This window comes from Bradyrhizobium sp. 930_D9_N1_4 (genome assembly GCF_052076015.1).
Lineage (GTDB): Bacteria > Pseudomonadota > Alphaproteobacteria > Rhizobiales > Xanthobacteraceae > Bradyrhizobium.
The window spans coordinates 5553751-5611421 of record NZ_CP197236.1; the positions used below are offsets into that span (position 1 = coordinate 5553751).

At 65.4% G+C, this 57671-nt stretch carries 51 protein-coding genes (2 of these 51 only partly in view); 37 read left to right on the forward strand and 14 right to left on the reverse strand.

All coding sequences use genetic code 11. The features are described from left to right. The 4 genes from AB7532_RS26545 to AB7532_RS26560 all read left to right on the forward strand — a co-directional run. Nucleotides 1–932, forward strand: partial view of an NAD(P)/FAD-dependent oxidoreductase gene (locus AB7532_RS26545; RefSeq protein WP_441239358.1) — the 3' portion only. The gene continues 172 nt to the left of window position 1, outside the view; the window shows 932 of its 1104 coding nt (coding positions 173–1104); its start codon lies beyond the left edge, outside the window; its stop codon occupies nucleotides 930–932. 208 nt (nucleotides 933–1140) lie between these two features. Further along, a complete protein-coding gene (gene pstS / locus AB7532_RS26550) occupies nucleotides 1141–2196 on the forward strand; it encodes a phosphate ABC transporter substrate-binding protein PstS (protein WP_441237641.1) in 1056 nt (351 codons plus the stop codon). 217 nt (nucleotides 2197–2413) lie between these two features. Further along, a complete protein-coding gene (gene arsC, locus AB7532_RS26555; RefSeq protein WP_441237642.1) occupies nucleotides 2414–2785 on the forward strand; it encodes an arsenate reductase (glutaredoxin) in 372 nt (123 codons plus the stop codon). After that, on the forward strand, nucleotides 2782–3480 hold the full coding sequence (locus AB7532_RS26560; protein WP_441237643.1) for an ABC transporter permease: 699 nt from the start codon (nucleotides 2782–2784) through the stop codon (nucleotides 3478–3480). The genes arsC and AB7532_RS26560 overlap by 4 nt, the downstream gene beginning before the upstream one ends. On the opposite strand, the gene AB7532_RS26565 is transcribed toward AB7532_RS26560, so the two are convergent. Beyond that, nucleotides 3454–4263 (reverse strand): substrate-binding domain-containing protein, encoded by an 810-nt coding sequence (locus AB7532_RS26565; RefSeq protein WP_441237644.1) that lies wholly within the window; start codon nucleotides 4261–4263, stop codon nucleotides 3454–3456. The two genes, AB7532_RS26560 and AB7532_RS26565, sit on opposite strands and share 27 nt — an antisense overlap. Nucleotides 4264–4386: 123 nt before the next feature. Next, on the reverse strand, nucleotides 4387–4662 hold the full coding sequence (locus AB7532_RS26570) for a hypothetical protein (RefSeq protein ID WP_441237645.1): 276 nt from the start codon (nucleotides 4660–4662) through the stop codon (nucleotides 4387–4389). Between the two features lie 307 nt (nucleotides 4663–4969). On the opposite strand from AB7532_RS26570, the gene AB7532_RS26575 reads away from it, so the two are divergent. Together AB7532_RS26575 and AB7532_RS26580 are read left to right on the forward strand one after the other, a co-directional pair. Continuing rightward, on the forward strand, nucleotides 4970–6127 hold the full coding sequence (locus tag AB7532_RS26575; RefSeq protein WP_441237646.1) for a hypothetical protein: 1158 nt from the start codon (nucleotides 4970–4972) through the stop codon (nucleotides 6125–6127). 51 nt (nucleotides 6128–6178) lie between these two features. Beyond that, on the forward strand, nucleotides 6179–6466 hold the full coding sequence (locus AB7532_RS26580; protein ID WP_441237647.1) for a TonB-dependent receptor plug domain-containing protein: 288 nt from the start codon (nucleotides 6179–6181) through the stop codon (nucleotides 6464–6466). A 22-nt stretch (nucleotides 6467–6488) separates the two neighbouring features. Here AB7532_RS26580 and AB7532_RS26585 read toward each other — a convergent pair whose 3' ends face one another. Next, a complete protein-coding gene (locus tag AB7532_RS26585) occupies nucleotides 6489–7805 on the reverse strand; it encodes an alpha/beta hydrolase (RefSeq protein ID WP_441237648.1) in 1317 nt (438 codons plus the stop codon). A gap of 271 nt (nucleotides 7806–8076) precedes the next feature. Between AB7532_RS26585 and blaBJP the strand changes: the two genes are divergently transcribed. From blaBJP to AB7532_RS26705, 24 genes are all read left to right on the forward strand, one after another. Further along, nucleotides 8077–8964 (forward strand): BJP family subclass B3 metallo-beta-lactamase, encoded by an 888-nt coding sequence (gene blaBJP / locus AB7532_RS26590; protein ID WP_441237649.1) that lies wholly within the window; start codon nucleotides 8077–8079, stop codon nucleotides 8962–8964. A 305-nt stretch (nucleotides 8965–9269) separates the two neighbouring features. After that, the gene (locus AB7532_RS26595) at nucleotides 9270–11279 is read left to right on the forward strand and encodes a putative bifunctional diguanylate cyclase/phosphodiesterase (protein WP_441237650.1); all 2010 of its coding nucleotides are present in this window, start codon (nucleotides 9270–9272) and stop codon (nucleotides 11277–11279) included. Nucleotides 11280–11523: 244 nt separating this feature from the next. After that, a complete protein-coding gene (locus AB7532_RS26600) occupies nucleotides 11524–12306 on the forward strand; it encodes a LuxR C-terminal-related transcriptional regulator (protein ID WP_441237651.1) in 783 nt (260 codons plus the stop codon). Nucleotides 12307–12408: 102 nt separating this feature from the next. After that, entirely contained in the window at nucleotides 12409–12909 is a 501-nt protein-coding gene (locus AB7532_RS26605; protein ID WP_441237652.1) for a hypothetical protein, read from the forward strand. 36 nt (nucleotides 12910–12945) lie between these two features. After that, on the forward strand, nucleotides 12946–14466 hold the full coding sequence (locus tag AB7532_RS26610) for a phage tail sheath family protein (protein WP_441237653.1): 1521 nt from the start codon (nucleotides 12946–12948) through the stop codon (nucleotides 14464–14466). Between the two features lie 14 nt (nucleotides 14467–14480). Beyond that, complete coding sequence (locus AB7532_RS26615) at nucleotides 14481–15005, forward strand: phage tail protein (protein WP_441237654.1); 525 nt, start codon at nucleotides 14481–14483, stop codon at nucleotides 15003–15005. Between the two features lie 8 nt (nucleotides 15006–15013). Beyond that, on the forward strand, nucleotides 15014–15718 hold the full coding sequence (locus AB7532_RS26620; protein WP_441237655.1) for a hypothetical protein: 705 nt from the start codon (nucleotides 15014–15016) through the stop codon (nucleotides 15716–15718). A gap of 113 nt (nucleotides 15719–15831) precedes the next feature. Next, entirely contained in the window at nucleotides 15832–16359 is a 528-nt protein-coding gene (locus tag AB7532_RS26625) for a hypothetical protein (protein WP_441237656.1), read from the forward strand. Beyond that, nucleotides 16356–17705 carry a DUF4255 domain-containing protein gene (locus tag AB7532_RS26630; RefSeq protein WP_441237657.1) on the forward strand — a complete coding sequence of 450 codons (1350 nt, stop codon included), beginning with the start codon at nucleotides 16356–16358 and terminating at the stop codon, nucleotides 17703–17705. Before AB7532_RS26625 ends, AB7532_RS26630 begins: the two co-directional genes overlap by 4 nt. Then, nucleotides 17702–19678 carry an ATP-binding protein gene (locus AB7532_RS26635; protein ID WP_441237658.1) on the forward strand — a complete coding sequence of 659 codons (1977 nt, stop codon included), beginning with the start codon at nucleotides 17702–17704 and terminating at the stop codon, nucleotides 19676–19678. Before AB7532_RS26630 ends, AB7532_RS26635 begins: the two co-directional genes overlap by 4 nt. A 2-nt stretch (nucleotides 19679–19680) precedes the next feature. Then, a complete protein-coding gene (locus tag AB7532_RS26640; RefSeq protein ID WP_441237659.1) occupies nucleotides 19681–21168 on the forward strand; it encodes an eCIS core domain-containing protein in 1488 nt (495 codons plus the stop codon). Then, the gene (locus tag AB7532_RS26645; RefSeq protein ID WP_441237660.1) at nucleotides 21165–21404 is read left to right on the forward strand and encodes a hypothetical protein; all 240 of its coding nucleotides are present in this window, start codon (nucleotides 21165–21167) and stop codon (nucleotides 21402–21404) included. The genes AB7532_RS26640 and AB7532_RS26645 overlap by 4 nt, the downstream gene beginning before the upstream one ends. Beyond that, nucleotides 21401–23842: an eCIS core domain-containing protein gene (locus tag AB7532_RS26650; protein ID WP_441237661.1), complete on the forward strand. Its 2442-nt coding sequence runs from the start codon at nucleotides 21401–21403 to the stop codon at nucleotides 23840–23842. Before AB7532_RS26645 ends, AB7532_RS26650 begins: the two co-directional genes overlap by 4 nt. Next, entirely contained in the window at nucleotides 23839–24504 is a 666-nt protein-coding gene (locus AB7532_RS26655; protein WP_441237662.1) for a hypothetical protein, read from the forward strand. The genes AB7532_RS26650 and AB7532_RS26655 overlap by 4 nt, the downstream gene beginning before the upstream one ends. An 11-nt stretch (nucleotides 24505–24515) precedes the next feature. Beyond that, nucleotides 24516–24866, forward strand: coding sequence for a Base plate wedge protein 53 (locus AB7532_RS26660; RefSeq protein ID WP_441237663.1), 351 nt, complete (start codon nucleotides 24516–24518; stop codon nucleotides 24864–24866). Between the two features lie 13 nt (nucleotides 24867–24879). Further along, a complete protein-coding gene (locus AB7532_RS26665; RefSeq protein WP_441237664.1) occupies nucleotides 24880–26010 on the forward strand; it encodes a hypothetical protein in 1131 nt (376 codons plus the stop codon). Further along, a complete protein-coding gene (locus AB7532_RS26670) occupies nucleotides 26007–26519 on the forward strand; it encodes a phage baseplate assembly protein V (protein ID WP_441237665.1) in 513 nt (170 codons plus the stop codon). The genes AB7532_RS26665 and AB7532_RS26670 overlap by 4 nt, the downstream gene beginning before the upstream one ends. A gap of 9 nt (nucleotides 26520–26528) precedes the next feature. Continuing rightward, nucleotides 26529–26843 carry a hypothetical protein gene (locus tag AB7532_RS26675; protein WP_441237666.1) on the forward strand — a complete coding sequence of 105 codons (315 nt, stop codon included), beginning with the start codon at nucleotides 26529–26531 and terminating at the stop codon, nucleotides 26841–26843. 11 nt (nucleotides 26844–26854) lie between these two features. After that, entirely contained in the window at nucleotides 26855–27217 is a 363-nt protein-coding gene (locus AB7532_RS26680; RefSeq protein WP_441237667.1) for a GPW/gp25 family protein, read from the forward strand. After that, nucleotides 27214–29760 carry a putative baseplate assembly protein gene (locus AB7532_RS26685; RefSeq protein WP_441237668.1) on the forward strand — a complete coding sequence of 849 codons (2547 nt, stop codon included), beginning with the start codon at nucleotides 27214–27216 and terminating at the stop codon, nucleotides 29758–29760. Before AB7532_RS26680 ends, AB7532_RS26685 begins: the two co-directional genes overlap by 4 nt. After that, on the forward strand, nucleotides 29757–32396 hold the full coding sequence (locus tag AB7532_RS26690) for a putative baseplate assembly protein (RefSeq protein ID WP_441237669.1): 2640 nt from the start codon (nucleotides 29757–29759) through the stop codon (nucleotides 32394–32396). Before AB7532_RS26685 ends, AB7532_RS26690 begins: the two co-directional genes overlap by 4 nt. After that, a complete protein-coding gene (locus AB7532_RS26695) occupies nucleotides 32393–34522 on the forward strand; it encodes a hypothetical protein (protein WP_441237670.1) in 2130 nt (709 codons plus the stop codon). The genes AB7532_RS26690 and AB7532_RS26695 overlap by 4 nt, the downstream gene beginning before the upstream one ends. Nucleotides 34523–34543: 21 nt before the next feature. Continuing rightward, nucleotides 34544–37726: a DUF6519 domain-containing protein gene (locus AB7532_RS26700; RefSeq protein WP_441237671.1), complete on the forward strand. Its 3183-nt coding sequence runs from the start codon at nucleotides 34544–34546 to the stop codon at nucleotides 37724–37726. Nucleotides 37727–37743: 17 nt separating this feature from the next. Further along, nucleotides 37744–38265 (forward strand): hypothetical protein, encoded by a 522-nt coding sequence (locus AB7532_RS26705; protein ID WP_441237672.1) that lies wholly within the window; start codon nucleotides 37744–37746, stop codon nucleotides 38263–38265. 30 nt (nucleotides 38266–38295) lie between these two features. Here the strand turns inward: AB7532_RS26705 and AB7532_RS26710 are convergent, their stop codons facing one another. Genes AB7532_RS26710 through AB7532_RS26745 form a run of 8 tightly spaced genes read right to left on the reverse strand, consistent with a single transcriptional unit; the run spans nucleotide 38296 to nucleotide 46659 of the window. Next, nucleotides 38296–39015, reverse strand: a complete 720-nt coding sequence (locus AB7532_RS26710; protein WP_441237673.1) for an ABC transporter ATP-binding protein — start codon at nucleotides 39013–39015, stop codon at nucleotides 38296–38298. Further along, nucleotides 39008–39763, reverse strand: coding sequence for an ABC transporter ATP-binding protein (locus tag AB7532_RS26715; RefSeq protein ID WP_441237674.1), 756 nt, complete (start codon nucleotides 39761–39763; stop codon nucleotides 39008–39010). The genes AB7532_RS26710 and AB7532_RS26715 overlap by 8 nt, the downstream gene beginning before the upstream one ends. Next, nucleotides 39760–40758 carry a branched-chain amino acid ABC transporter permease gene (locus tag AB7532_RS26720; protein WP_441237675.1) on the reverse strand — a complete coding sequence of 333 codons (999 nt, stop codon included), beginning with the start codon at nucleotides 40756–40758 and terminating at the stop codon, nucleotides 39760–39762. Before AB7532_RS26720 ends, AB7532_RS26715 begins: the two co-directional genes overlap by 4 nt. Beyond that, nucleotides 40755–41630: a branched-chain amino acid ABC transporter permease gene (locus AB7532_RS26725; protein WP_441237676.1), complete on the reverse strand. Its 876-nt coding sequence runs from the start codon at nucleotides 41628–41630 to the stop codon at nucleotides 40755–40757. The genes AB7532_RS26720 and AB7532_RS26725 overlap by 4 nt, the downstream gene beginning before the upstream one ends. A gap of 10 nt (nucleotides 41631–41640) precedes the next feature. Beyond that, nucleotides 41641–42882, reverse strand: a complete 1242-nt coding sequence (locus tag AB7532_RS26730) for an ABC transporter substrate-binding protein (RefSeq protein ID WP_441237677.1) — start codon at nucleotides 42880–42882, stop codon at nucleotides 41641–41643. A 23-nt stretch (nucleotides 42883–42905) separates the two neighbouring features. Next, nucleotides 42906–45281: a xanthine dehydrogenase family protein molybdopterin-binding subunit gene (locus AB7532_RS26735; protein WP_441237678.1), complete on the reverse strand. Its 2376-nt coding sequence runs from the start codon at nucleotides 45279–45281 to the stop codon at nucleotides 42906–42908. Next, nucleotides 45278–45802, reverse strand: coding sequence for a (2Fe-2S)-binding protein (locus AB7532_RS26740; protein ID WP_441237679.1), 525 nt, complete (start codon nucleotides 45800–45802; stop codon nucleotides 45278–45280). The genes AB7532_RS26735 and AB7532_RS26740 overlap by 4 nt, the downstream gene beginning before the upstream one ends. Next, entirely contained in the window at nucleotides 45799–46659 is an 861-nt protein-coding gene (locus AB7532_RS26745) for an FAD binding domain-containing protein (protein ID WP_441239359.1), read from the reverse strand. Before AB7532_RS26745 ends, AB7532_RS26740 begins: the two co-directional genes overlap by 4 nt. A 252-nt stretch (nucleotides 46660–46911) precedes the next feature. On the opposite strand from AB7532_RS26745, the gene AB7532_RS26750 reads away from it, so the two are divergent. Then, nucleotides 46912–47532 (forward strand): TetR/AcrR family transcriptional regulator, encoded by a 621-nt coding sequence (locus AB7532_RS26750; protein ID WP_441237680.1) that lies wholly within the window; start codon nucleotides 46912–46914, stop codon nucleotides 47530–47532. Here the strand turns inward: AB7532_RS26750 and hutU are convergent, their stop codons facing one another. The 3 genes from hutU to hutI are packed head-to-tail and all read right to left on the reverse strand — an operon-like array spanning nucleotide 47533 to nucleotide 51986. Next, nucleotides 47533–49203, reverse strand: a complete 1671-nt coding sequence (gene hutU, locus AB7532_RS26755) for a urocanate hydratase (RefSeq protein ID WP_441237681.1) — start codon at nucleotides 49201–49203, stop codon at nucleotides 47533–47535. 12 nt (nucleotides 49204–49215) lie between these two features. Continuing rightward, on the reverse strand, nucleotides 49216–50775 hold the full coding sequence (hutH, locus tag AB7532_RS26760; protein ID WP_441237682.1) for a histidine ammonia-lyase: 1560 nt from the start codon (nucleotides 50773–50775) through the stop codon (nucleotides 49216–49218). After that, nucleotides 50772–51986: an imidazolonepropionase gene (hutI, locus tag AB7532_RS26765; RefSeq protein ID WP_441237683.1), complete on the reverse strand. Its 1215-nt coding sequence runs from the start codon at nucleotides 51984–51986 to the stop codon at nucleotides 50772–50774. The genes hutH and hutI overlap by 4 nt, the downstream gene beginning before the upstream one ends. A gap of 88 nt (nucleotides 51987–52074) precedes the next feature. Between hutI and AB7532_RS26770 the strand changes: the two genes are divergently transcribed. The 6 genes from AB7532_RS26770 to AB7532_RS26795 form a co-directional block, all read left to right on the forward strand. Continuing rightward, nucleotides 52075–53433 carry a formimidoylglutamate deiminase gene (locus AB7532_RS26770; RefSeq protein WP_441237684.1) on the forward strand — a complete coding sequence of 453 codons (1359 nt, stop codon included), beginning with the start codon at nucleotides 52075–52077 and terminating at the stop codon, nucleotides 53431–53433. Further along, nucleotides 53430–54158, forward strand: coding sequence for a histidine utilization repressor (gene hutC, locus AB7532_RS26775; protein ID WP_441237685.1), 729 nt, complete (start codon nucleotides 53430–53432; stop codon nucleotides 54156–54158). Before AB7532_RS26770 ends, hutC begins: the two co-directional genes overlap by 4 nt. Before the next feature lie 104 nt (nucleotides 54159–54262). Continuing rightward, on the forward strand, nucleotides 54263–55207 hold the full coding sequence (locus AB7532_RS26780) for an ABC transporter substrate-binding protein (RefSeq protein ID WP_441237686.1): 945 nt from the start codon (nucleotides 54263–54265) through the stop codon (nucleotides 55205–55207). Nucleotides 55208–55278: 71 nt separating this feature from the next. Beyond that, a complete protein-coding gene (locus tag AB7532_RS26785; protein ID WP_441239360.1) occupies nucleotides 55279–56052 on the forward strand; it encodes an ABC transporter permease in 774 nt (257 codons plus the stop codon). After that, nucleotides 56049–56834: an ABC transporter ATP-binding protein gene (locus AB7532_RS26790; RefSeq protein WP_441237687.1), complete on the forward strand. Its 786-nt coding sequence runs from the start codon at nucleotides 56049–56051 to the stop codon at nucleotides 56832–56834. The genes AB7532_RS26785 and AB7532_RS26790 overlap by 4 nt, the downstream gene beginning before the upstream one ends. Continuing rightward, a protein-coding gene (locus AB7532_RS26795) for a Zn-dependent hydrolase (protein WP_441237688.1) crosses the window boundary here: on the forward strand, nucleotides 56827–57671 show its 5' portion. It continues 388 nt past the right edge of the window; the window shows 845 of its 1233 coding nt (coding positions 1–845); its start codon is at nucleotides 56827–56829; its stop codon lies off the right edge, out of view. Before AB7532_RS26790 ends, AB7532_RS26795 begins: the two co-directional genes overlap by 8 nt.

The window sequence follows — 57671 nt, forward strand, 5'->3', positions numbered from 1 at the left end:
TCGAACGCGCCGCGCGCAGCTATATCGCGAGCCTGCGGGCCGTCCAGGGCCTGCTGTCGTTGACGCGCCACCATCGCATCCCCTGCCAGCTCAGAGATCGTTCCTCGCTCTACCTTGCGGTTGGAGACAGCGAACGATCCCTGCGGGAAGAGTTTGATCTGAGGTCGCGCGCCGACTTGCCGGGCATGTTTCTCGACCACCCCTCCCTGCTTCGCCGGTTCGAAATTGCGCGCGCGGGCGCAATTCTCTCGCCGGGCGCTGCCGATGCCGATCCGGTTCGGCTTGCCCATGGTCTCCTCAAAGTCGCCGTTGGGCGCGGGGCGACGGTGCTGCAAGGCGACGCGGCGGCATTTGACAGCGCCGGCGCCAAGGTCGTCGTCGGACTGACGAGCGGCCACGAGATCGAGGCAAACCGGGTCGTGTTGTGTACCGGTTACGTCATGCCTGACATCGTGCGTCCGACCATCCAGCGGCCGACGTCGAGCTGGGCGATCGCCACCGAGCCGCAGCCCCAGAACCTGTGGCCCGAAGACGCGCTGATCTGGGAAGCGAGCCACGACTATCACTACGCCCGCACCACGTCCGACGGCCGCATCATTTTCGGCGGAGAGGATGACGATTCCGCCATCGAACCCCAGGCGCGCGAGGCTCTCACGTCCGCCAAGCGGGAACGACTGAGGCAAAAACTCGGAGCGCTTTGGCCGCGGTCCTCGGGCAAGATCGATTATTGCTGGTCCGGGGCGTTCGACACCACGCAGGATGGTCTCCCGCTCATCGGTGCCGTGCCCGGTCAGAAGAACATTCTTGCCGCCTATGGCTATGGTGGTAACGGCATCACATTCAGCTACCTGGCTGCTGAACTGCTTGCGACGCTCTGCTGCGGCGGAAGCTCCATCCTGCTCGACGACTTTGCCATCGACCGGGAGGCGTGAGGCATCGGGCCGAACGACGACGTTACGCAGCGCACGAAGATCAACGGCCGATCGGGCGTCCCGCAGAGCAGACGGCACTTCAATCATCGAGATGCATGGACATGGACGACAATGCGTCGCCAGTGGCCGCGCATTCCCGGGACCACTCCATTGCATTTTGTGAGATGGACCACATAGGCACGGCATTCGGGCTGCTAGCGTCGCGCCCATGAACAAACACATCAAGCTGCCCATCATCCTCACCGCCCTGCTCGTCGCCACGCAAAGCCTGGCCACCGAGATCAAGGGAGCCGGCTCAACTTTCGTTTCGCCCGTGATGGCGAAATGGATCGACGCGTACAAGACCAAGACTGGAAACGCCGTCAGCTACGAGGCCGTCGGCTCCAGCAACGGCGTCGGCCTGATCAAGAAAGACGCCGTCGATTTCGGCGCGAGCGACATGCCGCTCGATCCCCGCGAGTTGGACAGGCTCGGCCTGATGCAATTCCCGATCGTGATCGGCGGCGTCGTTCCCGTGGTCAATATCGCCGGCGTCAAGCCCGGCCAGATCCATTTCACTGGGCCCGTGCTCGCCGACATCTATCTCGGCAAGCTGAAATTCTGGAACGATCCGGCCATTCGCGCCATCAACCCTGACATCAGGCTGCCGAACACGGCGATCACGGTGGTCCACCGCGTCGATGGATCCGGCACGACGTTCAACTGGTCGAACTATCTCTCGAAGATCAGCACGCAGTGGAAGACCAGCGTCGGCGAAGGCACCTCGGTCGAATGGCCGCTTGGCCTCGGCGGCAAGGGCAATGACGGCGTCGCATCGCTCGTCAGCCTCGTTCCCGGCGCGATCGGCTATCTCGAATACGCCTACGCACTGCAACGCCTCGACAAGATTTCGTTCGGCGTGGTGCAGAACAGCGCCGGCCATTTCGTCGTCCCCGACGCGGCCTCGTTCCAGGCCGCAGCCTCGAGCGCGGACTGGAAGGCGGAGAAGGATTTCCATCTCGTGCTCACCAACGCGCCCGGCGAGGACGCCTATCCGATCACGGCGACGACCTTCGTGCTGATGCCGAAGGCGCCGAAATCGACGGAAAGGTCGGCCGCCGCAATCGACTTCATTCGCTGGTCACTGGAGAACGGAAGATCGCAGGCCGCGACGCTCAACTACGTGCCGCTGCCGACCACCCTGATCGATCAGATCGAGCGCTACTGGCAGCAAGGCATCGAGGCTGCACCCACGGTCCCGGTCTCGGCCGACGTCAAGCGCTGAGGCCTGGAGCAGAAATCAGGCCGCACGCGACGATCCGCTCCCGGCACGAGGCGAACGGTTCGCCGGTGCCCCTCCAAAGGGCTACCCGGATCCTTCTGGAAATCCTGCTGTGAATCGTGATTTAGTCGGCGGGAGGCCTGTTGCCGGCTCGCCGCGGCGAGACGAAGCGAGGGTCGATGAGAGGCAGCCTAGCCGCTGCCGCCCCCGAGGATTTCGAATGGACGTGATCATCTACCACAATCCCGAATGCGGCACGTCGCGCACCACCCTCGCCACGATCCGCAACGCGGGCATCGAGCCGCACGTCATCGAATATCTGAAGACGCCGCCGTCGCGCGCGGTGTTGCAGCAGCTCATCGCGCGCATGAGAATTTCCGTGCGCGAAGCGGTTCGTGAAAAGGCGGCGCCCTATGCGGAGCTCGGCCTCGACAACCCCGCCCTGACCGACGATCAGCTCCTCGACGCCATGATGGCGCATCCGATCCTGATCGCCCGGCCGATCGTGGTGACGCCGAAGGGCGTCCGGCTCTGCCGCCCCTCCGAGCTGGTGCTCGATCTCTTGCCGGCACAACAGCGCCAGGCCGGATGAACGATTTCGCGCGATCCATCGGCGCGGCTTTCACGCTGATTGGCGAAGCCGATGCCGAGCTGCTCGGCATCGTCGCGCTGTCGGTGCGTGTCAGCCTGACTGCGAGCATCGTCGCGCTGCTGATCGGCGCACCGATAGGCGCCCTGCTTGCGATCACCCGCTTCCGCGGGCGGCAAATCATCATCGTTCTGACCAATGCACTGCTCGGCCTTCCGCCGGTCGTGGTAGGCCTCGCCCTCTATCTTCTGCTGTCGCGGTCCGGGCCGCTCGGTGCGGCGGGACTGCTGTTCACGTCGGCGGCCATGGTGATCGCACAAACGCTGCTCGCGACCCCGATCGTGGTCGCACTGGTGCACCGGCCGGCGAGCCTGCTGTGGGCGGAGTATGGTGACCTCGCGCGAATCGACGGGCTGTCGACGCTGCGCAGCATCGGCCTGCTGCTGGCGCTCGGCCGGACCTCGCTGCTGACGGCCTTTCTCGCGGCGTTCGGGCGCGCGATCGCCGAGGTCGGCGCCATCCTCATCGTCGGCGGCAACATCCGCGGCTTTACGCGCACGATGACGACCGCCATCGCGCTGGAGACCAGCAAGGGCGACCTGCCGCTGGCGCTCGGGCTCGGGCTGATTCTGCTCGTGCTCAGCGTCGCGGTGTCGACCGTCGCCTTCCTGCTAGTGGGACGCGTTGGGGAAAAATAGCTGTTCGCCGCCGACCTTGTAGCCGGCGATCGCATCCTGCCCCTTCGGCGAGACCAGCCAGTCGATGAAGGCCTGCCCGTCCTTCGCCTTCACGTTGGCATGCGTCGCCGGATTCACCAGCATGACGCCATACTGGTTGAACAGCCGCTTGTCGCCCTCGGTCAGGATGGCGAGTTCGCCCCGGTTCTTGAACGACAACCACGTGCCGCGATCCGACAGAAGATAGGCATTCGACGACGAGGCCATGTTCAGCGCCGGGCCCATGCCCTGGCCGATCTCGCGGTACCAGCTGTCCTTGCCGCCGGTGATATCGACACCGGCTTCCTTCCACAATCTCAACTCCGCCGCATGCGTGCCGGACTTGTCGCCGCGCGAGATGAACGGCGCCTTTGCCGCCGCGATCTTGCGCAGCGCATCCGTGACGTCCTTGCTGCCGGCGATTGTCGCGGGATCGCTCTTCGGGCCAACGATGATGAAGTCGTTGTACATGACGTCGAAGCGCTTCACGCCCTGCCCTTCGGACATGAACTTGTCCTCGGCCGGCCTGTCATGGACGAACACCACGTCGGCATCGCCGCGCCGCCCGATGTCGAGCGCCTGGCCGGTGCCGACGGCAACGACCTTTACCTCGATGCCCTCGGCTTTCGCAAACAGCGGCAGCAGGTAACCGAACAGGCCCGACTGTTCCGTCGACGTCGTCGAGGCCACCGTGATGGTGCGAACTTGCGCATATGCGCATGTCGACCAGGCCAGAACCGCTGCGATGGCGGCAAGCTTCCTCATTGTATCGTCCTCACTCCCCAGACGCCTCAGATTACGCGGGGAGGAAGACGCTGGGAAGCTCGACGTTCGGCGTGGCCATCATGGGAGTGCGATCACATAGACAATGGATGGCGTGCCGCCGGGTCACGACGATTGCAGCTTCTCGATGATAGCGGTCACCTCGTCCAGCTGGGCCCGGGCCGTCGCCAGAAGATCGAGCAGATCCCGGGCCAACTGTGCCGATCCGGCTGCGGCAGCCTGATCGATCACGCCCAGGCCATCGGTGAGACGCGAGATGATTTGCACGAGTTCGTCGCGGCGCGCCTGAAGGTCCGCAAGCGTTGCGTCGAAGCGCTCGTCGAGCCGGGCGCCTTGCAACGAGCGGATCGGAACGATCCTGTCGTCGGGAGGATCGGACATGCGAGTTCTTCGCGTTTCGGTCCCGCCCATTCTAGGCGCGACGTCCCCTCCCCCGGCGGCGGTGCTTTGTCGCATCGGGGCTCCCGGGACGGTGTGTCGCGCATTGCAAGGAATGAAAGATAGGACGCGGCCGGCCGCGGCGTCGCCCTTGCACGCGTCCGGACATGCGCGGATGTTCTGCAATTGGTCCCACCTACATTGACTGGATGTGGCGGCCGGGGCAGTTTTTTGCATTGCTGGCGAATCAGCGATTGCCTCACGCCGAGTACCTCTTGGACAACTCCCTGTGCTTTCGAGACTGATATCGTTGCTGCACCGCATTCCTGCGGTGAAATGGGCGTTCACCCGGCTTCGGCCCCTGCCGCGAAGCAGCAGCATCGACGATGCTGTACGCGCCGCAGAAGGCTCCATCGTCGCCGACATCGCAGAAACCGCGCCGGCTCGCGACAGTACCATCAGAACCAATCCGTCGCATCGCGACGCGGACATCGAGGTCGCAAGCGAGCCGCTTGATGCTCCTGAACTCGTCATCAGCCGCGATCCGCCGGCGAAACTCACGATGAACGTCGAACCCTTCGTCTTGAACGAGACACCTGTTTCGTCTGTCGAAGCCGAGGGCGCGCTGGGTGATACTCCCGAACTCATCGGCAGCGATCGGCCTGCGGAACTGCTGGCGAGCGTCGAATCCTTTGTCGTGGAAGAGCCGCCAGTCTCGTCTGTCGAGGTCGAGAGCGCGCCGATCGATATTCCCGAACCCGTCGTTGACAGCACGCCATCCCCCGAGCTCCCGGCAGACGTCGGGCCGGCTGTCGCGGAGGAGGCGCCGGCCTCGTTGATCGAAATCGACGTCGCTCGGGTGGATGCACCTGTTCTCGTCGTCCACGACGATCCCGCCGTTGAAATTGTCGGGGATGTCGAGCCCGTTGTCGCGGACGATTTGTGTATCGCACTTGCCGACACTGAAGTCTCCGCGATTGAAGCCCTTGAGGGCTCCGTCGACAGCGCTTCCGCCCCCAGCGTCGCGGCGGAGATCGAGCCGATCCCCGTCAACGATCCGGTTCCTGTCGCGGCGAACGCCGCGGAGCCGGTCCCCGCGACTGCCGCCCCAAAGATTTCCACCGCGCCGAAGGCTCGCGCGAAGATCGTGGAACCGGCCGATCGCGCCACGCTGATCCGGCAACGCTGGGCGGAGACCGGGATCCGGATGTGGAATCCGCGGCTTCACGGCACCGGCGACGCGACGCTGAACATCCAGGGACGCATCGAACTGCTGCCGCCCGAGTCCGGCGAGACCATGCCGCGCTACGACAAGCTCGAGTTCAAGATGCTCGGCGGACAGATCGTCTGCGAAGGCGTCATTGTCGAAGCACCCGTGTCGGCGGGCCAGCGCAGCTTCACCCGCCTTGCGGAGCCCTTAAGGGCCGCCCGCGAGCCGGTACGGGAACGCCAGGCCGCGCTCGCCTGACCCTTTCCATCTGCGGCGATGCTCGCCATATGCTAGGCTGAAATCCTGGATATGGGAGATCGCATGTCCACATCATTGCAACTGGTCCTGATCACCATCCTCTGCACCTGCATCTCGCAAGGGGCCCCTGCCGCGTCCAGCAAACGGCCGCATCATGCACCCGCCGCAGATCGCACCGCGCCCACCAAGGCCGACCGGCTCTCCTCCTCGCGCGGCGAGACGATCCTCAACACGCCCGGCCAGACCACCGTGCTGACGCGAGAGGTCCTCGACGACATGAACGCAAGGAGCCTCCGGGACGCCATGCGCTCGACCGCCGGGGTGACGATCGGGCGCTAGGCGCTCTGCTCCGATTGCGCCCTCAGGGGATCGGATAGCCCTTCCAGACCCACTCCAGGGCCGACGGCAGCGTTTGTGCAATCGTGGGCCGGTCGACGTGCTTGGCGTTGCGCACGAATAGGAACTGGTAGTGGTAGCCCTTCTCCGCCAGAACCTTGGCCGTCAACGCGTTCGACAGGGTCCAGTCGTGCATGCCGTCGGGAATCGTGGGGTTCGGATAGAACAGATCCTGATCTCCCCCGAAGAACCAGAAGCGGATCGGCTTCACCGGCGCGGCAACGATCAGCGGCACACCGGGCGGCTCGGCCGGCGTCAGCACGCCCGCCTTGGAGATAAGGTTGGGACCGGCCGGCCCCGTCCATGCGCTGTGATATTCCCAGGCGCCGCCACGCAACGAGGGATCGTGCGGCCATTGCTGGTTGACCATGGTCGGCGAGAACGCCAGCACCCGATGATAGAGATCGGGATAGAACCACGCCATGGTGAAGGCAGCCACGCCGCTTGAGCTCAGCCCCATGGTCGCGCGCCCGTCGGGATTTTTGGTCAGTTTGACGTCGGCATTCCTCTCGACCAGCGGCAGCACCTCGCGCTCGACGAACTGGGCGTAGTCACCTGACACCGCATCATATTCGCGGCCGCGCTGGCTGCCTTGCGCATCCTGGCCGCCATTGCCGATCTGGATCGCGATCATCGGCGGCACGCGGCGCTGCGCGATCAGATTATCCAGCGTGGTCGGGAGATCCTTATAGGCGTTGGAACCGCCGTCGCCGACCACGATGAACGGCGCCTCGGTGCCGCGCACATATTGTGCCGGCACATAGACATCGATCGTGCGCGACCAGACGCCAGGGTGGCTCGTGGTGACGATCATGTGTGACTTGTCATCAGGTGCGGTGACGATCGTCATGATCGACGAATTGCTGCAGCCGGCGACGTCGTCGCGGATCAGGCCGGGATTGTAGACCGTGCTGTCCTTTGACGACAGCGTAAAGGATTTTGTCGTGCCGCGCGGCACGCCCTCCTTCGCGATCGTCTCAGGTGCTGGATTGTGCGTGGGACCGATGATGAAATTGCCTTCGGCGCCCGGCGGCGGCAGCGTGCCGTCAGGCAGCTCGGTCGCACGCGGATAGTTGGCGCTTGAGGGATCGCGCGTCGGCGGCGCCGTCTTGAAGTCGAGCCCGGTCGTATCGATGAAGAACGGCGCAGCCTTGTCGGTGGTGTTGGCGCCTGGCGGCACGGCCATGTTCTGGGTGACGCAGGCCGGTTGCGCGGTGGCGGTCGAAATGAAGGAGACGACGGAAATCAACGTCCCTGCGAGGACGGAGAATAAATTGGTCATTTCAGCTCCCGGTATCCGACGAGTCTTGCTGGCTCGTCTTGACGCGAAGTATGGCGGGCCGCCCGCATGCGGTCAAACAGCAAGCGGCCGCGTTGCCGCTATGGCCGCCATGCTCAAACCGGACAGACACCGTTATTCCCCGCATGCCACGCAGTATTTCAGGGCCCGAGGCGGTTGCTGCCGTACCCTTCACGACGTAGCTTGCGCGCAGGCCGCGCCGCGCCAAAATCGCGTCCGGTCAAAACGACAAGAACAACTCGGGAGGCAAACTATGAAAAAGCTCGCGGCCGCGCTGTGCGCGTTGATGCTGTTCGGAACAGCGGCACAGGCGCAGACCATCAAGGACTTCCTCGCAGCGGTGATGCAGAAATGGACGGCGCCGTTTGAGCCGTTCCAGCTGATCGGCAATATCTATTATGTCGGCACCGAAGGCATCGCCGTCTACGTCATCAAGACATCGCAGGGCCTGATCCTGATGGACACCGCGATGCCCCAGTCGACCGGCATGATCAAGGACAACATCGCCAAGCTCGGCCTCAAGGTCGCCGACATCAAGATCATCCTCAACACGCACGCGCATCTCGACCACACCGGCGGCTTTGCCGAGATCAAGAAGGAAACCGGTGCACAGCTCATCGCCGGTGAGCGCGACAAGCCCCTGCTCGAAGGCGGCTACTATCCGGGCGACGAGAAGAACGAGGACCTCACCTTCCCCGCGGTGAAGGTCGACCGCACGGTGAAGGAAGGCGACAAGGTCACGCTCGGCGACACCACCCTGACGGCGCATGCGACGCCCGGCCATTCACCCGGCTGCACCAGTTGGGAGATGACCGCAAAGGACGGCAACCAGGATCGCAGCGTGCTGTTCTTCTGTAGCGGTACAGTGGCACTGAACCGGCTGGTCGGACAACCGACCCATCCCGGCATCGTCGACGACTACCGTGCGACCTACGCCAAAGTGAAGGCGATGAAGGTCGATGTACTGCTCGGGCCGCATCCGGAAGTGTATGGCATGCAGGCCAAGCGCGCACAGCAGATCAAGGACGGCTCGCCAAACCCGTTCGTCAAGCCGGGCGAAAACGCGACCTATGTCGCCACGCTCTCTGAGGACTTCGACAAGCAGCTCGCGAAGCAGACCGCTGCAATCGAGAAGAAATAGTGCTCATCAAAAGCCCTGCACCTCTCCTCGTATGAAGGAGGGGTGCAGCTTGCACCCTCAGAGGTGCGGCAATACGTTGCGCTGGTGCTATGGTTAGCGGGGCGTAGCTACGTCGCTGGGCGGCTTTTGCAGCCGATACGAGGGCTTCTGCTGCGGCTTATCCTTAACACCGCCTCACCAATGCACGCGACCGGGGGCGTCCGCGGGTACGCGCAACCTGCGGCGCGGCGTTCGATCTAACGCCCCCTTTACCCGAGCCATGCAAGATCGCCCCGTTTCGAAGGAAATCCAGGGCTCGTATTGCAATGCCTGTCGTCAATTTGAAGTCTCGTCTCGCTGCCGTAACGGGCCTATTCCGCGTGCCGGCCGACAATCCGGAGCTGATGCGTGCGCAGTTCGACGCCTTCTCCAAACAGATCCCGCTGCTCTACTTCATCCTGATCACCAACACGATCGCGGTAGCCTATACCTATGTGCCGTTGGCACCGGCGTCGCTGAGCATGATCGTGCCAGGCGCCTTGATCGCGGTGACGGGCTTTCGCACATTCTGGTGGCTGCGCCAGCGTCATGTCGTGCGCAACGACGCCGACATCGCACGCAATCTGCGCCTGACCAACTGGATCGCGGCACCGATCGCGGCAGGCTTCACGGTTTGGTCATTCGCCCTGTATCCCTATGGCGATCCCTTCGCCAAGAGTCAGGTTGCCTTCTACATGGCGGTGACCGTGATCGGCTGCATTTTCAGCCTGATGCATCTGCGTTCGGCCGCGCTGATCGTCACCCTCGTCGTCGACGTTCCCTATGTGCTGTTCTACTTCGCCACCGGCGAACCGACGCTGGAGGCGATGGCCATCAACAATCTGCTGGTCACCGGCGCGATGGTGACGGTGCTGTTCATCTACTATCGCGACTTCGCCGATCTCGTCTCCAGCCGCAAGTCGCTGCTGGCCCAGCAGGCAGCAACGCAAGCGCTTTCGGACGAGAACTTCCGCCTGGCCAACCTCGATTCCCTCACCGAACTGCCGAACCGTCGCCGCTTCTTCGCCGAGCTGTCGAGCGCTTTCGCTGACGCCGAGCGCAGAGGCGTTCGCGTCGCGGTCGGCATCATCGACCTCGACGGCTTCAAGCCGATCAACGACAATTACGGCCACTCGGTCGGCGATCGCGTCCTGATTGAAGCCGGACGACGCATCCGCGAAGTCTGCGAGGGCTTCGGCCCGCAGCGGGTGGAATTTGCCCGGCTCGGCGGCGACGAGTTCGGTCTCGTCGTATGCGGCGATCCTGATCATGCGGATCTGGCACGGCTCGGCGAACGCATCGGCGAACAGGTCAAGCTGCCCTACCAGCTCGACACCGCCCATACGGGTCTGTCCTGCTCGATCGGCTTTGCGCTGTTCCCGCACTCCGCGTCGACGTCGGAAGCGCTCTATGAATGCGCGGACTATTCGCTCTATCACGCCAAGCGCCATCTGCGCGGCCGCACCGTGATCTTCTCGAGCGAGCTCGAGGCCGAGATCCGCAGCCGCGGCGTCATCGAGAATCTGTTGCGGACCTCCGATTTCGGCGCCGAGATGGAGCTGGTGTTCCAGCCGATCGTGGACGCCATGAGCGAGCACACCGCAGGCTTCGAGACGCTGGCGCGCTGGCACAGCCCCCGCCTCGGCTGGGTGTCTCCCGCCGATTTCATTCCGGCCGCCGAGCGCATCGGCCTGATCCGACCGCTGACACAGGCGCTGCTCGCGCGCGCGCTCGCAACCGCCAGGACCTGGCCCGATCACATCCGCCTGTCGTTCAACCTCTCCGCCCACGACGTCTGCGCGGCCGAGGGCATCTTGCCGCTGATCTCGATCATCGAGAAGAGCGGCCTGCCGCCGCACCGGATCGATTTCGAGATCACCGAGACCGCCGTCACCTTCGATTTCGCGCGCGCGCAGCAGTCGATCGCAACGCTGAAGGCCATGGGCTGCGGCATTTCGCTGGACGATTTCGGCACCGGCTATTCCTCGCTGAGCCACGTGCACCGGCTGCCGCTCGACAAGATCAAGGTCGATCGCAGCTTCGTCGCCGACATCAATGAAAACCCGGTGAGTCACAAGATCATCAAGTCTCTCGCCGGCCTGTGCGACGACATGGGGTTCGCCTGCGTCGCCGAGGGCGTCGAAACCCGCGCCCAACTCGACAGCCTGCGCCGCCTGGGATGCGACTTCATCCAGGGCTACTACTTCGCAAAGCCGATGTCGGGCGATGCGATCGGCGACTATCTCGCAAAGGAAGGCCAGCGCCTTGGCGGCGCCGGAGCCAAGGTCGTGGCCTGAGATAGACGCTCGCAGCGAGCATGTCACGCTGATGAGTTGAAGCAAGGCCTGTCAACCGACCAGTTCACATGCGTCGAAACGCCCATGGCACGCGGGTATGCCATGTCGGCGCTTGTCAGCGCGGCGGAAACGCGCGATACTCAATTTCAAGGGGAAAGATACTAGAGATACAACTTTTTGATCTTTGGCTTTCAACTGGGCGCGGCGGCAAACACGGTTGTGAGTTGGCAATCGGGAGGCAGGCATGTCGTCCAATGCGTCGTTCCCGGCAGGGCATCAAGCCCCGCCGCATTCCGACTGCGCCATTTCGCAGGAATCACGCCCGCCCGCCGAGGCGGACGGTAGCGGCTCCCCTCCCATCCGCCTTTTCATCCTCAGCGACGTGCGTTTGCTCCGCGAGGGTCTCGGTTCCTGCCTTGCACGGCAGGAATGCTTACGCATCGCCGGAAACGGCGATCTGACGACCGCGCCTGAGCAGGTCGCGGGCAGCGGCGCGCAGGTGCTGCTGGCAGACATTGCGACGCCACAAGGCTTGCAGCAGTCAGCAGCCTGCCGCGCCCTCGCGCCGGCGTTGAAGGTCGTTGCCATCGCGGTCGCCGAGGCCGAGCAGGATATCCTGGCCTGCGCGGAGGCCGGCGTGTCCGGTTTCGTGTTGCGCGATGGTTCGATCGACGACGTCGTCGCTGCCGTCCATAACGCGATGCGCGACGAGCTCGTATGCTCGCCCAAGGTCGCCGCGGCTCTGTTCGGCAGGCTCGCGCTGCTTTCCGCGCGGACCACCGCGCGAGAGCCCGCCGCCGGCGTCGATACGCTGACACCACGCGAGCACGAGATCATTCGCTTCGTCGGCGAAGGGCTGTCGAACAAGGAGATCGCGCGCGCCTTGCGCATCCGCAATTCGACCGTGAAGAACCATATGCACAACGTGCTCAGCAAATTGCAGATTCGCCGACGCGGCGAGATCAGCAAGCATCTGCACGCGGTGGGCGCGCCGGCTTTCACACCTTCGCGGGTCCAGACCCGCTAGACCTTTCGGCCTAGATCCTCTGTACCGGCAACACGCGCGAAACCCGCGCGTCGCGCCGCATTGTCCACCTTTCTGCGTCCGCATCGTATCGACGCCGCGCGCATGGTCCGGATCATCGCCTCCATCCTCGCTGAACCCTTTGGCTCAATCGCGCCGTCGCGCCTCGTGCAAGGCTCGCCGCAAAGGTGGCCATTGCGACAGAGACGCATCCTCATTGCAGGGTTTCCGAGGCTGATGACCGATATTCTCGAGCACGTCGTCGCAAATGATCCGGCATTGTCCGTGGTCGGGACGAGCGACGGTGACAACCTCGCGACGGAGGCCCGCCGCACCCGCGCCGATGTTCTCGTGGTGGCGCAGAAGGCCCCGGACGAGCGCGACAGCCTTGCGAGTCTTCTGTACAGCCGGCCGCGGATGAAGGTCGTGACCATCGTCACAAGCGGCGATAGCGGCGCGCTCTACGAGCTGCGGCCGCACCGCACGGTCATCACCGAGATCACGACGCAATCCCTGTCGGATGCCATTCGCGATCCACCCGGCCCGAGGCGCAGGCCGCGTCAACGGCGCGTGCGTCGGCGGGGCAAGACCATCGCCGCGATCTGATCGAGCGAAGCAGACCGCCAAATCACAGGAGCCGACATGCCCTCAGCCTTACTGCAGCCCGGCGTCTATATCGAGGAGATCCCCAGCGGCGTGCGCTCGATCTCGGGCGTGGCGACATCGATCGCGCTGTTCATCGGCTGGGCACCGCGCGGCCCGGTCGAGCGCGCCGTGCGCATCTCGAGCTTCGCCGACTATGAGCGGACCTTCGGCGGGCTCGACCGCCGCGCCTTTCTCGGCTACGCCGTACGCCAGTTCTTCGACAATGGCGGCAGTGACGCCTACATCGTCCGGATCGCGCTGTTCAATTCGGGAACGCCTGCCAACGACGCGAAGACCGCCGCGTGCGCGATCAACGATCTCGGTATTCAGGCCAGCTCGCCGGGCCTGTGGGCCAATTCCTATAGCGTCAAGTTGACGTTGCGTGCCGACGACAGCACGCGCTTCCGGCTCGACGTCATCGGTCCGGCTCCGAGCACCAACATCGTGGAGACGTTCCAGGATCTGTCGATGAACAAGACCGATCCACGCTGGGCACCGAGCGTCGTCAACGGCCGCTCCGCGTTCATGGACAAGCTGACCACGGCATCGGCGACGGTGCCGACTGCGGCCACGAAGCCATTCACGGGTGGGCTCGACGGCACGGTGCTCCTCGCCAATGACGGCCCGTTCGTCAGCGCCATCGATCCGCTGTTCGCGACCGGCGGCATCGTCGATCGCATCGATCTGTTCAACTTGGTCTGCGTTCCCGGGCTGACCAACGTCAACGCAACGACCCAGGGGGCGCTTGCCAAGCTACAGCAGCGCTGCCACGCCCGGCGTGCCTTCCTGATCGTCGACAGCCTCCAGAACGAGACGGTCGCCAACATGAGTGGCAGCGCAGGCGAAGCAGGCCTGACGGGCTCGGACGGCAATTTCTCGGCGATGTACTACCCGTGGGTGATGCAGGCCGATCCGCTGCAATCCGGTGTCGTCCGCGACTTTCCGCCTTGCGGCTTCGCCGCCGGAATCTATGCCCGAACCGACGCCTCGCGCGGGGTCTGGAAGGCACCGGCCGGCACCGATGCGAGCGTCAATGGCGGCGCCGGCTTCGCACTGACCTTGAGCGATGCCGAGAACGGTCAGCTCAATCCGATCGGCGTCAACTGCCTGCGCACGCTGCCGGTCTACGGCAACGTGGTCTGGGGCGCTCGCACGCTGCATGGCCAGAACGACCGCGGCTCGGAATGGAAATACGTCCCGGTGCGACGCATGGCGCTGTTCCTGGAGGAAAGCCTCTATCGTGGCACGCAATGGGTGGTGTTCGAGCCCAATGACGAACCGCTCTGGGCACAGATCAGACTCAACATCGGCGCCTTCATGCAGGGGCTGTTCCGGCAGGGCGCGTTCCAGGGCCGCTCGCCGCGCGAGGCCTATTTCGTCAAATGCGACCGCGAGAGCACGACGCAGGCCGACATCAATCTCGGCATCGTCAACATCATCGTCGGCTTCGCCCCGCTGAAACCCGCCGAGTTCGTCGTCATCAAGATCCAGCAGATCGCAGGCGACATCCCAACCTGAGGCACAGCAAGCACATGGCACAGTTCTCGGTCAATCTGCAGCGCTTCGATCCCTACAAGAACTTCAAGTTCCGCGTGAAATGGGACGGCCGCTACGTCGCCGGCATCAGCAAGGTGTCGGCGCTGAAGCGCACCACCGAGGTGGTCGAGCACCGCGAGGGCGGCGATCCCTCGACGGGGCGCAAATCGCCCGGCCGCAGCAAGTTCGAGGCGATCACGCTCGACCGCGGTGTCACCCACGACGTTGAGTTCGAGAAATGGGCCAACAAGGTCTGGCATTTCGGCGCAGGTCTCGGCGCCGAGGTCTCGCTGAAGGATTTCCGCAAGGACATCATCCTGGAAGTCTACAACGAGGCCGGGCAGCTCGCGCTCGCCTACAAGATCTTCCGCTGCTGGGTCTCGGAATACCAGTCGCTGCCCGATCTCGACGCCAATGCCAATGCGGTGGCGATCCAGCACATCAAGCTGGAGAACGAGGGTTGGGAGCGCGACCAGGCGGTCGCCGAGCCTTCCGAGCCCACTTTCTCTGATCCGGCCTGAGGCCCTTCATGCACTCCACCGCACAACGCGAACAGGATATCCTGGCGCTGTGGGATCGGGCCGCCGGCCGCGCGCGGGGCCTGCGCGACCATGCCCTGTTCGCGGCGGCCGGCGCGGCACCGACGGACCCGGTCGGCACCGGCAATGCCGCATTGCTCACCTTGCGCACCCAATTGTTCGGCGCGCCGTGGCGGCTGCGCGCCGCCTGCCCCGTTTGTCACACCGACTGCGAATTCACGGCCGATAGCGCAGCGCTTGCAGAAGGTCTTGCTCCGGCCGAAGTCGCACCGCCGCGTATCACTAGCGGCGGATCGGAGCTGACGTTGCGGGTGCCGACACTATCCGATCTTGCAAGTCTCGGCGCGGCCCCCGACTCCGCCTCCGCGACAAAGCTGCTGCTCGCGCGCTGCCTCGGCGAAACGCCGCCGGCTGCGATCGATCAACATGCCCTCGACCAGATCGAGGCCGAGCTCGAACGTTGCGATCCCGGCGCCGTTATCGCTTTCGCGCTCGCCTGCCCCGATTGCGGCCACGCCTGGCAAGCCGTGATCGACATCGCGCCGGCGCTCTGGGCCGAGGTGCAGGCCGCCGCCGAGCGCACCCTGCTCGACGTCGATGCGCTCGCGCGCGAATATGGCTGGAGCGAAGCCGAGGTGCTGGCATTGCCGCACACCCGCCGCGCCGCCTATCTGCAACTCGCGGGCGCCTCATGATAGGCCTCCTGCAAAATCTCGCGCGCATCGGACGCGGCGAACCGATCCCCGACGCCGCACACGTTGCCTTGCCGCCGCGTTTTGCCGCCGCGGCCCGGACCGACGACGCTCCGATGCTGGAGACAAGGCGGGAGGACGGGCAAGCGCCGGCACTATCGCCGGCTGCGGTGCTCAATTCGACCAATGCAGACGATCCTGTCGCGGAGATGCAAGCACCATCGCGCGGACAGGTCGAGCCTGGCAACGAAGGAGCGTCGTTGCGCTTTTCAGCCAAGGTGAATGTCGCTGCACCGCCGCTTCCATCCAGCGACGCTCCGTCAGGATCGTCCGCCGATCCTGTTCTGCCTGCCATGCCGCACGATCCGCCACGCTTTGCGCAGCCACGCGATGCCGCCGGACCGGACATGCGTCGGTGGCAAAACGACGCCGCACCGGCGGCCTCTCCACTCGGTGAGGCCGTCCTCGCCGATCAAGCACAGCGCCGGCGCGAGACACCGCCGGTGATCAAGGTGACGATCGACCGGATCGACATTCGCTCCCCGGAACCACCGCGTGCGGCACCCACGGTCAAGCCTGCACCAAAGCCGTCGGTCTCGCTATCCGATTATCTGCGTCGTCCCGGATCCGGAGGCCGCGCATGAGTTCGCCGCTCGCGATCGGCGCAGTCAGCGCGGTGCTGCGCAACCTGCTCGACAACGGGCTGGTGGAGGCCGGGCCCGCGGTCGGCGGCACCGTCAATGTCAGCGCCGTCGCCCCCGATACGATCGACCTCACCAGCCCCGAGGAGCAGCCGCGGCTCAACCTGTTCCTGCACCAGGTGACGCCGAATCCGGGCTGGCGCAACCGCGCGCTGCCGTCGCGCTCCTCAGCCAGCGGCGAGCGACTGACCAACGCGCCGCTCGCGCTCGACTTGCACTATCTGCTGACAGCCTACGCGCGGGTCGACTGCCAGGCCGAGATCCTGCTCGGCTACGGCATGCATCTGCTGCACGAGCGCCCGGTGCTCGACCGGGCCGCCGTGCAGCGCGCGCTCAATCCCAATCCTCTTGACGTCGCGATGTTGCCGCCGGCGTTCCAGGCCCTCGCTGCCGCCGACCTCGCCGATCAGGCCGAGCTGATCAAGGTCACACCGGCCGTGATGGGGCCGGAGGAGATGTCGAAACTGTGGGCGGCGATCCAGTCGCACTACCGGCCGTCGGCGGCCTATACGGTGTCGGTGGTGCTGATCGAAGCCACCAAGCCCGCGGTCTCGCCACTGCCGGTGCTGTCGCGCGGCATCGTCGATCCCGTGACCAAGCGCGACCGTGGCGTCGTCGTCAATGCAGACATGTTGCCTCCGCTGCCCACGCTGTTCGCGGCGACGCCGCAGAACAAGCAGGCCGGCGCACGGCTCGGCGAGCCCGTCGTGCTGTCCGGCATCCGTCTCCGCGGCAGCAATTTTCACGTACGGCTGGCGCACCCGCTCTTTCCCGTTCCCTTTGAACTTGTGCCGGCTGCCCCCAATGACGAGGGCACCGAGCTCACCGTGACGCTGCCGAACGATGCCGCTGCGCAGGCCGCGCTCGCGCCCGGGCAATGGAGCCTGACGCTCCGCCTGCTGCCATCGGGCGAAGCCAATGAGCGCGACACCAACGCGGTCGCGCTGATCATCGCACCTGCCCTGGTAATCGCCGCCGATGCTCCGCTCTCGCTGCCCGCGGCGACCGTGCAGCGCAAGACCGCGCCGCTGCGCGTCACCGCCACGCTTTTCTCGCGGCCGCAGGTGCAACCGCGGCAGCGCGCCAGCCTCGTTCTCGGTACGGCGGAAGCCACCGCCAATCCACGCAGCGCGGCCACCGATCCGCTGGTATTCGACTTCCCCTCGACGCTTCCCGCCGGGGCTTATCCGGCGCGGCTGCGCGTCGACGGCGTCGACAGCCTCTTGCTCGATCTCAGCGGCGATGCGCCCGCTTTCGATGCCTCGCAGACCCTGAGCGTGTCGCCATGAACATGCACGACAGGCCGGAAGCGCAGCCGGTGCGCGATTGGGCGAACCGCAACCAACAATGGCTGGCGACACAGCTTGTGGCGTTGCGCCTGCAACTCACGCAGCAATTGGGCGGCAGATCGGCGGACGACGAGCCCGCTCCACCGGACTTCAGCGATGATTTCGAGCCCGCGCTCGATACGCTGACGAGGCTGTTCGGCCTGTCGCCGTTCGAGCGCAGTGTCTTGCTGCTCGCCGCCGGCGTCGAGCTCGACAGCGCGCTGCGCCATCTCGTCAGCGAGGCCATGGCACAAGCGCCCGAGGCCGTCCCGAGCATGCAGCCGACGTTCAATTTTGCCATGCAAGTTCTGGCCGAGCCGCATTGGGATGCACTGTCGCCGCTACGGCCATTGCGGCGCTGGTGCCTGATCGCGTGCGACGGCCGCGAGGCGCCGCCGCGCCGGCCGATCCGGATCGACGAACGTGTGCTGCATTATCTCACCGGCGTCGCCGCGATGGATTCCCGGCTGATCAACCTCGTCCGCTGCGAGCCAGCCGGGATGATCGAAACCGATCCGCCACTGGCGAGCACGATCGCACATGCCCTCGGCGCCGGCACGGCCGCTCTGGTCGCGCTGAACCATGCCCGTGGCGCGATCGAGCCGCAGTGCGACTGCGCGCGCGCGGCGCTCGCCGGTCTCGGCGCAAGCGGCTTGTGGCTGCATGGGCGCGACCTGCCGCAGGATTCGCGCGAGCTCGCCGAATTCGCCTGTCTTCTTGAGCGCGAAGCCGCGCTTTCCGATGCCATCATCGTGCTCGAGTTCGACCGCCCGATCGAGGCGGCGGATGCCGAGACGCGGGCAGTGACACTGCTCGCCCATCTGATGGGACCCGCGATCGTGCTCAACGCACCGGAGCCGGCCCGCCTGTCGCGGCTCCGGCAGCGGCGCATGCTGCGGCTGCTGGTGCCGGACGTCCCCGCCGCCGCGCGGCAGGCTACGGCCTTGCGCGGCCTTCCGGGCAAACAGGTCGACGCGCTTGCAGCCGCGCTGCGTCCGGCGCTGCGGCAGTTCAACGTGCCTGTGGCGGAGCTGCGATTGGTCGCCGCCGAAGCTCTTGCCGAAACACGCGGCGAACCCGCGCTGCTCGGACCGGCGGTATGGCGGCTCTGCCGTGCCGCGGTCCGCGGCGGGCTCGATGCGCTGGCGCAGCGGATCGACAACAACGTCGTCTTCGACGATCTCGTCGCGCCTCTCGTGGTCACGACGCAGCTCCGTGCCATCGCGAGCGAGTTGCAGCACCGGCCGCGAGTCCATGGCGACTGGGGCTTTGCCGCGCATAACGGCCGCGGGCTAGGCGCCGCCGCGCTGTTCGCCGGCGAATCCGGCACCGGCAAGACTTATGCGGCCGAGGCGATCGCCAGCGCCGCCGGACTCGATCTCTACCGCGTCGATCTTGCCAGCGTTGTCAGCAAATATATCGGCGAGACAGAGAAGAATCTGAGCCGGCTGTTCGAGGCCGCCGAGACCAGCGGCGCGATCCTGCTGTTCGACGAGGCCGACGCGCTGTTCGGCAAGCGCAGTGAGGTCCGGGACAGTCATGACCGGTTCGCCAATATCGAGATCGCCTATCTGTTGCAGCGGATCGAGACCTATCGCGGGCTGGTGATCCTCACCACCAACATGAAGAGCGCGCTCGACCGCGCCTTCTTGCGCCGCATTCGCTACGTGATCCAGTTCCCTTACCCTGACAGCGCCGCTCGCGAAAAATTGTGGCGGATGCAATTCCCCGCCGACGCACCGCTTGGCGAGATCGATTTTTCGAGCCTCGCCAGGCTGCAGCTGACCGGAGGCAACATCCGCGCCATCGCGCTCAACGCCGCCTTCCTAGGCGCCGACGGCGGACGCATCGAGCAAGAGGCGATCAACGCCGCGGTGCGTGCCGAATTCTCCAAGCTCGAGCGGCCCTACACCGAGCCGCGGCGGGAGATGTGACCATGCGATTCTCCTTCGCCAATATGAGCTGGCTGTCACAAGGCGCAACGCAGGCGCATACGGCGGCCGGGCGCGAGCGCGAAGCCAACGCGCTTGCGGATGCCGCGCTGTCCCGGACATCCGCGCCGCGCCAGGCCGGTCCAGCGCGTGAGCCCACGGCCAACCGTCTCGACCTCGCCTCGCAACCACTTGCGCCGACCACCCGCGCCGACATGGAGGGCCGGTTCGGCTGCGACTTCTCGCAGGTGCGCGTCTCGGCAGATACCAGGGCAGACCGTACCGCAAGCGGGTTGAATGCGCGCGCCTTCGCCTACGGCAATCAGCTCGTCTTCGCCCAGAGCGAGTTCGCACCGCATACGTCCTCAGGGCGCAGACTGCTCGCCCACGAGCTTGCCCATGTCACGCAGCAGCGGCAAAGCGGGCGCGCGGAAATCCAGCGCGACGGCAAACCGGGTCCGACACTGGAGGAAGAGGCGTCCCAGCTCCAGTTTGATCTCGGAGCCGCCGCCACCCCCGCAGCGCGCAAACCGGTGGTCACAAGGGCACTCGAGTTCTGCGGTCGCGGCGTCGCGGCCTTGGCGGCCGCAAAGACGTCCAATAAATCCGACGATATCGAGAAGTGCCGCGAAGCCCTGAAGAAGGTCGCGCGCGCGCTCGCTGCGAACGGCGAACCCGATGCGGCGGCTCAGTTCGCGATCAAGAGCAACGAGCCGGACGTGTATGGCGCGGTGATCGCCAACATGAGCCGTGGCAAGGGCGTAAGCGGTCAGCAGGCCTTCCTCAGGCAACTGGCGCCTCTCGGCGGCCAGACCCTGACCGCGGAAGATGCCACGCATTCCCAGCAATGGTTGAAGAGCAACACGTCGAAGATCGGCAAGACCTTTGCCGAGCTCGACAAGAAGGGCGTCAAAGGCCTCAAGCGCGACATGTCGCTGGAGCTGTCGGAGGACCTGCTCACACAATACTACGCGGAATCACCCGACGACGAGAAGCCGGACATTCTCGGCGACCCCACTGCGAAAACGCTCAAGACCGACCAGAGCACCCACCAGATCAAGGCCGATTGCGACGTCTACGCGACCTACGCGGCGCGTCTGCTGCGCGAGCAAGGCTGGACCACGGCGTTGTACATGACGATCATCCCCAACGAGGCCAAGCCGGGCGAGACCAAGATCCGCGATGGCCACGCCGTCGCACTGGCGCGCAAGCAGGTCGATCCCAAAGATGCCTCGAAAGGCTACAAGTTCCTCGGCGTCAGCAATACCACGATCAGCGAGTTCGGGTCCAAGACCGACAACGACAAGGCGCTGCCCGACCTGAAGGCGCTCGCGCTCACGGTCTACGACCCGCCATTGCAGAACTATGACGTCTACGTGGCCGATGCCGGTCCCAATGGCGAGTTCGAGCCAAAACTGCTTGATCCCAAGAACAACAAGCTGGTGCCGAAGGAATCGGTTCGGCCCAAACCCACCACGGGAGCGACACCGTGAAGCATGCCGACATCGAGGTGAGTATCGGACGGCTGGTCATCGATGCGCCGCTGCGTGGTGAAACTGCGGGGCTCACGGACGCCATCGGCGTGGCGCTCGGCGAGCGCCTTGCGTCACCCTCGGCCAGCTCTGCAAGGGCCAACACGCACGGCGCACCACACGCCATCGCCGACCGCATCGCAACGCAATTATCGGCAACAGCATCCTGCGCTGGGATCGCACGGGGCAGATCATGAGCCCGCAAGCTGCGCCCAAGATCGCCGTAAAGCAGGCGGCCCCGGCGCGAGCGGCCGCGCTCGAAGTGCGCCCCGCGCGCGACCGCTTCGAACAGGAAGCCGATCACGCCGCCGCGGCGACGCTGCGATCGGGCACGGCCAACGCAAGCCCGCCGGCACTGTCGCTGTTGCCATCCGTGCCGGATCGCACGGCACGTCCCGCACCGGCGTCGGTGTCCGCGATCGTGGGCTCGGCGGGCGCATCACTTCCTGCCAGGATTCGAGAAGACATGGAGCGGCGGTTCCGCTCCGACTTCAGTCGTGTCCGGATTCACACCGGCCCCGCAGCGGCAGCCTCAGCTCGCGCGATCGACGCAACTGCGTACACGTCGGGTGAAAGCGTCGTGTTTGGCGATAGCGCCTTCGCTCCCCTCACCCCACGAGGCCGGCATCTGCTGGCCCATGAGCTTGCCCATGTCGTGCAGCAGCGCGGCGCCGCTCCGCACGCGGTGCAGCGCCGCTGCTTCGTCGAAGACATCGGCATCTGGCTCGGCGTCACCGAGGGCAACTTCACCGATATCGAGCTGCACGCCTATCTCACCAAGATCACCGAAGCCAACGCCAAGGAGGACAGCTACGACAGCGACAACAAGGCGCGCGCCATCGTGCGCCTGTGGAAGACGAGCAACGCCGGCTTCAAGCTCGATCCCCTGCAAAAGGCGCTGCTGATCCTGGAAATGCAGGCCGGGCCGACGGGCGACGAAGACGAGAAAGCGATCCTCGACCTGTTGGAGCTCAGCGACATTGCCGCGCTCCGGATCATGTTCGGTGAGGGCAAGCTCAGCGTCACCGAGCTGGAATCCGACCTCGATGACGATTCCGCCAAGCGGCTCCAGGCCTTCTTCAACACCCGCTTCGAGGGTGGCCGCGATGCGCTGGCCAAGGGCACCGTTGCGCCGAAGGGCATGCCCGGCAAGGACGCTCCGGCTTTCAACTACGACATCGCGGAGCTCAAGAAGCGGATCGATGCGGTCGGAAGCAGCAGGGACATCGACCTCATCGCCGCGGAGATTTTCGCGCTCGCACCCGCCACGCGCGACAAGGCGACCAAGGATCTCAGCGAGCTGCGCGCCGAGGCCGTGCGCAAGGTCGACGAGCTCGAGGAGAAGGCGGACAACACCCTGGATTCGTTCGTTCAAGCCGAGCTGAAGCAGGATGCCAAGAACGCCAAGATCACGTCGAGCAAATACGACGTGGTGCTCAGCCGGGTCTATCGCGACATCGCGCTCACCGTCAGTGGCAAGGATCTCTCGAACACGGTCGCTCCCAACGCAGCGCAGAAGGCCGAGATCGCCAAGGCGCTGAAGCCGGAGGTCCGCACCGACGACGCCGGCGGCACCACGTCCTTCGACCAGAAGCAATATGAGGATTCCCTGCGCAAGCTGATACCGGACATGATCCAGCGCTACTGGGACAGGCACGTCAAGGGACGGGGGCCCGAGGAGCACGACGACAAGACCAAGACCCGCGATCTCACGGAATTCGAACGGATCGCAAAGGCCAGCAAGGACGAGACCGACAAGGTGTTCGCCGGCTACTACACACGATCGGACCATCCCGAATTCAAGGCGGGTCCTGCGGAGCAAGGCGGCAGGATTCACGACAGGTTCGCCGACCTGCAAAAGATTCTGGATGATCCAAAGACGCCTCGCGAGAGCAAACAGAAAGATGCGCGCGGCTTCCTGTTCCATCTGCTCCGGTCGGACCAGGCGGTACGCAACCTCAACCGCACCTTCAACGTCTCGCCGGCATTCAACGAACAGGGGCCGGTCAACGACGCCGCGAAGATTCTCGACAAGCTCGCCACCGAATTCACCGGCGGCGACAAGAAGACAGCAAAGATCAAGGGTGCGGGCAAGAGCAAGGTCACCGACAAGTCAAAGGACAACGAGCAGACCGACAAGTTGAACGAGATCCGGCGCGGCTGGGACGCAGGTGCCGGTCCCGGTGCTCTGGGCAGCATCGACGTCCAGATCTTCAAGAAGGACATTCCCGAGGAGGACCGCGACCTGCTCTGGGACAGCTTCCAGTCGCTGATCCATGAATACATTCATACGCTGCGGTCGGGACCGTATACCGCCTACGCAAACAGCTTCGGAGACGGCCCCGAATACAACACACTGATGGAGGGCGTCGACAACCTGCTCGACGAGGTCGTCTGGGAGAACGTCGCGCCACGCGTCCAGGATCCCGCGTTACGTCTCGCGGTCGAAGGCCCCGTCTATGCCAAGGAGGAGCCGATCAACGTGATCTCGGCGTCGCGGCGGCGCTACCCGTCCCATGCGGAAGCCATGAAGCTCGTCGGCATCGTCGGCATCCGCAACCTCTACGCCGCCTACTTCCAGGGCGACATCGACAAGATCGGCGGCGACATCACGAAGATCGGCAAAAAGCCATGACCGGCCTCACCTCGTCTCCGAAACTGATCAAGGGTGGCCTCGTGGTGCTTGCACCGGGCGGCGGCACGGTGCGGCGGCAGATCGCGCTTCAGTACAATCCGGACACGCTGAGCCGCAGCTACCAGGTGCAGGGCACCGGCGGCGACAGCTCCGCCGGTGCGCGGGCGCAGCCGTTCCGGCTGAAGGGCCCGGCGATCGAGACCATCAAGCTCGACGCCGAGATCGACGCGACCGACCAGCTCGCCGATCCCGATGCGCACGCCAATGCCGTCGCCTTCGGCATCGCACCGCAGCTCGCGGTGCTGGAAGCCCTGGTTAACCCGAGCGTCGACGATCTGCTCGGAGTAGCCAGCCAGGCCGATCGCGGCACGCTCGAGATCCTGCCGCCGGAAGCCCCGCTCACTTTGTTCGTCTGGAGCAAGAACCGGGTCGCGCCGGTGCGCGTCGCCGAATTCTCGATCGTCGAGGAGGCGTTCGATCCCGCGCTCAACCCGATCCGCGCAAAGGTCTCGCTCGGTCTGCATGTGATGAGCACCGACGATCTGGGCTTCTCGCATCGCGGCGGCACCATCTTCCTCAACTATTTGCGCAACCGCGAGACGCTCGCCGGCCTGACCGGTAGTGCCTCCCTGGCCTCGCTTGGCCTCACCAGCCTGCCCTGACGGAGCACAAGATGTCCTCGGATCCCGTCCAGATGCTGATCGATGCCGGAGCGTTCCCGGACAACAATTTTCCGCCGAACAGCCGCTATCACGGCGCGGCGATCGGGCGGCTGAAGCGCAGCGCCGCCGATCCCGGCGTCGCCTACGTGCTGCGCCGCTTCATCCCTCAAGGCCGCGACATCGGGATCGCCGGCCAGCACATCGTCAATGCCGGCGAACGGCCCGACACGCTCGCGTCTGCAACGCTCGGCGATCCCGAACTGTACTGGCGGATCGCCGACGCCAATGTCGTGACCGATCCGTTCGAGCTCACCGATACGCCCGGCGGGCGGGTGCAGATCCCGCGTACGAACGGGCTGTAAGGAGATTTTTCCGATGATGCAGGGTGGCGTTCAGCTCTCGCTCCAGATCGGCCCGGCACCGGTACCGGCGCCGCGCGAGGTGCTGGAGACGCTGACCCATGCCAGGATCGAGATCGGATCGGGCGATGCGCAGAGCGGTTTCGAGCTGACCTTCGACCTGCCGGTACGCTCGCCGCTGCGCACCATCTTCCTGCTGGCGGGGGGCGGCGCGCTGCCGCCGCTGCTCCGCGTGGTGCTGATCGTCACCATCAACGGCACGGCCGAATCCGTCATCGACGGCATGGTCACCAATGTCGAGACCCAGCCCGGCAGCGGCGGGGTCGGCAAACTGGTGATCAAAGGCAAGGACATGTCGGCGCTGATGGACATCATCGAGCTGCCGGGCCTGCCCTTCCCGGCAATGCCGCCCTCGGTCCGCGTGCTCGCGATCCTCGCCAAATACGCTGCCCTCGGCGTGATCCCGATGGTGATCCCAAGCGTGCTCGACGTCCCGCCGATCCCGGTGCAGCAGATCCCGCAGCAGAAGGGCAGCGACTACGCCTACATCAAGAAGCTCGCCGGCGAAGCCGGTTATGTCTTCTATCTCGAAGCCGGCCCGGCGCCCGGGGCCTCGAAGGCCTATTGGGGACCGGAGATCCGCTTCGGCGCGCCGCAGCCGGCGCTCACCACCAACATGGACGCGCTCACCAATGTCGAGGACATCTCGTTCAACTTCGACAAGGAGCGCAAGATCATGCCGATCGTGTTCTTCCAGGAGAGCAACAGCAAGGCGCCGATCCCGGTGCCGATCCCCGACATCACGCCGATGAGCCCGCCGCTCGGTGTGGTGCCGCCGCTGCCTCCGAAAATCCAGAAGCTGAGCAACACCGCACACCTGTCCGCACCGCAGGCGCTGATGGCGGGGCTGGCCTATGCCAGCCAGCACAGCGACAGCGTGTTCGGCAGCGGCAAGCTGGACGTTGCCAAATACGGCCGCGTGCTGAAGTCGCGGCAGCTGGTCGGCGTGCGCGGCGCGGGCCTGCCGTTCGACGGGCTCTATTTCGTCAAGAACGTCACCCACGAGATCGAGCGCGGCTCCTACAAGCAGTCATTCTCGCTCGCACGCAACGCGCTGATCTCGACCGTTCCGCAGGTGCCGACATGAGCGATACGCCCCTCTACGGAAAATATCGTGCGGTGGTGATCAACAATATCGATCCACTCCAGATCGGCCGGATCCAGGTGATGGTGCCCGATTTCGGCGCCGTCATACCGACGAGCTGGGCGATGCCCTGCTTGCCGACGGCGGGCATCAATGCCGGCTTCTTCACGGTGCCGATCATCGGCGCCGGCGTGTGGGTCGAGTTCGAGCGCGGCGATCCGGATTATCCGGTCTGGGTCGGGTGTTACTGGGGAAGCGCTGCGGAAGTGCCGGTGCTGGCGCACGCTGTGCCGCCCGGCGTACCCGGCATCACGCTGCAAACTCCTTTGAAGAACGGTCTCACCATCAGCGACGTGCCGGGGCCGACCGGTGGCATCCTGATGCAGACCACGACCGGCGCGATGATTTCGGTCAGCGACGTCGGCATCACCATTTCCAACGGCAAGGGCGCGGTCATCACCATGACCGGGCCGACCGTCGACGTGAATCTCGGCGCGCTCACGGTGATTTAGGAGACGCACATGCCCGCTCCCATCCTGCATCTCGGCGCCACCGTGCTGTGTAGCCATGCCGGACAGGCGATGCCTGTCTCGCCGTTCCCGCGCGTCATGTTGTCGGGCCAGCCCGCCGTCAACCTCACCAGCCCATACGCGATTGCGGGCTGCTCGCTCACCGGCTCGGCGCCGCCCTGCGTCACCGCGCAGATGGTGATGGGCGCGGCACGGGTGATGATCGGCGGCGCACCGGCCGCGACCATGATGGGGCAATCGGTCTGTACGCCCACCGGCACGCCAATGCTTCCCGTCGTCGCGCAGACGCGCGTGCTGGCAACCTGACGGCGAGGACGATGCTCGATTTCCCCTACCATTTCGACGACCAGGGCCGCACGGCAACGACCGATCGCCCCGATCACATCCGCGACCTGATCGAACAGGTGCTGTTCACGGCGCAGGGCGAGCGGGTAATGCGGCCTGATTTCGGCGCCGGCCTGCTGGCGCTCGTGTTCGAGCCCAACTCGGTGACGCTTGCCGCGACGACGCAGATGCTGGCCCAGGCCGCGCTGCATCAGCATCTTGCACACCTGATCGCCGTGAAATCAGTCGAGGTGATCAATGACGATGCGGTGCTCCGCGTCGAGATCCGTTACGTGGTGCTGGCCGACCGCACCAGCCACGTCGCGAACTTTGCTGTTCCGGGAGGCGCGGCATGAAGCAACATTGCTGCGATCCGCGCCGGCTCGAGGTGCTCAAGGCCAAGGGCAGCGCCAACGCCATCGAATTCATCGAGGTGCTCGACCTTGCCTCGCCGCCCGGCGCGCCGCGGCAGCAGACCCTGCTGGTGCGAATGCTGCAGACGGGTTTCACGCTCTCGCCGGACAATCTGCGCATCACCGGCGGTGAGCGGATCGCAACCGTCGGCGTGGTCTGGTGCGCGCCGGCCGATGCGCTGCCGGCCGAGGCCGAGCCCGGGCTGGTCGACACGGTTGACGATCTCCCCCGCACACTGGTGGTGCGTACCGATAGCAGTGGCGATTACTCGATCTATGCGTTCGGCATCTTCGCCAACTCCGGCTCGGCCTTGCCGCCGGCGGGCTTCGACCCAAAACTGTCGGCGATCGACTTCACCTTCAAGGTCGAATGCCCATCGGACTATGACTGCGCGGAGACTACTCCCTGCCCGCCCGTGCCGCGCCCGAAGCCGGAGATCGACTATCTCGCGCGCGACTATCAGGGTTTTCGCCGATTGATGCTGGACCGGCTGAGCCTGCTCGTGCCCGGCTGGCAGGAGCGTTCGGCGGCCGATCTCGGCGTCACCCTGGTCGAACTGCTGGCCTATGCCGCCGACAACCTCGCCTATCGCCAGGATGCGGTGGCCAACGAAGCCTATCTCGCCACCGCCCGGCAGCGCATCTCGGTGCGGCGTCATGCACGCCTGGTCGATTATCACCTGCACGAGGGCTGCAACGCGCGCGCCTTCGTACATCTCGACGTGAATGGGAAGGACATCGCGCTGCCGAAGGGCACGCAATTGCTCACCCGCGTGCCCGGGCTTGGCGTGGTATTGGCGCCGGGCTCGCGCGAGTTGAACGACGCGATCGACGGCGGCGCTGAAATGTTCGAAACCGTCGCGCCCGCCAAGCTGGACCAACAGCAGAACAGTCTCGCCTTCTATGCATGGGGCAATAATGGCTGCTCCCTGCCACGCGGTACGACGCGCGCAACGCTGCGCGGCCACATCGATACGCTCGCTGTCGGCGACATTCTGATCCTCGAAGAAGTAATCAGCCCGACGACGCTGTCGCCTGATGATGCCGATCCCGGCCATCGCTGGGCGGTGCGGCTGACCGAGGTCATGCTCTCGACCGATCCGTCCGGCGGATTGTTCGACGAGCCGCCGGTCGACGGCCCCATCGACGTCACCGAGATCGCCTGGAGCGAGGCCGACGCGTTGCCCTTCCCGCTCTGCCTGACCGTGGAAGACCGGCCCGAGTTCGCCATCAGCGTCGCCCGCGGCAATATCGTGCTCGCCGATCACGGCCGCACGCTGGCGCCCGAGCAGCTCGGCGTGATGCCGCGCGCCAGATTGAAGCAAGCCTCATCCGCGCCCGGCAATTGCTGCGCCCCGATCCCCGACGTGATGCTGCCGCCGCGCTTCCGCCCGGTGCTGGCGAACAGCCCGTTGACGCAATCCTTCGATCTCGCCGCGCTGCTCGCCGCTCCCGTCAGCAAGGACAAGCCGTGGTGGGCGGCAAGCGCGTTCAACCTGTTGTCGCCCCGCGACGCCACGCCTGCCATCGCGGATCTGACCGGACAGGTCGCCGGCATCACTGAGCACTGGCTGCCCCGGCGCGACCTCACCGGCAGCGCCGGCAATGCACCGCATGTCGTGGTCGAGATCGACAACCACAGCCGGGCCCTGCTGCGATTTGGCGACGGGCTGCTCGGCAAGCGCCCGGCGGCGGACACCGCGTTCACCGCGACATACCGGATCGGGAACGGCACATCAGGCAATGTCGGCGCCGAAGCCATCGCCCACGTTGTCGGCGCCGCGAACGGCGTGTTCGAGGGGCTGCGCAATCCGATTCCCGCATCCGGCGGCGTCGAGCCCGAAGGCATCGAAGCTGCGCGGCGCGATGCGCCGCAGGCATTCCGCATCCAGGAGCGTGCGGTAACGGCGGCCGACTACGCCGCCGCCGCCGAGCGCCGCGCCGACGTGCAACGCGCGGCCGCGACATTTCGCTGGACCGGAAGCTGGCACACTGTGTTCGTGACGCCCGACCGCTTCGGCGGCGGCGCGGTCGACGCCCCCTTCGCGACACAGCTGCGCAACCATCTCGAGCGATTCAGGATGGCCGGCTACGATCTCGACGTGCGGCCACCGCGCTACGTGCCGCTCGACGTCACGCTGCATGTCTGCGTCAAGCCTGACTATTTCCGCGCCGAGGTCGCGCAGGCCGTGCGCGCGGTGCTGTCGAGCACGGTGCTGCCCGACGGCACGCTCGGTCTGTTCCACCCCGACAATTTCTCCTTCGGCGATTCCGTCTATCTCAGCCGCATCATCGCGGCTGCCCAGGACGTCGAGGGCGTCGATGCGGTGCAGGCGCAAAAGTTCCAGCGATTTATTTCGCCACTCGCGACATCGCTGGATGACGAGGTGATCCGGATCGGCGGTCTCGAGATCGCGCAGCTCGCCAACAATCCGAGCTTCCGCGAGCGCGGCCGGCTCATCATCGAGGCGGGAGGTGGCAAATGACGCTACCGGTCCCGACCATCAAGCCGCATGCCCTGCCGGCCGGCAGCGAGAGCTGCGACTGCTGCACCGGCATTGAAGCCGAGACGCCGCAAGGCGTCGCCAACCGCTACGGCCTCTCCGCCATCGCCTACCGGATCGGCGACTACGCGCAGTTCCGCGACAGCCTTCACGCCGCGCTGTCCTCGGCCGCGTTCGCGCCACTTGGCAGGCTGCAAAGCCGCGCCGAAGATGATTTCACCATCGGCCTGATCGATGCCTTCGCCTGCGCCGCCGACGTGCTCACCTTCTACCAGGAGCGCATCGCCAACGAATCCTATCTTCGCACCGCGCTCGAACGGGTATCGCTCCAGGAGATGGGCCGGCTGATCGGCTACCGCCTGCGGCCGGGCGTCGCTGCCGAGACCTGGCTTGCGTTCACGCTGGAAACGCCGCCCGCACCGCCGCCAAAGCTGTCGCCCGAGCCAGGCAGCTTCGTCACCGGGGTGCCTGCGCAGGTGTCGATCGAGATCGGCACGAAGGTGCAGAGCGTGCCGGGCCCGGACGAAAAGCCGCAGACGTTCGAGACTGTCGAACGGCTGGATGCCGCACGCCCCGCCTGGAATGCAATCCGCCCCTGGATGGCAGAGACGCGGCGTCCGGGCAAGGGCGACACGGTCATGTACCTCGCCGGCCAACGCAACAATCTGAAGCCGGGTGACGCGCTGCTGATCGTCGGCGACGCCTTCGATCCCGGCAAGAATGACAGCAATTGCGATTTCCGTTTCATCGACACTGTCGATCTGCAATCGGATTTCGACCGCACCAGGGTCACCTGGCAGCTTGGGCTCTCCGGCGTTTCCGCCGCTCAGAACACGAAGGTCTATGCCCTGCGCAAACGGGCCGCCTCTTTCGGGCACAACGCCCCGATGTGGAAGTCGATGTCGACGGATTTTCGCAACAACTATCCGAACGGGAAAGATGCGCCCGACTGGCCCGACTACACGATCTCGCCAAGGGGCGCGACCAATGATGGCGGCTTCATCGATCTCGATACGGTTTACGCCGAGGTTCGTGCCGGCGGTTACGTCGTGCTTTCGACAGCGGCGAAGGGCTCCATCAAGGTCGTCATCAAGGCCATCGGCAAGTCGGACGTTGTTCTCGATCTTGGCCCACATCTCGACGTCTACCAGATCGCCGATGCGGACGAGACGTCGCGCGCGGAATTCGCGCTGGCCGGCAAGGTCACGCGGCTGCAATTGCGCGGCTCCCATTACGACCGCTACGAGGACGAGCCTCGGCGCTGCACCGCCTTCGTACAATCCGAGCAGCTCACGCTGGCGCCCTACCCGGTTGACGACGCCGTCACCGGCAACGGCATCGCCGCCGCCGTCAGCGCCGATGGTCTCGCCGCCGGGCGGCGATTGATCGTGCGCGGCAATCGGCTTTCCGACGGCCAGGCTGTATCCGTGCAGGCCAGCCTTGTGTCCGCTCAAGCCGTCGATGCCGGCCGCTGCACGCTTCAGATCGACCCGCCGCTTGCCGGCAGTCTCGATCGCGGCAGCGTCGTCATACACGGCAACGTCGTGCCGGCCTCGCATGGCGAGACAGTGACGCAGATCCTCGGCTCCGGCGATGCCGCCCAACCGTTCCAGCAATTCGAGCTGAAACAGCTTCCGCTCACCTATCGCGCTGCCGCCAATGAGAGCGGAGCCGCGAGCGAATTGACGCTGCGCGTCGGTGAGATCGCATGGCACGAGCGCACGACGCTCTACGGCGCGGGCGCGACCGATCGCGCCTTTTCACTCGATGTCGACGAGCAGGGCCGCAATCTCGCAAAATTCGGTGACGGCGCCAGCGGTGCGCGGCTGCCGAGCGGTCTCAATAACGTCCGCGCCACGTACCGCAAGGGCATCGGCATCGCCGGCAATGTCCGCGCCGAAACGCTGAGCCAGTTGCTGTCGCGCCCGCTGGGGCTCAAGGGTGTCAGCAACCCGATGCCCGCTGACGGCGGCAACGACCCCGAACCGGCGGACGCGGCACGCCGCAGCATGCCACTTGGCGCACGCACGCTCGGCCGCGTCGTGTCAGTGCTCGACTATGAGGATTTTGCCCGCGCCTTCACCGGCATCGCCAAGGCGCAAGCGCAGGTGCTGCAATTGCCACGGGGAAAAACCATCGCCATCACGATCGCGGGACCGCCCGGCGCGCCGGTCAATTCCACAAGTCCGGTGTGGACCAATCTGCTCGCCGCGCTGCACGCCGGCGGCGATCCGCATGTCGCCGTCGCGCTGCTGCCCTACCAGCCCAGCACCTTCCGGATCGGATTAAGGGTCAAGCGCGATCCGGACTTTGAAGCCAAGGCCGTGCTGGGTGCAGTCGAAGCAGCCCTGCGCGCACACTTCGCCTTCGACGCGCGCGAGCTCGGCCAGCCGGTACAGCAATCCGACGTCATCGCAGCGGCACAATCGGTGCGCGGCGTCGTCGCCATCGACCTGGTCAAGCTCTATGGCGGCACGGCTCCCGCCGCCCAGACCGTTCCCTCGCGTCAGATCCGGCTGCTCGCATCCCGGATCCATGTCGACCAGGGCGTGGCGAAGCCGAGCGAGCTTCTGACATTGAACCCGGCGCCGTTCGCCCTGCTGGAGGAGATGGCATGAACAGCCTCACCCCTGAACGGCTCTACGGGTTGATGCCGGCGCTGCACCGGCTGCGCGATGTCGCGCTTGCGGGCGATCCAGCCAAGGATGGTCCGCTGCAGGCGCTGCTCGCCGCATTCGCTCGCGAATTCGCCGCGTTGGAAGAGTCCGTCGACCAGCTTTACGACGACCAGTTCATCGAGACCTGCGCCGAATGGGTCACACCCTATATCGGCGATCTCATCGGCTACCGGCCGCTGCGCGGGCTCGGCGGCGAGCTGACTTCGCCGCGCGCCGAGGTCGCCGACACCATCGCCTTCCGCCGCCGCAAGGGCACCGCGCTGATGCTGGAGGAGCTCGCGCATGACGTCACCGGCTGGCCGGCGCATGCGGTCGAATATTTCGAGCAGCTCGCCACCACGCAATACATGAAGCACATCCGGCTGCACGCGCCGGCGACCTGCAATCTGCGCGACACGGCGGCGCTGTTCCGGCGCGATGGCGCCTTCAACAGCATCGCGCACACCGCCGAGATGCGGCGGCCGGAGCCAGGTGCCGGTCGCTACAACATCCCCAACGTCGGCATCTTCCTGTGGCGCCTGCTGTCGCTGTCGCTGACGGCGGTTCCGCTGACACCGGACACAGGCGACGCGACCGGTCGCAAGTTCCGCCTCAACCCTCTCGGCGCCGACATGCGCCTGTTCCGCTTCACGCAAGCAGAGACCGACATTTCCCATCTCGCCGAGCCCATCAATGTGCCGGAGCCCTTGTCGGTGCGACTGATGGCCATGGCGGTGCGCGCGGCGCAAGCGACCGCGCAGCCGGACACGCAACATGAGGACGACTATGGCGACGGCGAGAGCCTGGTATTCCTCGCGCCTGGCAACCCGCCCGTCCCCGTACCGGCGGCCAAGGTGCGCGTCTGCGATCTCCGCGACATGCTCGACGGCGGCGGCAACGTCATCGGCTGGGCGCATGAGGCACAGGTCACGGCCGGCACGATCGGATTCGATCCCGAGCGTGGCCGCGTGCTGCTTGGTGATTCCGCCGACGGGCCGCTGCTGGCGACCTTCCATTACGGCACCGCACGCCAGATCGGCGGCGGCGAATATCCGCGCGTGCCCGCCGAAGGCGATATCGGCAACGAGCAGGCCGTCAACGCCGGAAGCGCATTGCAAGCCAAGCTCGACCTGATCAGCACAGGCGGCCGCCTCACCATCGACGACAGCCTGACCTACAACGAGACGCCCACGTTCAAAGTCGACGGCGTGCTCGGCGATGCGACACCGCATCATGTCGTCGTCGCGGCGCACGACCAGACCCGCGCCCTGCTGGCGGCGAGCGGCGAAATCACGCTCGCCATCGGCACGCGCGGGCGCCTCACGCTCGACGGGCTCGTGATCTCCGGCGGCGCATTGCGGCTGCCGGCCTTTGCCGATGTCGAACCGCGGGAGCTGGTGCTGCGCGACTGCACGCTGGTGCCCGGGCTCACCTTGAACGGCGACGGAAGTCCGGAATCGCAGGGCGAGCCGAGCCTGATCATCGAGCATCCCTTCGCCAAGGTGACGCTGGAGCGCTGCATCGTCGGGCCGATCCACGCAGTCACCGATGCCGATGTGACGCTGACAGACTGTATCGTCGATGCCGGCGCGCCAGAGAACGTCGCATTTGCCGCGGATGGCGCGGGGGGCGCCGGTGCCGAATTGACCGTCGCCCAATGCACTGTGATCGGGAAGGTTCATACGAAGCTGCTGAAGCTGGCCTCGAACACCATCTTCTTCGCCAAGCCGGCAGCAAAGCCCGCCGAAAAGTGGATTGCGCCATTGTTGGTCCAGCGCCGCCAGGAAGGCTGCGTCCGCTTCTGCTATGTGCCACCTGGTGCGATCACGCCGCGCAAATTCCATTGCGTGCCAAATGACGTGGCACCGACGGCGCTGCCGCTGTTCACGTCACTGCGCTACGGCGACCCCGGCTACGCGCAGCTACGCCGCACCACAAGTCTTGCGATCCGCACAGGCGGCGACAATGACAGCGAGATCGGCGTGCTCAACGCATTATTCCAGCCGCAGCGCGAGGCCAATCTCAAGCTGAGGCTGGACGAATATTTACGTTTCGGGCTGCACGCGGGCCTGTTCTTCGCGAGTTGACCTGACGCATCGGAGGCTATCATGGGTGCCGACTTCTCACGCGTTCGTCTCGACCCGCTGCTCGACTTCGCCGGGCTGGAGCTGAAACAGGGAGCAGTGCTGCTGGACGGCGACGCCAACGAGCTGATGGCGATCCTCGATCGCCGCTTGCGGGCACTCGCCAGCGACACGCTCGGCCGCACCACGGTGTCTTCCACCACGCCCGATGCCTTCAAGCTCGGCGTCGCCGGCAACACGCTGGAGATCGGCAAGGGACGCCTCTATGTCGATGGCCTGCTCGCAGAGAACCATGGGCTTCCCGACCCTGACAAGCGCCTGTTCGACGATCTCATGGCCGAGACTGTCTTCACCGACAAGCTGACCTATGAGACGCAGCCCTATCTGCCGGCCGCGGTCCGGCCGCCGCTACCGACCGCCGGCCGCCATCTCGTCTATCTCGACGTCTGGGAGCGCGAGTTGACCTATCTCGAGAGACCGGAACTGGTCGAGATCGCCGTCGGCGTCGAGACCAGTTCGCGGCTCCAAACTGTGTGGCAAGTGCACGTGCTCGATACAGACGCTGGCGACAACACCAGCTGCGTGACGCCCGACGAGGACATGCCGGGATGGAGTGGAGTGATCGCGCCATCGACCGGCGTGCTCACGACGGGCACGTTCGACGCATCACCGACCACCGATCCTTGCGAGCTGCCGCCGACCGGCGGCTTCCGCGGACTCGAGAACCAGCTCTACCGGATCGAGATCCAGGACCCCGGCCAGCCCGGCGGCGCCGCGACCTTCAAATGGTCGCGCGAGAATGCCAGCATCGGTTCGCGCGTCGCCAGCATGATCTCGGCGACCGAGCTCGAGCTCGACAGCCTCGGGCGCGACGACGTGCTGCGCTTCAACACGGGCGACTGGGTCGAGATCATCGACGACGCCAGGGAATTCTCGCAGAAATCGGGCGAGATGCGGCGCATCACCGTCACCGAAGCGACCCGCCGTATCACCTTTACCCCGGCGCTGCCGGCCCCGATGCTGCCACCGGGCTTCCCCAACAGCGACTGGCCGAAACAGACCAATTTGCGGGTCCGCCGCTGGGATCAGAAAGGAAAGGTATTTCGGACCGATGCCAGCGGCACGCCGGTGCAGATCGGCGATCTCGACGCGGCCGGATCGACTGGCGTCATCAAGGTGCCGGCTGCGGGCACGACCATTCTGCTCGAAGACGGCGTCACCGTGAGCTTCGATTCGACCGGAACCGCGGGCTTTCGCGCTGGCGACTGGTGGGCCTTTGCCGCACGCACGGCGGACGCCAGCGTCGAGTTGCTCGACCGCGCCCCACCGCGCGGCATCCACCACCATTATGCGCGGCTCGGCATCTGGGACGTCGACGCCAAGAGCGTCACCGACTGCCGCCACCCGTGGCCTCCGGAGGGCGAAGGACATGACTGCGCCTGCACCGCCTGCGTCACGGTCGAGCAGCATGAAAGCGGCAGCTTCACCATCCAGGACGCCGTCAACAAGGTGCGCGAGACCGGCGGCACGATCTGCCTTGGCCCCGGCCGCTACGTGCTCAAAGAGGCAGTGACGATCAACCACGCCAAATCGGTCCGCATCGCCGGCAAAGGCCCGGCGACGCTCCTGCTGGCGCCGGCAGGTGCTTTTGCGATCCAGGACAGTTTTGCGATCGCGGTCGAGGACCTCGCGATCATCTCGCTCGCACGCGATCCCGCGATCGACGTCTCGACCTGCATCGGCCTCGGCCTGACCCGGCTCGCCATCGCAGCACTCGGCGGCGAGAACGCGCAGCTTCCCGCCGTGATGCTGCGCGGCCTGATCGGCGGCGCGAGACTGGCGGAGAACGCGATTTTCGCACCTGTCGCGATTGCCGGTGGCGCGCTCAAGGGCGTGGAAGGCGGAGCAGAATTCCTGCTGACGGCGGCGGTCACGATCGAGGAGAACATCCTGCTGTGCCAGCGCGGCGGGGTCGTCTTCGCTGACGAAGTCCTGCATCTGCTTGCCACCCGGATCGCGCACAACGAAATCATCGGCTGCGCCGACACCGCGATCGCCGCGCAAGGTCTTGCGCTTCCCGGCGCTACGCTTGCGATCGACAGCAACAGCTTCAACGTCAGTGCCCACGGCATCGCCTGCGCCGCGGCCGGCCTTTGGATCGAACGCAACCAGTTGCGCAACTGGTCGGAAGGCGAGCATGTCGGGATCAGGCTGGTCCCCGGGCTCGATCGACGGAGCACCGCCACCGCGCACATCCTCGCCAACCAGATCTACGGCTTCGGCACCGCCGGGATCAAGGTGATCGCCGGGGCGCAGGACCTGATCATCAAGCTCAACGCGATCGATACCTGCGGCGCCGGGATCATGCTCGGCGGCGCGACGGATGCGGCGGCGGTCTCGATCGAGAACAACCACATCCGCAACATTGCGCCCGCCACCGAGAGCGACAGCGGCACCGTGGTCGGCATCGAAGTGATCCGCGCCGGCAGCGCGACGATCGCGGGCAATCAGGTCCGCGCCATCGGCATTACGGCGGTGAAATCGGCACTGCGCGCCGGCGTCCTCGCCTTCGGCGTCAACCGCGCCCGCGTGAGCGGCAACGAGATCGTCGAGATTGCACCCGCCAAGGGTTTTGTGGGCACCAGCGCCGGCATCATGCTGCGCGCGCCTCAAACCCAGATCGAGGTCAACCACAACAGTGTCCAACGCGATCTCACGCCTGTCACCGGCGATTCAGCCGGCGACTGGCTCGCGCTGACCACCGCCGAGGTCAATCCGCGAGGGCCATTTACACAGGCCGGCGACAAGGTCGCTATCCGGCTCGGCGATGGGCGGATCCTCGCGCTCGGCGCCGATTATGCGTTCGTCAGAGCCAGTCTCGCCGCCAACGACACCGAGGGCGCGCGGGCCGGCATCATCGGCAATATGCTGACCGCGCGTGGGCCTGCGCCCGCTGTTCTGATCGTGGCCGGCCAGGAATGTCTATTCAACGACAACCGCGTGGAAGCCAGCAACAAGAATATCGCCGTGTCTCTGGAGAGCGCAGTCGCCATCGTCAGCACGAACCGGGTGCGCGGCGGCGAAGCCTCGATCCGCCTCAACAACGCGCGGACGATGACTGTGCTGGGCAACATTACCACCGGCAACATCATCATCCCCGGCGGCATGGCCAACACACCATGGGCACCGCTCAATGTGATCGGATAATTCAGGGAGATATTTCCATGCGCACGTTCATCGTCGGAGACGAGACAAAGCTCAAGGCCCTCGGCGAGAAGCTGCTGCTCGCCAATCTCAGTCAGGTCCGCAGCGACGCCGCGCTGAAGGCGTTGCAGGAGGCCAATCCGCACGCCGACCTCAACAAGCTTGCGCGTGGTACCGTCCTGTTCGTACCGGATGCACCGGGATTCAAGGTGAGCACGACCAGCTCAGCCACCGAAGGCCCGCTCGCCGCTTTGCACGACCTCCTCGACCAGACGCTCAGTCTTGCGCTGGAGGAGACCGCGGCCGGCAACAGCGCGCGCCTCGCAGACCAGGAGCAGACCGTGAAGGCTTTCGACGATGGCGCGGTGAAGAAGGCGATCAGCGACCCCAATATCGGCGGCCAGGTCCGCGAGAGCGTCAATGCCGTCAGGAAGGGGTTTGAGGCCGACCGCGAGCTGGGCGCACGCGCGGAGAAGAACCTCACCGAGACTGGAAAGGCCGCAATCGCAAAGCTCAACGAGCTCGGCAAGATCTTTGGATGACCAGCCCGCGCGTCCGCCCTCGACGGCTGCTCAAACCGCGCAATATCGTTCCTGGATGTCCTTGTCCGCCAGCAGCGCCGCGGCGCTGCTTTGGTGTACCACCTCGCCCTGGTCGATGATCACGGCGCGGTCAGCCAGTCGTAGGGCCCATTCGACGTTCTGCTCGACCAGCAGCAGCGTCTTGCCTTCGTCGCGCAGGCGGCGGAACAACACGCCCATCTCCTCGACCAGGACGGGCATGATGCCCTCCGAGGGTTCGTCGAGCAGGATCATTTTCGGCTTTGCGATCAACGCACGGGCGATCGCCAGCATCTGCTGCTCGCCGCCCGAAAGCGTCACGCCCTCCTGGTCGAGGCGCTCCTTCAAGCGAGGAAACGTCTCGGCGATCTCGTCGATCGCTGCGCGCTCGTCAATCTCGCTGCCGGCAGCGACGAGCCCAAGCCGCAGATTCTCGCGCACGGAGAGGCCGGCGACGATGCGTCGCTCCTCGGGCACATAAGCGAGGCCAAGATGAAAGCGCTGATGGGCACGGAGCGGCAAGAGATCGCTGCCCGCAAAGCGCACGCGGCCCGTCGTCTTCGGCATCAGGCCCATCATCGCCCGCAAGGTCGTGGTCTTGCCGGCACCGTTGCGGCCGACGAGAGCCACCACCTCGCCCTCCTTCACGTGCAGGGAAATGCCGTGGAGGATATGGCTCGCGCCGTACCAGGCATGAAGATCATTGATTTCGAGCAGTGCGGTCTCAGCCATAGCCTTCACTCTGTCCGAGATAGACCCGGCGGACTTCCGGATTGCTCCTGATCTCGTCGGGCGCGCCGTCGGCCAGCAATCGGCCGTGGTGCAGCACCACGACGCGCTTGGACAGGCCCAGCACCATCTTCATCTTGTGCTCCACCAGCAGCACCGTGCGCTTCTCCGCAAGGCGCTCGAGCAGCGCGACCATGTCCTTGGTCTCTTCCGGCCCCATCCCGGCAGTCGGCTCGTCCAGCAGGAGCAATTCCGGCTCGGAGACCAGCGCGATTGCGATCTCGAGCGCACGCTGCTGACCATGCGACAGGAACTTTGCCAGTTCTCCGCGCCGGCCGAGCAGTCCGACCGCGTCGAGCGCGGCATCAGCCCGCGCATGCAGATCCGTCAGCCGAGCACGGTTGCGCCAGATATCGTAACTCACGGTCAGGGCCTGCGCAGCGACGCGCACGTTCTCGTGCACGGACAGGTCCGGGAAGATGTTCGTGATCTGGTAGGAGCGCGAGATGCCCTGATGCACGAAGCGGTGCTGCGGCAGGCCATTCAGCTCGCGGCCCCGGAAGTGCAGCTTGCCCGACGTCGGGGTCAGCGCGCCGGAGAGGATGTTGAAGAAGGTGCTCTTGCCGGCGCCGTTCGGCCCGATGATCGAGGTGAGCTGACCCGCCGCAAAAGACACCGTGATGCCTTCGAGCGCGACGAAGCCACCAAAATGCTTGCCGATTCCCTCGACGCGAAGCAGTTCGCCGCTCATGGCCGCGCCTTTCCGATGCCGAGCGTATCGAGCAGCGTGCCCCAGATGCCCTTGGGCAGGAACAGCACGAACAGGACGAAGATCGTGCCGACGAAGAGCTGCCAATGCGGGGTCCAGACCGAGATGACGTGCTCCAGGATCAGGAACGCCGCCGCACCGACGAAAGGCCCGAAGAAGCTCCGGGCGCCGCCGAGCAGCACCATCATCACGATCGTGCCCGAGGTCTGGTAGTGCAGGAGATCCAGCGGCACGATCGACAGATGCAGCGCCAACATGCAGCCGCCGAGCGACGAGATGGCCCCCGACAGCATGAACACGATCAGCTTGCTGCGCTCGACGTCATAGCCGCAGGCCCGCGCGCGCTGCTCGTTTTCGCGGATGGCCTCGATGACGGCTCCGAACGGCGAGTTCAGGATCCGCGACTGGAACCACATCGCCAGCGCCGCGAAGGCCATCAGCACGTAGTATTTGTTGACGGGGTCGAGAAAATTGACCTGGAGACCGAACAGGCTGATGCGGTCGACGGTGAAGCCGCGCAGGCCGTTCTCGCCGCCGGTGAAGGACGACGCCTGAAGCGCCACGTAATAGACGAGCTGGGCCAGCGCGAGCGTCACCATGGAGAAATAGATGCCGCGGGTGCGCGTCGAGACGATTCCGATCGCGGCGGCGAGGCCGGTGCTGAGCAGCACGGCCATAGGGACCGCAGCGAACCACGGCACGCCGTAGCGGCCGATCGCAATGCCGGTGAAATAGGCGCCGGCGCCGAAGAAGGCCGCCTGACCGAACGACAGCAGCCCGGTGTAACCGAACAGCAGATTGTAGCCCATCACCACGACGCCGTAGATCAGGACGTTGACGGCCAGCGCCTGCGACGGCAGCAGCCAGGGCAGCACGGCCAGCACCGCAATGGACAGCAGCACGCGTTGCTCGAGGAGCCAACTGAGCCCGCTGAAGACGGGTTTGGCGACCGCTTCGCCGCTCGATGGTGACGTCACGCGGTCCTCCCTCTCACGCCGAACAGACCTTGCGGGCGGATCAGCAGCACCACTGCCATCAGCGCGAACATCACGATGGTCGCCATTTCAGGCGCGAACAGCGCCACCAGACTGATGGAGATGCCGACCATGAGGCCGGCGACGACTGCACCGACGATCGAGCCGAGCCCACCGATCACGGTCACCACGAAGGCTTCCGCCAGCACCAGCGAGCCCATCTCCGGATTGACACTGCGCATGGGTCCGGCGAGCACGCCGCCGAGCGCCGCCAGCCCGACTCCCAGCCCGAAAATCGCGAGCCAGACGCGACCGATATCGACACCGAGCACCTGCATGATGGTGGGGTCGCGGGCGCCGGCGCGCACGATCAATCCGATGCGGGTCTTCTCCAGCGTCAGCCAGAGCACCAGCAGCACCACGGCCACCAGGGCGATGACGAACAGCCGGTAGCGCGGGAAGAAGCCGATGCCGAGATCGAGCACGCCGATCAACTGCGGCGGGGTCGGAAACGGAATGCCGTCGCTGCCGAACACGATGCGCACACCTTCGACCAGAATGTAGCTGAGGCCGAAGGTGAGCAGCAGCGGGTCGTCGATCGAGCGTTCATAGAGCCTGCGGATCAAAACGAACTCGATCAGCATGCCGAAGGCACCGATCAAAATGGGAGCCAGCAGCAATCCCCACCAGAAGCTTCCGGTGAGCGATGCCAGATACAGCCCGGCATAGGCCCCGATCATGAACAGCGCGCCATGGGCGAAATTCACCACCCCGAGCATGCCGAACACGATCGTCAGTCCAAGCGCAGTGATCACCAGGACCGCCCCAAGGGCGATCCCGGAGAGAAGCTGCATGGTGATCAGCGACAGGTCCATCGTCACAGACTTAGGTCGCGTGGCCGAGCTCGCTGCAACTGCGCAGCATATCGTCGGAGCCGATGTCGTTGGCGAGAATGGCGAACAGGTCGTTTTCGTTGGCCATGGCGGACTTCTTCTTGGACTCCAGCACCAGCACCGACTGCACCGACTGATGATCGCATTTGCGGTAGTGCTGCGGGCCCTTGGTCAGATCGTATTGCAGTTTCTCCAGGGCATCGACAACCTTGTCGGTATCGGTACCACCGGCCGTCTGCATGGCGGCCAGCAGCGATCCGACACCCGAATAGCCATAGGCGCCGTAGTCGGTCGGGATCGCGCCGCCATTGGCGGCCTTGAACGCAGCGTTGAAAGCGGCAGCCGACTTGCTCTGCGACTCCAGGCCCCAGTAGTAATTGGCGCCGCCGACCACGCCCTCGAACACGTCAGGACCGACCGCGAGCCGCTGGTTGTGCAGGATGACGGGCACGACGATCTTCATCTGCTGCTTGACGCCGAAATCCACGGCCTGCTTGATCGCATTGGCCTGGTCGCGGCCGAAATTGGAAATGCAGAGCACGTCCGGTCGCATCGACATCAGGCGCGGCATGAAGGTGGAATAGTCGGCCGCTCCGAACGGATGCAGGATCTCGCCGACATTGTCCGCACCGATCGCCGCCTGCGCACGCTTGAAGCCGCGCAGCATTTCGTGGCCGTAGGCATAGTCGGCGACGAGATGGGCGACCTTCATGCCCTTCTTCAGCGTCTGCCGCGCCACCGCTGCGGTCGTCATGTGCGGGTTCAGCGCCTCGTGGAAGGTGTATTTGCTGAAATCCTTGGCCTCGTTGATGGTGTCGGACTGGCTGATCGAGACGTAGATCACGCCGCGGGCGCGGGTGACTTCGTTGACTGCGAGCTGCACGGCACTGGAGAGCGCGCCGACCACGGCGTGAACCTTGTCCTTCTCGATCAGCTCAAGCGTGCGGGTTGCGGCTTCGCCGGCGTTGAGCTTGTCATCGCGGACCAGCAGCTCGACCTTGCGGCCACCGATGCCGCCCTTGTCGTTGACGAGTTTCACGGCGAGCTCGGCGCATTTGACCTGGTCGCGCGCTTCGGCGGCAAACGGGCCGGTCAGCGGCGTCGGGAAGCCGATGCGGATCGTCTCGTCAGCTGCGCGGCCGAGCCTGGGCATAGCGAGCAAGGCTGCGCCTGCTGAGAGGCCGGCGAGCGCGGTGCGGCGGGTTATTCTCGGGGTCGAGCCGGATTTGGGCATGATTTCCTCCAATTGTCTTTTTTCTAGAAACGCTTCAGGGCTTTCAGGATTTTCGTGGGCGTGATCGGAATCGAATTGATCGTCGCATCGAACGGGGTGAGCGCATCGTTGACGGCATTGAGGACGCAGGCTGACGCCGCCGCCGTGCCTGCCTCGCCAACTCCCTTGGCGCCGAGCACCGTGTCCGCGGTCGGCGTCTCGACATGGGCGATGACGATGTCGGGCATCTCCACCGGCATCGGCACGAGGTAGTCGGCAAGCGAGCCGTTCATCAGCTGGCCGGTCTCGCTGTAGCGGCACTCCTCGAACAGGGCGGCGCCGAGCCCCTGCACGATGCCGCCACGCAGCTGCTCGTCCACCAGCATCGGGTTGATGACCCGGCCGCAATCCTCGACGATGAAATGCTTCAAGACCTTGATGAAGCCGGTCTCGACATCGACCTCCAGCGAGCAACCCTGGATGCCGTTGGTGAAGGCGAACGGATAGCCCTGCGGCGCAAAATGATGGCTGACAGTGAGCTGCGCCTGCGTACCCGGTGGCAGCGTGTCGGAGCGGAAATAGGCGATGCGCGCGATCTCGGCGATCGGCATCCGCCGGTTCCGCGTGCCGGCGTCGACCACCTCGCCATCGATGATGTCCAGCGCCGACGGCTGCTCCTGAAGGATGAGCGCGGCGATCTCCAGGATGTTGCGCTTGAGCGCACGGGTTGCCTGGAGCGCGGTCTCGCCGCCGATGCCGGCGCCGCGGCAGGCCCAAGTGGCGCCACCATGCGGGGTCACCTCGGTATCGCCGGTGATGACTTTGACGTGCTCCTGCGCAAGTCCGAGCTGGTCGGCCACGATCTGGCTGATGATCGCCTCGGTGCCTTGCCCCTGCTCGGTCACCGAGATCAGGCACCGCACTTCGCCCGACGGCGTCAGGCTGAGAACCGCGCCGTCCTGCGAGGAGATCCGCGCACCGCCGACGCCATAGAAAGCGGGACTGGGATTGGTGATCTCGACAAAGGCCGCGATGCCGATACCGCGATAGACGCCACGCTTACGCAAGTCGGCCTGCTGGGCGCGCAAGCCGTCATAGTCCATGATCTCATGCAAGCGCTTCAAGCAGGCCTGATGCGACAGCGCCTCGAAGCGATAGCCGGTCGGCGATGTCTGCGGATAGGCATCGTCGGCGATGACGTTCTGCGCCCGGATGGCAAAGGGATCGAGGCCCACTTTGACCGCTGCCATATCGACAAGCCGCTCGGTGACGGCGCAGGCAATGGGGTGACCGACGGCGCGATACTGGCTGGTCTGCACCTTGTTCTGGAAGATCACCTCCAGCGTGGCGCGGTAGTTCTTGAAGCGATAGGGCGCCCCCATCAGGCGGATCACCTGGTTGCCTTCGACCACGCTGGTGCGCGGATAGGTCGAGAACGCCCCGATCGCGGTGAGGTCCAGCACGTCCATGGCGAGAATCTCGCCCTTGGCATCCAGCGCCATCCGGGCGCGGACGCGGTGATCGCGGGCGTGGATATCGGAGACAAAGGATTCGATGCGGTCAGCGACAAATTTGACGGGACGGCCGAGCAGAATCGAGAGGCCGACCACCGCCATGTCCTCGTGATAGACATGCAGCTTCATCCCGAAGGAGCCGCCGATGTCGGTCGCAATAACGCGGACACGGGCCTCGGGAATACCAAAGTGGCGCGAATAGAGGTCCTGGAACTGATAGGGCGTCTGCGTGGCGTGATGCACGGTCAGCGCGCCGGCTGAAGGATCGTACTCAGACACGATGGCGCGCGGCTCCAGCGTGACTGCGGTATGGCGGCCGAAAGTGAACTCCTCTTCCACCACGTGCGCCGCATGCGCGAAGGTGTCGTCCACCGCACCGTTGTCGAGGTGGCTACGGAAGCAGGTGTTATTGGCGCTGCCGGGATTGACCACCGGCCCGCCGGCCGCGCGTGCGCCGTCGATATCGACGACGACAGGGAGATCCTCGTACTCGATCTCGATCAACTCCAGCGCATCTTCCGCGATGGCCCTGCTTTCGGCGACGACGGCCACCACCGCCTGCCCGGCCCAGACCACGCGATCCAGCGGCAGCGGCAATTGCGGAGCCGAGGTCATGCCCTTGAAGTGATCGAGCGTCCCGGTCCATGGCGTGCAGGTCTTTGCGAGATCCTCGCCGGTCGCAACGAGATGCACACCTTCGAGCGCGCGCGCCTCGTCGATCTTGATCGAGACGATCTTTGCGTGTGCATGCGGGCTGCGTAGAAATGCGGCGTAGAGCATACGCGGCAGCTTGAGGTCGCTGATATAGCGCCCGCGTCCCGCCAGCAGCCGCTTGGCGTTGGGCCGCGGCACCGAGCGGCCAATATAGGAATTCGGGCGATCGAGCGACGTCAGCGGCGTACTCATGTGACGCCTCCACCTTCGGTACGCGCTTTCGCAACCGCGTCGATCGCATCGACGATCGCTTCATAGCCGGTGCAGCGGCAGTAATTGCCGGACAGCGCGTCGCGGATTTCCTCGCGGTTCGGCTGCGCCACTTGCGACAATAGCTCGTGGGCATTGACCAGCATGCCTGGCGTGCAGAAGCCGCATTGCAACGCGTTGCGGCGGTGGAATTCGGCCTGAAGATCGGCAATGACACCGCTCTCGGTAAGCCCTTCGATGGTGCTGATCTTTGCGCCATCGGCCTGCACCGCGAACATCAGGCAGGAATGAACGGCGCGGCCGTCGAGCTGCACCAGGCAGGCGCCACAGGCCCCCATTTCGCAACCGGCATGCGTGCCCGTCAGCTCCAGCGCGTTGCGCAGGCAATCGATCAGCGTCTCGCGTGGCGAGACCTCACAGGCGACCTTGCGGCCGTTGACGACGAAGCGAACCCGCACGGTCTCATCGGCGTCATCCAGCAGGGTTTCGTCAAAGCCGCTCATACGCCTTCACCCAGACGTCCGAGCAGGCGTCCCAGCAGCACGCGGGCGAGATGCAGCCGCATCGCCGGGGGAATCTCGTCGCTGTCGGGCGGCGCAAGATCGCCTTCGAGCGCGCCTTGCGCAGCCGCAATACGCTCCGCACCCAAGCTCGATCCGATGAGAGTTGCCTCAGCTCCCTTCACCCGGATCGGCGTATTTCCGACCGAGAAGAAGGAGATGCGAATGTCATCGACGCGATCGCCGGTACAGGTCGCCATGATCCCGCAACCGACCATCGCGTAATCCCCGCGCCGTCGCGCCAGCTCGTCGAACGCGAAGCGCTGATCGGCCTTGAACAGCGGGACATGGACCGCCGTGATCAGTTCACCGGGCTGCAAGGCGGTCTCGAACAGATCGAGGAAGAAATCGTCCGCTTTAACCCGCCGGGTCCCGGAGGGGCCCGCGATCTCGATCTCGGCATCGAGCGCCAAGGTCATCGCCGGAAATTCCGACGCGGGGTCGGCCAGCGCAACGCTGCCGCCAAAGGTGCCGCGGTTGCGGATTGCGGGGTGGGCGACGAACGGCGCTGCGGCATGCAAGAGCGGTGCGAACTCGGCGATCAGCGGCTCGCTCAGCATCTCGCAATGGCGCGTCAGTGCACCGATGCGCAAATAGCCGCCTTCGCGCCTGACGCCACGCAGCGCGTCAATATGGGTTATGTCGATCAGAAGTCGCGGCGCCTGCAGCCGCAGCGACAGTGCCGGCACGAGGCTCTGGCCACCGGCGATGAAGCGCGCGTCATCGCCGACGCGGGCGTGAGCCTCCAGCGCCTGGTCGATCGTCGCCGCACGAAAATAGCTGAAAGCCCTCGCCTTCACTGCCGTTTCCTCGATATCCATCGGATCATCAGCCGGGATGCCAGATTTGTAACCATCTGGTCTCAAAATCCTGACACGCTGCCCGTGGACGGTCAACAGGAAATGACCATTTGGTTACAAATGCGCCTTGGGCTATGAAGGCTTCGAGGCGTGCGATTCAGCGACGAAATGGCCCGAAAAGCGCAGAAACCAGCGAAGCGACCGGTCCGGAAGCGGACCGAGACAGGCAAGACCGCGCCAAAGCGCCGCAACATGCGCGCGGCCGACCGCGAGCGCGCGATCGTAGACGAGGCGATACGATTTTTTGCCGAGCGCGGCTTCGAGGGCCAGACCCGCGAGCTGGCAAAGCGCATGGGCATCACCCATTCGGCAATCTACCGCCACTTCCCGAGCAAGGAAGCGCTGATCGAGCGCGTCTACCAAGAGGTCTATCTCAGCCGCTGGTCGCCCGAGTGGGGCCCGATGATCCGCGACCGTTCGCAATCACTGGAAGCGCGACTGACGCGCTTCTATCTCGACTATGTCGAGCGCGTGTTCGAGTACAATTGGGTGCGGATCTTCGTCTTCTCCGGCATGAAGTCGTTCGGCATCACCGGCCGCTATCTCGACATCGTCAGGCGCGAGATCATCGAGCCTGCGGCGGCCGAACTGCGGCACGATCTGAAGCTGCCCGACGCAAAGGCCCGTCCGCTCAGCGAACGCGAGACCGAGCTGTTCTGGGGCCTGCACGGCCGCATCTTCTATCTCGCCATCCGCAAATTCATCTACGAGACGCCGATCCCGCCCGATCTCGACGCCATCGTCCGCGACGCCGTCCAGACTTTCATGGACGGCGCGAAGACGACGATGCCGAAACTGCTGGTGAGTGGCTAACTACTTCGCCAGGCTCGGCAGATCGAGCCCCTTGTCACGCGCGCAGTCGATCGCGGTCTCGTAGCCCGCATCCGCATGGCGCATGACGCCGCTGGCGGGATCGTTCCAGAGCACACGCTCGATCCGCTTCGCGGCCTCAGGCGTTCCATCGGCGACAATCACCATACCGGCATGCTGCGAATAGCCTATACCGACGCCGCCGCCATGGTGCAGCGACACCCAGGTCGCGCCGCTGGCGCAGTTGAGCAACGCATTCAGCAGGGGCCAGTCGGACACCGCATCCGATCCGTCCTTCATCGCCTCGGTCTCGCGATTGGGGCTCGCCACCGAACCGCTGTCGAGATGATCGCGGCCGATCACGATCGGCGCTTTCAATTCGCCGCGCGCCACCATTTCGTTGAAGGCAAGCCCGAGGCGATGACGATCGCCGAGGCCAACCCAGCAGATGCGCGCCGGCAGGCCCTGGAACTTGATGCGTTCCCTCGCCATGTCGAGCCAGTTGTGCAGATGCTTGTCGTCCGGCATCAGCTCTTTCACCTTGGCATCGGTCTTGAAGATGTCCTCGGGATCGCCTGAGAGCGCGGCCCAGCGGAACGGGCCAACGCCACGGCAGAACAAGGGACGGATATAGGCGGGCACGAAGCCAGGAAAATCGAAGGCGTTTTTCAGGCCCATGTCCTGCGCCATCTGGCGGATGTTGTTGCCGTAGTCTAGCGTCGGAATGCCCTGCGCATGGAAATCCAGCATGGCCTGGACGTGCTCGACCATCGACGTCTTCGACGCACGCTCCACGGTCTTCGGATCCGCAGCGCGCTTGGCCTCCCAATCGGCCAGCGTCCAGCCCTTCGGCAGATAGCCGTTGATCGGATCATGCGCGCTGGTCTGGTCAGTGACAATGTCCGGCTTGACGCCGCGGCGCACCAGCTCCGGGAAAATCTCCGCTGCGTTCCCGAGCAGACCGACCGAAACTGCCTTCTTCGTCTTTGCGGCCTCTTCCATGATCGCAAGCGCTTCGTCGAGCGTTGCGGCCTGGCGATCGAGATAGCCGGTGCGCAGCCGCATCTCGATGCGGCTCGGCTGGCATTCGACCGCGAGCATCGAGGCCCCTGCCATGGTCGCGGCCAGCGGCTGCGCGCCGCCCATGCCGCCAAGGCCGGCGGTGAGAATCCATTTACCGGCGAGGCTGCCGCCATAGTGACGACGCCCGACCTCGACAAAGGTCTCGTACGTACCCTGCACGATTCCCTGGCTGCCGATGTAGATCCAGGAGCCCGCGGTCATCTGGCCATACATCATCAGGCCCCGGCGATCGAGCTCGTTGAAATGATCGAGCGTCGCCCAATGCGGCACGATGTTGGAGTTCGCGATCAGCACGCGCGGAGCGTCGGCATGAGTGCGGAATACGCCGACCGGCTTGCCGGACTGGACCAGCAGCGTCTGGTCGTTCTCGAGTTCGCGCAAGGCGGCGGTAATCCGGTCAAAACTCTCCCAGTCGCGCGCAGCGCGACCAATCCCGCCATAGACAACAAGCTCGCTCGGACGCTCCGCCACGTCAGGGTCGAGATTGTTCATCAGCATACGCAGCGGCGCTTCCGTCAGCCAGCTCTTGGCACTGATCTCGCTGCCACGGGGTGCGCGGATGGTTCGGTCGTTGTCCAGTCGGCGGTTCATGCGGACACCTCTTCAGACGAGTCTCGGAAACGGATCAGTCGAAAGCGCTGCAATCGCCGCAGCCGGCAATGCGCCGGCTTCGACCAGCGCAGCGGCCTTGGCGAGATCGCCGGCCATGTAGCGGTCGGCTCCGAGCGCAGGCACCTGCTCACGAAGTGCGGCGATGACGGCTACGAGCGGAGCGCTGGTCGCATGCGGCGTACGCAGCGTGATGCCTTGGGCCGCGACCAGAAGCTCGATACCCAGAATGGCCGCAAGATTGTCGGCCATGTCAGACAGGCGTCGCGCGGCATGCGCGGCCATCGAGACGTGGTCTTCCTGATTGGCGCTGGTCGGCGTCGAGTCGATCGAGCAGGCGGAAGCGCGCTGCTTGTTCTCGGCATAGAGCGCCGCCGCCGTCACCTCGGCGATCATGAAGCCGGAATTGATGCCGGGATCGGGCGTCAGGAACGGCGGCAGACCAAAATTGAGTGCGGGATCGACCAGCGTGGCAATGCGCCGCTCGCTGATCGCGCCAATCTCCGACAGCGCCAACGCGATGGCGTCGGCGGCAAAGGCCACCGGCTCGGCGTGAAAATTGCCACCGGACACAATCTCGCCGGTTTCGACCAGGACCAGTGGATTGTCGGTGACGGCATTGGCCTCGACGATCAGCGTGCGCGCAGCCTGCATGATCAGGTCGAGCGCCGCGCCGGCCACTTGCGGCTGACAACGCAGGCAATAGGGATCCTGCACGCGCTCGTCGCCTTCGAGATGCGACAGGCGGATGTCGCTGCCGTCGAGCAGCGCCATAAGCGTCGCGGCCGCATCGATCTGCCCGGCATGACCGCGCAGCACCTGGATTTCCGGACGGAACGGCGCCGTCGACGCCATCGCCGCATCGACCGACAGCGCGCCGGTGACGAGTGCCGCCCGGGCCAGGCCAAATGCACGCAGCACGCCGGAGACGGCATAGGCGGTCGAGAACTGCGTACCGTTGATCAGCGCGAGCCCTTCTTTGGGACCAAGCGTCAACGGCGCTAGGCCAGCGGCGGCGAGCCCATCGCTGCCGGACACAGCTTTCCCGTCAACGATCGCCTGCCCCTCACCGATCATCACCGCCGTCATATGCGCGAGCGGTGCGAGATCGCCGGAGGCGCCGACCGAGCCCTGCTGCGGCACCAGCGGATAGATTTGGCGGGCCAGCATACTCTGCAACTGCTCGATCACCTCGCGCCGCACGCCCGAGGCACCGCGCCCGAGCGAGATGATCTTCAACGCCATCATCAGGCGGACGATCGGCTCCGGCGTTGCCGGTCCGACGCCGCAGCAATGCGAGACGATGAGATTGCGCTGGAGCAGCGCGGTCTGATCGGGCGGAATCCGTTTTGAGGCCAGCTTGCCGAAACCGGTGTTGATGCCATAGACGGGGATATCGGCTCGTGCCGCCTTCGCGACAATCTCCGCAGCCGCATCGACGCGCGGCCAGAACGAGGCATCAAGCACGACCGATTGCCCCGCAAGCACGCGCGCGAGATCATCGAGGCTGACCGTGCCCGGCTTGACGACGATCGCTGCGCCCGGCTCCGTCACTGGCCCCTCCACACGCGCCGGTGCAGCGGATTGAAGCCGATGCGGTAGACGAGCTCTGCCGGGCGCTCGATGTCCCAGATCGCGAGATCGCACCATTTACCGGCCTCCAGCGTACCGGTTTCATCGAGCACGCCGAGCGCGCGTGCGCCTTCGCGGGTAACGCCGGCAAGGCACTCGGCCACATTCATTCGGAACAGCGTCGCGCCCATGTTCATCGCGAGCAGCAGCGAGGTCAGGGGCGAGCTGCCGGGATTGCAGTCGGTCGCGAGCGCCATGGGAACGCCGTGCTTGCGGAATGCTTCGACCGGGGGCTTCTGCGTCTCGCGGATGAAGTAGAACGCGCCGGGCAGCAGCACGGCGACCGTGCCCGCCTCGGCCATTGCGGCGGCGCCGGCTTCGTCGGTGTGCTCGAGGTGATCGGCGGAGAGCGCGGAGAATTGCGCGGCAAGCGCCGCGCCGCCGAGGTTCGAGAGCTGATCGGCATGTAGCTTGACCGGCAAGCCCAACCGCTTCGCGACTTCGAATACCCGCGCCGTCTGCTCGGCCGAGAACGCTATGCCTTCCATGAAGGCGTCGACTGCATCGGCAAGCCCGGCCTTCGCGACAGCCGGCAGCATCTCCTTGCAGACGAGATCGATGTAGCGATCCTTGTCACCATTGGCCTCGACCGGCAGCGCGTGCGCGCCGAGGAAGGATGTGCGGATTGCGACCGGCCGCTGGCGACCGAGGCTGCGCGCGGCGGCGAGCTGGCGCATCTCGGTCCCGGTGTCGAGGCCGTATCCGGACTTGATCTCGACCGTAGTGGCGCCTTCTCCGATCAGTGCATCGAGCCGCGGCAGCGCACTTGCGACCAACTCGGCCTCGCTCGCCTTGCGCGTCGCGGCCACCGTCGAGACGATACCGCCGCCGGCCCGCGCGATCTCCTCGTAGCTCGCGCCCTTCAGGCGCAGCTCGAATTCATGCGCGCGGTTGCCGCCATAGACGAGATGCGTGTGGCAGTCGACGAGGCCCGGCGTAATCCAGCGCCCCTCGCAATCGATGCGCTTGATTGCGTCCGCATCGACAGGGAAATCCGCCGCCGCGCCGGCATAGACGATATGGCCGCCGCGGATGGCGATCACGCCGTGCTCGATCTCGTCGAGATCGGGACGGTCGGCCCGCATCGTGGCGAGCCGGGCGTTATGCCAGATCCGGTCGAAGCGCTCTGCCATGCCACTGTCCCCTCACGTGGGATGCTTGACTTATATGTCTAGACATATAATCGTAAGGCCGTTCTGTCCAGCCGGCGTGTCATCAATCATGTCCCGACTGCATTTCGCCTCCGCGCTCCTGCCCTCGGGCTGGGCCAATGACGTGCAGGTGGTGATCACCGCCGGCGCGATCGCGGAGGTGACGCCGAACGTAGCGCCAGCCGCCGGCGACGAACGCCACACCATCGCGCTTCCGGGACTTGCGAGCCTGCACAGCCACGCCTTTCAGCGCGGCATGGCAGGACTTGCGGAGCAGCGCGGCGACAGCACCGATACATTCTGGACCTGGCGCGAGACGATGTATCGCTTCGCGTTGGCAATGACGCCGGATGACGTGACCGCCGTTGCGACGCTGCTATATGTCGAGATGCTGGAACAGGGTTTTACGCGCGTCGGCGAATTCCACTATCTGCATCACGATCGCGATGGCTCGCACTATTCCGATATCGGCGAAATGGCTGGGCGTATCGCACTGGCTGCCGAAGCGTCAGGCATTGGCCTGACGCTGCTGCCGAGTTTTTACGCGCATGGCTCTTTTGGCGGCGCTGCACCGCATGACGGCCAACGACGCTTCATCTGCACGGTCGATCAGTTCGCTGCGCTGATGGCCGCGTCACGCAGGGCGATCGCAAGCTTGCCCGGCGCCAATATCGGCATCGCGCCGCACAGTCTTCGCGCGGTTGCGCCGGATGAGCTCGCGGCCATCATTCCGCTCGCGGAAGGTGGGCCGGTGCACATTCACGCCGCCGAGCAATTAAAGGAAGTCGAGGATTGCCTGGCCTGGTCGGGCCGGCGTCCGGTGCAATGGCTGCTGGAGCACGCGCCCGTCAATCAGCGCTGGTGCCTCATCCACGCGACGCATATGACGGAGGCGGAACTCACGGCATTCGCGAAGACCGGCGCGGTGGCGGGTCTCTGCCCCATCACAGAGGCAAGCCTCGGCGACGGCACCTTCCCCGCGCGCGAATTTCTCGCTGCCGGCGGCGCGTTCGGTGTGGGCACCGATTCCAACGTGCTGGTCGGCGTCGCCGACGAGCTGCGTCAGCTCGAATACGGCCAGCGCCTCAAGCATCGCCAGCGCAACGTCCTCTCCAGCGGCGAAGGCCGTTCGACGGGACGCTCGCTGTTCGATCACGCGCTCGCAGGCGGTACGCAAGCGCTGGCACAGACGACGGTAGGTCTCGCGCCCGGTGCGCGCGCCGACATCGTCACGCTCGATACGGCACATCCGTCGCTGGCGGGACGCGCAGGCGATACAGTCATCGACGGCTGGATCTTTGCGGCAGTCAGCGGCGCGATCGATTGCGTATGGGCTGGCGGAGCCAAGGTGGTCGAAGGCGGCCGGCATAGACTGCGCCAGGCCGCGCGCGAACGCTTCAACGCGGTGGTGCGGAGGCTCGCCGCATGAGCCTTTCGACCGATGCGACCGACAAGCCAACGCTCTACAAGCGCATCCGCGCCGATATCGAAAAACGCATCCTGACCGGCGAATGGCCGCCGGGGCATCGCATCCCGTTCGAGCATGAGCTGGTCGCGCGCTACGGCTGTTCGCGCATGACGGTGAACAAGGCACTGTCGGAGCTGGCGCAGGCCGATCTGATCGAACGGCGGCGGCGCGCAGGCTCGTTCGTGCGCAGGCCGCAGCATCAGTCGGCGGTGCTCAAGATCGCCGACATTCGGGCCGAGATCACCGCGCTCGGCCGCGGTTACGGCTACGAACTGATCGGGCGCAAGCTGCGTGCGGCAACCGCTGCCGACCGCGAGCGTCTTGGTGTCAAGAAGGCCGGCAAGGTGGTTGCGATCACCTGCCGCCACAGCGCCGACAACGTGCCGTTTGCCGTCGAGGACCGGCTGATCGACCTTGCGTCCGTGCCGGATGCGGCAAACGCGGATTTCTCCCGCGAACCGCCCGGCTCGTGGCTGCTTCATCATGTCCCATGGACAGAAGCCGAGCATACGATCAGCGCGATCGTTGCGGATGATCGCACGGCGGAAGCGCTCGACATCGCCATCGGCGCGCCCTGTCTCGTGATCGACCGCTATACCTGGCGCAGCGCGCGCACGATCACCGCCGTGCGCCTGCTTTATCCCGGTGACTCTCACCGCCTTGTCGCCCGATTCAAGGGAGGTTGAGAGGACGATGTCGGCACAAATCGTGCAACGCTTCGGGCAACGGTCCACAGGGGCCGACAGAGATCAACAGGACGTCAATCCATCTGAGCAAGAGGACGACAATCATGCGTAGTTCAAAGGTTTTTGCGACATTCATTGCGCTTACGGCCTCCACTCCGGTGCTCGCCGACGACGTCAAGGTCGGCGTCGGCATTTCCGGCTGGACCGGCTTTGCGCCGCTGACGCTGGCGAAGGAAGCCGGCATCTTCAAGAAGAACGGCCTCGACGTGACGATCAAGAAAATCCCGCAGAAGGATCGCCACCTTGCGATCGCTTCCGGCGACGTCCAGTGCGCGGCAACCACGGTCGAGACCTGGATCTCCTGGAACGCCAACGGCGTTGCGACCAAGCAGATATTCCAGCTCGACAAGAGCTACGGTGCCGACGGCATGGCCGTGCGCAACGACGTCACCTCGATCAAGGAGCTGAAGGGCAAGACCGTCGCGGCCTCCGCGCCGGGCACCTCGCCCTATTTCGCGCTGGCGTGGATGCTCAAGAAGAACGGCCTCACGGTGAAGGATGTCACCGTCGTCAACCTCGAGCCCGCCGCGGCTGCGCAGGCCTTCGTGTCCGGCCAGAACGACGCCGCGATGACCTATGAGCCGTACCTGTCGACGGTTCGTGCCGCGCCCGACAAGGGCAAGATCATCGCGACCACGCTGGACTACCCGATGGTCATGGACACCTTCGGCTGCACGCCGAAATTCCTGACGGAGAACCCGAAGGCCGCCAAGGCTCTCGCCGACAGCTATTTCGAGGCGCTCGAGATGATCGCCAAGGACCAGCCCAAGGCCTATGAGATCATGGGCGCCGACGTGAAACAGACCGGCGAGGCGTTCGGCAACTCGGCGAAATATCTGCGCTGGCAGGACAAGGCCGCGAACCAGAAGTTCTTTGCCGGTGACTTCCTGACCTTCAACAAGGAGGCGGCCGACCTCCTGCTCGAGATCGGCATCATCAAGGCTGCGCCGAAGGTCGAGGACCTCTTCGACGCGAGCTACATCAAGTAACCTCTTCCAGAGCCGCCGGTCCCGTCTCGCGACGGGACCGGCGGCCCGTTCCCTCCCCGGATAGATCGTTGATGCGTCCTCTGGATCCCGTGACGTCGAAGCAACGCCTGGCTTACGGCCTCGCCTTCTTCGTGGTGTTCGTTGCCCTCTGGTCGTGGGCGACCTTCGGCGGCCATGTGTCGAAAGTGTTCCTCGCCAACCCGCTGACCATGCTCCAGGAAGGTTATGACCTGCTGGCAAAGCAGGGGTTTGCTTACGACATCGGCATGACGATCTGGCGCGTCGTCGGCGGCTTTGCGCTGGCCGCGATCATCGCGGTGCCGCTCGGCGTTCTCATGGGCGCCTACAAGCCGATCGAAGCCTTCCTCGAACCGTTCGTGTCCTTTGCGCGCTATCTGCCTGCCTCCGCCTTCATCCCGCTGTTGATCCTGTGGGCCGGCATCGGCGAATTGCAGAAGCTGCTCGTCATCTTCATCGGCTCGGTGTTCCAGATCATCCTGATGATCGCCGTGACCGTCGGTACCACGCGGCGTGACCTGGTCGAGGCGGCGTATACGCTCGGCGCCAGCGACCGTGGCGTCATCCGCCGCGTGCTGCTGCCCTCCTCCGCACCGGAGATCGCCGAGATCCTGCGGCTGGTGCTGGGCTGGGCCTGGACCTACGTCATCGTCGCCGAGCTGATCGGCTCGTCCTCGGGCATCGGCCACATGATCACCGACAGCCAGGCGCTGCTCAACACCGGCCAGATCATCTTCGGCATCATCGTGATCGGACTGATCGGCCTGCTCTCGGACTTCCTGTTCAAGGCATTCAACGCCTGGCTGTTTCCGTGGAGGCTCGCATGACCACGCTGAAGATCGAGCAGGTCTCGCGAACCTTCCCCGCGCGCCACGGCAACGCGCCGACCCGGGCGCTGGAGCCGACCGAACTCACCATCGGCAACAACGACTTCGTCACCATCCTCGGCCCCTCCGGCTGCGGCAAGTCCACGCTGCTGCGCATCGTCGCCGGTCTCGACCGCCCGAGCAGCGGCCGTGTCACGCTCGACGGACGCGAGGTCACCGGTCCCGGCGCCGATCGCGGCATGGTGTTCCAGTCCTACACGCTGTTTCCCTGGCTGACCGTGCGCGAGAACATCGCCTTCGGCCTGCGCGAGCGCGGCGTGTCCGAGGCGGAGCGCCACAAGATCGCCGACGCCTTCATCCGCCAGGTCGGACTTGCCGGCTTCGAGAACCATTGGCCCAAGCAACTCTCCGGCGGCATGCAGCAGCGCACGGCGATCGCACGCGCGCTCGCCAACGATCCCAAGATCCTGCTGCTCGACGAGCCGTTCGGCGCGCTCGACAACCAGACCCGCGCCCTGATGCAGGAGATGCTGCTCGGCATCTGGGAGCGCGACCAGAAGACCGTGCTGTTCGTGACCCACGACATCGAGGAAGCGATCTTCCTCGGCAGCCGCGTCATCGTCATGAGCGCGCGCCCCGGCCGGATCAAGGCCGAGATCAACGTGGACCTGCCGCATCCGCGCTCCTACAAGATCAAGACCACGCCCGAATTCGTCCAGCTGAAGGAACGGCTGGTCGAGGAGATTCGCACCGAGGCGCTGAAGGTTGCCGAACATGCCTGACACCAAGCCGAGCGCCGATGGCCAGCGCGTTCTCGCCGACCTCAATGCACTCCGTGCCATCGGTGCCTACAAGACCGGCGTGCACAAGCCGACCTTCTCCGAGCCGCACAAGCTGTCGCTGGACTGGCTGGTGCAGAAGCTGCCCGACGCCGGCCTCGCCGCCGCGATCGACGGCATCGGCAACGTGTTCGGCACCAGTGCGAAACCTGGGCCGAAGCTGCTGGCGGGCTCGCATCTGGAGAGTCAGAACTACGCCGGCTGGCTCGATGGCCCGCTCGGCGTCATCTATGCGCTCGAAGCCGCGCGCGTGCTCAATGCCGATCGCTCGCTCAAGGGCGCTGTCGAAGTCGTCGCGTGGTGCGACGAGGAGGGACACTTCGGCCATTTCCTCGGCTCGCGCTCCTATGTCGGGCAGGTGACCGAATTGGACATCGATGCCGCCCGCGACCGCACCAGCGGCCGCACCATGCGCGATGCGCTCGCCGACATGGCGCTCGCCGGACGCCCGCGCCTCGCCACGGAGCCCGGACGGCACGTCGGATACCTCGAGGCGCATATCGAGCAGGGCGACACGCTCGAAAGCGGCAAGCTCGCAATCGGCGTCGTGACCTCCATCGTCGGCATCTGGCAATATCAGATCAACTTTGTAGGCGAGCAGAACCACGCCGGCACCACGCGCATGGCCGTGCGGAAGGACGCCGGGCTGGCGTTGGCCAAGTTCTGCGTCGCGATCGATGAACGTTTTCCTGATACCTCCGGTCCCCGCACGGTCTGGACCACCGGCCGCATCACGCTCGATCCCGGCGCGCCCAGCATCATCCCCGGCGGCGCCGAGAT

Coding starts and splice junctions, on each gene's coding strand:
- AB7532_RS26715 (WP_441237674.1), bottom strand. CDS start 39,763: ATGAGCGGCGAACTGCTTCGCGTCGAGGGAATCGGCAAGCATTTTGGT.
- AB7532_RS26790 (WP_441237687.1), top strand. CDS start 56,049: ATGACCACGCTGAAGATCGAGCAGGTCTCGCGAACCTTCCCCGCGCGC.
- AB7532_RS26560 (WP_441237643.1), top strand. CDS start 2,782: ATGAACGATTTCGCGCGATCCATCGGCGCGGCTTTCACGCTGATTGGC.
- pstS (WP_441237641.1), top strand. CDS start 1,141: ATGAACAAACACATCAAGCTGCCCATCATCCTCACCGCCCTGCTCGTC.
- AB7532_RS26580 (WP_441237647.1), top strand. CDS start 6,179: ATGGGAGATCGCATGTCCACATCATTGCAACTGGTCCTGATCACCATC.
- AB7532_RS26700 (WP_441237671.1), top strand. CDS start 34,544: ATGGGTGCCGACTTCTCACGCGTTCGTCTCGACCCGCTGCTCGACTTC.
- AB7532_RS26785 (WP_441239360.1), top strand. CDS start 55,279: ATGCGTCCTCTGGATCCCGTGACGTCGAAGCAACGCCTGGCTTACGGC.
- AB7532_RS26565 (WP_441237644.1), bottom strand. CDS start 4,263: ATGAGGAAGCTTGCCGCCATCGCAGCGGTTCTGGCCTGGTCGACATGC.
- AB7532_RS26595 (WP_441237650.1), top strand. CDS start 9,270: ATGCCTGTCGTCAATTTGAAGTCTCGTCTCGCTGCCGTAACGGGCCTA.
- AB7532_RS26660 (WP_441237663.1), top strand. CDS start 24,516: ATGTCCTCGGATCCCGTCCAGATGCTGATCGATGCCGGAGCGTTCCCG.
- AB7532_RS26675 (WP_441237666.1), top strand. CDS start 26,529: ATGCCCGCTCCCATCCTGCATCTCGGCGCCACCGTGCTGTGTAGCCAT.
- AB7532_RS26625 (WP_441237656.1), top strand. CDS start 15,832: ATGCTGGAGACAAGGCGGGAGGACGGGCAAGCGCCGGCACTATCGCCG.
- AB7532_RS26655 (WP_441237662.1), top strand. CDS start 23,839: ATGACCGGCCTCACCTCGTCTCCGAAACTGATCAAGGGTGGCCTCGTG.
- AB7532_RS26620 (WP_441237655.1), top strand. CDS start 15,014: ATGCACTCCACCGCACAACGCGAACAGGATATCCTGGCGCTGTGGGAT.
- AB7532_RS26780 (WP_441237686.1), top strand. CDS start 54,263: ATGCGTAGTTCAAAGGTTTTTGCGACATTCATTGCGCTTACGGCCTCC.
- AB7532_RS26695 (WP_441237670.1), top strand. CDS start 32,393: ATGAACAGCCTCACCCCTGAACGGCTCTACGGGTTGATGCCGGCGCTG.
- AB7532_RS26600 (WP_441237651.1), top strand. CDS start 11,524: ATGTCGTCCAATGCGTCGTTCCCGGCAGGGCATCAAGCCCCGCCGCAT.
- hutU (WP_441237681.1), bottom strand. CDS start 49,203: ATGAACCGCCGACTGGACAACGACCGAACCATCCGCGCACCCCGTGGC.
- hutC (WP_441237685.1), top strand. CDS start 53,430: ATGAGCCTTTCGACCGATGCGACCGACAAGCCAACGCTCTACAAGCGC.
- AB7532_RS26670 (WP_441237665.1), top strand. CDS start 26,007: ATGAGCGATACGCCCCTCTACGGAAAATATCGTGCGGTGGTGATCAAC.
- AB7532_RS26710 (WP_441237673.1), bottom strand. CDS start 39,015: ATGGCTGAGACCGCACTGCTCGAAATCAATGATCTTCATGCCTGGTAC.
- AB7532_RS26635 (WP_441237658.1), top strand. CDS start 17,702: ATGAACATGCACGACAGGCCGGAAGCGCAGCCGGTGCGCGATTGGGCG.
- AB7532_RS26605 (WP_441237652.1), top strand. CDS start 12,409: ATGGTCCGGATCATCGCCTCCATCCTCGCTGAACCCTTTGGCTCAATC.
- AB7532_RS26690 (WP_441237669.1), top strand. CDS start 29,757: ATGACGCTACCGGTCCCGACCATCAAGCCGCATGCCCTGCCGGCCGGC.
- AB7532_RS26705 (WP_441237672.1), top strand. CDS start 37,744: ATGCGCACGTTCATCGTCGGAGACGAGACAAAGCTCAAGGCCCTCGGC.
- blaBJP (WP_441237649.1), top strand. CDS start 8,077: ATGAAAAAGCTCGCGGCCGCGCTGTGCGCGTTGATGCTGTTCGGAACA.
- AB7532_RS26585 (WP_441237648.1), bottom strand. CDS start 7,805: ATGACCAATTTATTCTCCGTCCTCGCAGGGACGTTGATTTCCGTCGTC.
- AB7532_RS26650 (WP_441237661.1), top strand. CDS start 21,401: ATGAGCCCGCAAGCTGCGCCCAAGATCGCCGTAAAGCAGGCGGCCCCG.
- AB7532_RS26685 (WP_441237668.1), top strand. CDS start 27,214: ATGAAGCAACATTGCTGCGATCCGCGCCGGCTCGAGGTGCTCAAGGCC.
- AB7532_RS26640 (WP_441237659.1), top strand. CDS start 19,681: ATGCGATTCTCCTTCGCCAATATGAGCTGGCTGTCACAAGGCGCAACG.
- AB7532_RS26740 (WP_441237679.1), bottom strand. CDS start 45,802: ATGAGCGGCTTTGACGAAACCCTGCTGGATGACGCCGATGAGACCGTG.
- hutI (WP_441237683.1), bottom strand. CDS start 51,986: ATGGCAGAGCGCTTCGACCGGATCTGGCATAACGCCCGGCTCGCCACG.
- AB7532_RS26735 (WP_441237678.1), bottom strand. CDS start 45,281: ATGAGTACGCCGCTGACGTCGCTCGATCGCCCGAATTCCTATATTGGC.
- arsC (WP_441237642.1), top strand. CDS start 2,414: ATGGACGTGATCATCTACCACAATCCCGAATGCGGCACGTCGCGCACC.
- AB7532_RS26630 (WP_441237657.1), top strand. CDS start 16,356: ATGAGTTCGCCGCTCGCGATCGGCGCAGTCAGCGCGGTGCTGCGCAAC.
- AB7532_RS26680 (WP_441237667.1), top strand. CDS start 26,855: ATGCTCGATTTCCCCTACCATTTCGACGACCAGGGCCGCACGGCAACG.
- AB7532_RS26610 (WP_441237653.1), top strand. CDS start 12,946: ATGCCCTCAGCCTTACTGCAGCCCGGCGTCTATATCGAGGAGATCCCC.
- AB7532_RS26750 (WP_441237680.1), top strand. CDS start 46,912: ATGCGCGCGGCCGACCGCGAGCGCGCGATCGTAGACGAGGCGATACGA.
- AB7532_RS26570 (WP_441237645.1), bottom strand. CDS start 4,662: ATGTCCGATCCTCCCGACGACAGGATCGTTCCGATCCGCTCGTTGCAA.
- AB7532_RS26770 (WP_441237684.1), top strand. CDS start 52,075: ATGTCCCGACTGCATTTCGCCTCCGCGCTCCTGCCCTCGGGCTGGGCC.
- AB7532_RS26730 (WP_441237677.1), bottom strand. CDS start 42,882: ATGCCCAAATCCGGCTCGACCCCGAGAATAACCCGCCGCACCGCGCTC.
- AB7532_RS26615 (WP_441237654.1), top strand. CDS start 14,481: ATGGCACAGTTCTCGGTCAATCTGCAGCGCTTCGATCCCTACAAGAAC.
- AB7532_RS26725 (WP_441237676.1), bottom strand. CDS start 41,630: ATGGACCTGTCGCTGATCACCATGCAGCTTCTCTCCGGGATCGCCCTT.
- AB7532_RS26665 (WP_441237664.1), top strand. CDS start 24,880: ATGATGCAGGGTGGCGTTCAGCTCTCGCTCCAGATCGGCCCGGCACCG.